This window comes from Pseudomonas sp. FDAARGOS_761 (genome assembly GCF_013343155.1).
Taxonomy (GTDB): Bacteria; Pseudomonadota; Gammaproteobacteria; order Pseudomonadales; family Pseudomonadaceae; genus Pseudomonas; species Pseudomonas aeruginosa.
In genome coordinates this window covers 5,802,501-5,857,892 of record NZ_CP054572.1, presented here as the reverse complement: position 1 = coordinate 5,857,892, position 55,392 = coordinate 5,802,501, and the positions used below count along the sequence as shown (strand labels likewise).

At 65.8% G+C, this 55,392-nt stretch carries 52 protein-coding genes, 2 tRNA genes and 3 rRNA genes (2 of these 57 running past the window's edge); 23 read left to right on the top strand and 34 right to left on the bottom strand.

The genetic code is table 11. The annotated features are described in order from the left end of the window. Positions 1–206: the end of an ABC transporter substrate-binding protein gene (locus tag FOC67_RS27305; RefSeq protein WP_003096557.1), read on the top strand. The gene continues 1,375 nt to the left of window position 1, outside the view; 206 of the gene's 1,581 nt are visible here — the last part of the coding sequence; its start codon lies beyond the left edge, outside the window; it ends in the stop codon at positions 204–206. A 262-nt stretch (positions 207–468) separates the two neighbouring features. On the opposite strand, the gene radC is transcribed toward FOC67_RS27305, so the two are convergent. After that, a complete protein-coding gene (radC, locus tag FOC67_RS27295) occupies positions 469–1,143 on the bottom strand; it encodes a DNA repair protein RadC (protein ID WP_003096559.1) in 675 nt (224 codons plus the stop codon). Between the two features lie 139 nt (positions 1,144–1,282). Here radC and coaBC point away from each other — a divergent pair, with 139 nt between their 5' ends. The 4 genes from coaBC to argB are packed head-to-tail and all read left to right on the top strand — an operon-like array spanning position 1,283 to position 6,525. Next, complete coding sequence (coaBC, locus tag FOC67_RS27290) at positions 1,283–2,491, top strand: bifunctional phosphopantothenoylcysteine decarboxylase/phosphopantothenate--cysteine ligase CoaBC (RefSeq protein WP_003098292.1); 1,209 nt, start codon at positions 1,283–1,285, stop codon at positions 2,489–2,491. Positions 2,492–2,498: 7 nt separating this feature from the next. Then, on the top strand, positions 2,499–2,954 hold the full coding sequence (gene dut, locus FOC67_RS27285; protein ID WP_003096567.1) for a dUTP diphosphatase: 456 nt from the start codon (positions 2,499–2,501) through the stop codon (positions 2,952–2,954). Between the two features lie 36 nt (positions 2,955–2,990). Continuing rightward, complete coding sequence (locus tag FOC67_RS27280; RefSeq protein ID WP_009314520.1) at positions 2,991–5,603, top strand: phosphomannomutase/phosphoglucomutase; 2,613 nt, start codon at positions 2,991–2,993, stop codon at positions 5,601–5,603. A 16-nt stretch (positions 5,604–5,619) separates the two neighbouring features. After that, positions 5,620–6,525: an acetylglutamate kinase gene (argB, locus tag FOC67_RS27275; RefSeq protein WP_003096572.1), complete on the top strand. Its 906-nt coding sequence runs from the start codon at positions 5,620–5,622 to the stop codon at positions 6,523–6,525. A 44-nt stretch (positions 6,526–6,569) separates the two neighbouring features. Here argB and sphR read toward each other — a convergent pair whose 3' ends face one another. Beyond that, entirely contained in the window at positions 6,570–7,640 is a 1,071-nt protein-coding gene (gene sphR / locus FOC67_RS27270) for an AraC family transcriptional regulator SphR (protein ID WP_003096573.1), read from the bottom strand. A 225-nt stretch (positions 7,641–7,865) separates the two neighbouring features. Between sphR and FOC67_RS27265 the strand changes: the two genes are divergently transcribed. Continuing rightward, positions 7,866–8,816: a transporter gene (locus FOC67_RS27265; RefSeq protein ID WP_009314521.1), complete on the top strand. Its 951-nt coding sequence runs from the start codon at positions 7,866–7,868 to the stop codon at positions 8,814–8,816. A 70-nt stretch (positions 8,817–8,886) separates the two neighbouring features. Here the strand turns inward: FOC67_RS27265 and FOC67_RS27260 are convergent, their stop codons facing one another. From FOC67_RS27260 to FOC67_RS27250, 3 genes are all read right to left on the bottom strand, one after another. Then, on the bottom strand, positions 8,887–10,095 hold the full coding sequence (locus FOC67_RS27260) for a DSD1 family PLP-dependent enzyme (protein WP_083842305.1): 1,209 nt from the start codon (positions 10,093–10,095) through the stop codon (positions 8,887–8,889). An 82-nt stretch (positions 10,096–10,177) separates the two neighbouring features. After that, complete coding sequence (locus FOC67_RS27255) at positions 10,178–11,506, bottom strand: D-arabinono-1,4-lactone oxidase (protein WP_003136261.1); 1,329 nt, start codon at positions 11,504–11,506, stop codon at positions 10,178–10,180. A 77-nt stretch (positions 11,507–11,583) separates the two neighbouring features. Further along, complete coding sequence (locus tag FOC67_RS27250; protein ID WP_009314524.1) at positions 11,584–11,973, bottom strand: cytochrome c5 family protein; 390 nt, start codon at positions 11,971–11,973, stop codon at positions 11,584–11,586. 173 nt (positions 11,974–12,146) lie between these two features. Between FOC67_RS27250 and FOC67_RS27245 the strand changes: the two genes are divergently transcribed. After that, positions 12,147–12,611, top strand: a complete 465-nt coding sequence (locus FOC67_RS27245; RefSeq protein WP_003096582.1) for a thioesterase family protein — start codon at positions 12,147–12,149, stop codon at positions 12,609–12,611. Here FOC67_RS27245 and FOC67_RS27240 read toward each other — a convergent pair. Next, on the bottom strand, positions 12,591–13,208 hold the full coding sequence (locus FOC67_RS27240; RefSeq protein ID WP_003136264.1) for a hypothetical protein: 618 nt from the start codon (positions 13,206–13,208) through the stop codon (positions 12,591–12,593). The two genes, FOC67_RS27245 and FOC67_RS27240, sit on opposite strands and share 21 nt — an antisense overlap. A gap of 20 nt (positions 13,209–13,228) precedes the next feature. Continuing rightward, a complete protein-coding gene (pyrE, locus tag FOC67_RS27235) occupies positions 13,229–13,870 on the bottom strand; it encodes an orotate phosphoribosyltransferase (protein WP_003096586.1) in 642 nt (213 codons plus the stop codon). A gap of 80 nt (positions 13,871–13,950) precedes the next feature. Between pyrE and FOC67_RS27230 the strand changes: the two genes are divergently transcribed. Further along, a complete protein-coding gene (locus tag FOC67_RS27230) occupies positions 13,951–14,730 on the top strand; it encodes an exodeoxyribonuclease III (RefSeq protein WP_003098313.1) in 780 nt (259 codons plus the stop codon). 58 nt (positions 14,731–14,788) lie between these two features. On the opposite strand, the gene FOC67_RS27225 is transcribed toward FOC67_RS27230, so the two are convergent. Both FOC67_RS27225 and rph read right to left on the bottom strand, forming a co-directional pair. Continuing rightward, entirely contained in the window at positions 14,789–15,160 is a 372-nt protein-coding gene (locus FOC67_RS27225) for a DUF4870 domain-containing protein (protein ID WP_003096590.1), read from the bottom strand. 46 nt (positions 15,161–15,206) lie between these two features. Then, entirely contained in the window at positions 15,207–15,926 is a 720-nt protein-coding gene (rph, locus tag FOC67_RS27220) for a ribonuclease PH (RefSeq protein WP_003096595.1), read from the bottom strand. 180 nt (positions 15,927–16,106) lie between these two features. Here rph and FOC67_RS27215 point away from each other — a divergent pair, with 180 nt between their 5' ends. The 6 genes from FOC67_RS27215 to FOC67_RS27190 all read left to right on the top strand — a co-directional run bounded on the left by FOC67_RS27215 (position 16,107) and on the right by FOC67_RS27190 (position 21,394). Further along, positions 16,107–16,970, top strand: coding sequence for a YicC/YloC family endoribonuclease (locus FOC67_RS27215; protein ID WP_003096599.1), 864 nt, complete (start codon positions 16,107–16,109; stop codon positions 16,968–16,970). Between the two features lie 58 nt (positions 16,971–17,028). Then, positions 17,029–17,640 (top strand): guanylate kinase, encoded by a 612-nt coding sequence (gmk, locus tag FOC67_RS27210; protein WP_003098317.1) that lies wholly within the window; start codon positions 17,029–17,031, stop codon positions 17,638–17,640. 88 nt (positions 17,641–17,728) lie between these two features. Continuing rightward, positions 17,729–17,995 carry a DNA-directed RNA polymerase subunit omega gene (gene rpoZ / locus FOC67_RS27205; RefSeq protein ID WP_003096602.1) on the top strand — a complete coding sequence of 89 codons (267 nt, stop codon included), beginning with the start codon at positions 17,729–17,731 and terminating at the stop codon, positions 17,993–17,995. Positions 17,996–18,060: 65 nt separating this feature from the next. Continuing rightward, positions 18,061–20,166, top strand: coding sequence for a bifunctional GTP diphosphokinase/guanosine-3',5'-bis pyrophosphate 3'-pyrophosphohydrolase (spoT, locus tag FOC67_RS27200; protein WP_003096603.1), 2,106 nt, complete (start codon positions 18,061–18,063; stop codon positions 20,164–20,166). A 61-nt stretch (positions 20,167–20,227) separates the two neighbouring features. Continuing rightward, positions 20,228–20,608, top strand: a complete 381-nt coding sequence (locus FOC67_RS27195; RefSeq protein ID WP_003096609.1) for a RidA family protein — start codon at positions 20,228–20,230, stop codon at positions 20,606–20,608. A 54-nt stretch (positions 20,609–20,662) separates the two neighbouring features. Continuing rightward, complete coding sequence (locus FOC67_RS27190; protein ID WP_003096611.1) at positions 20,663–21,394, top strand: hypothetical protein; 732 nt, start codon at positions 20,663–20,665, stop codon at positions 21,392–21,394. Positions 21,395–21,400: 6 nt separating this feature from the next. On the opposite strand, the gene FOC67_RS27185 is transcribed toward FOC67_RS27190, so the two are convergent. The 3 genes from FOC67_RS27185 to FOC67_RS27175 all read right to left on the bottom strand — a co-directional run bounded on the left by FOC67_RS27185 (position 21,401) and on the right by FOC67_RS27175 (position 23,739). Next, positions 21,401–22,021 (bottom strand): LysE family translocator, encoded by a 621-nt coding sequence (locus tag FOC67_RS27185; protein WP_003096613.1) that lies wholly within the window; start codon positions 22,019–22,021, stop codon positions 21,401–21,403. Between the two features lie 66 nt (positions 22,022–22,087). After that, positions 22,088–22,888: an AraC family transcriptional regulator gene (locus tag FOC67_RS27180; RefSeq protein WP_003096615.1), complete on the bottom strand. Its 801-nt coding sequence runs from the start codon at positions 22,886–22,888 to the stop codon at positions 22,088–22,090. Beyond that, positions 22,888–23,739, bottom strand: a complete 852-nt coding sequence (locus tag FOC67_RS27175) for an SDR family oxidoreductase (RefSeq protein WP_003096618.1) — start codon at positions 23,737–23,739, stop codon at positions 22,888–22,890. Before FOC67_RS27175 ends, FOC67_RS27180 begins: the two co-directional genes overlap by 1 nt. A 137-nt stretch (positions 23,740–23,876) precedes the next feature. Between FOC67_RS27175 and oxyR the strand changes: the two genes are divergently transcribed. From oxyR to FOC67_RS27160, 3 genes are all read left to right on the top strand, one after another. Further along, positions 23,877–24,809, top strand: coding sequence for an oxidative stress transcriptional regulator OxyR (oxyR, locus tag FOC67_RS27170; RefSeq protein ID WP_003096622.1), 933 nt, complete (start codon positions 23,877–23,879; stop codon positions 24,807–24,809). Then, positions 24,806–26,881: an ATP-dependent DNA helicase RecG gene (recG, locus tag FOC67_RS27165; protein WP_003096624.1), complete on the top strand. Its 2,076-nt coding sequence runs from the start codon at positions 24,806–24,808 to the stop codon at positions 26,879–26,881. The genes oxyR and recG overlap by 4 nt, the downstream gene beginning before the upstream one ends. An 89-nt stretch (positions 26,882–26,970) precedes the next feature. Continuing rightward, positions 26,971–28,380, top strand: a complete 1,410-nt coding sequence (locus tag FOC67_RS27160) for an aminoacyl-tRNA deacylase and HDOD domain-containing protein (protein ID WP_003136268.1) — start codon at positions 26,971–26,973, stop codon at positions 28,378–28,380. Positions 28,381–28,451: 71 nt separating this feature from the next. Here the strand turns inward: FOC67_RS27160 and FOC67_RS27155 are convergent, their stop codons facing one another. From FOC67_RS27155 to glcD, 9 genes are all read right to left on the bottom strand, one after another. Further along, the gene (locus FOC67_RS27155) at positions 28,452–28,844 is read right to left on the bottom strand and encodes a hypothetical protein (protein WP_009314527.1); all 393 of its coding nucleotides are present in this window, start codon (positions 28,842–28,844) and stop codon (positions 28,452–28,454) included. 135 nt (positions 28,845–28,979) lie between these two features. Next, positions 28,980–29,252, bottom strand: a complete 273-nt coding sequence (locus tag FOC67_RS27150) for an HU family DNA-binding protein (RefSeq protein ID WP_003096630.1) — start codon at positions 29,250–29,252, stop codon at positions 28,980–28,982. A 201-nt stretch (positions 29,253–29,453) separates the two neighbouring features. Then, entirely contained in the window at positions 29,454–30,608 is a 1,155-nt protein-coding gene (gene alkT / locus FOC67_RS27145; RefSeq protein WP_003114369.1) for a rubredoxin-NAD(+) reductase AlkT, read from the bottom strand. 51 nt (positions 30,609–30,659) lie between these two features. Continuing rightward, entirely contained in the window at positions 30,660–30,827 is a 168-nt protein-coding gene (locus tag FOC67_RS27140; RefSeq protein ID WP_003098329.1) for a rubredoxin, read from the bottom strand. A 183-nt stretch (positions 30,828–31,010) separates the two neighbouring features. Beyond that, positions 31,011–31,178, bottom strand: coding sequence for a rubredoxin (locus tag FOC67_RS27135; RefSeq protein WP_003098330.1), 168 nt, complete (start codon positions 31,176–31,178; stop codon positions 31,011–31,013). 133 nt (positions 31,179–31,311) lie between these two features. Then, positions 31,312–31,713: a heme-binding protein gene (locus FOC67_RS27130; protein WP_003096637.1), complete on the bottom strand. Its 402-nt coding sequence runs from the start codon at positions 31,711–31,713 to the stop codon at positions 31,312–31,314. A gap of 4 nt (positions 31,714–31,717) precedes the next feature. Beyond that, complete coding sequence (glcF, locus tag FOC67_RS27125; protein ID WP_174707757.1) at positions 31,718–32,944, bottom strand: glycolate oxidase subunit GlcF; 1,227 nt, start codon at positions 32,942–32,944, stop codon at positions 31,718–31,720. A gap of 9 nt (positions 32,945–32,953) precedes the next feature. Beyond that, positions 32,954–34,033: a glycolate oxidase subunit GlcE gene (gene glcE, locus FOC67_RS27120; RefSeq protein ID WP_009314537.1), complete on the bottom strand. Its 1,080-nt coding sequence runs from the start codon at positions 34,031–34,033 to the stop codon at positions 32,954–32,956. Further along, positions 34,033–35,532, bottom strand: a complete 1,500-nt coding sequence (glcD, locus tag FOC67_RS27115) for a glycolate oxidase subunit GlcD (RefSeq protein ID WP_009314538.1) — start codon at positions 35,530–35,532, stop codon at positions 34,033–34,035. The genes glcE and glcD overlap by 1 nt, the downstream gene beginning before the upstream one ends. Before the next feature lie 204 nt (positions 35,533–35,736). Here glcD and glcC point away from each other — a divergent pair, with 204 nt between their 5' ends. The 3 genes from glcC to ubiA all read left to right on the top strand — a co-directional run bounded on the left by glcC (position 35,737) and on the right by ubiA (position 38,025). Then, positions 35,737–36,492: a transcriptional regulator GlcC gene (gene glcC / locus FOC67_RS27110; RefSeq protein WP_003096643.1), complete on the top strand. Its 756-nt coding sequence runs from the start codon at positions 35,737–35,739 to the stop codon at positions 36,490–36,492. A gap of 79 nt (positions 36,493–36,571) precedes the next feature. After that, positions 36,572–37,108, top strand: coding sequence for a chorismate lyase (locus FOC67_RS27105; RefSeq protein WP_009314539.1), 537 nt, complete (start codon positions 36,572–36,574; stop codon positions 37,106–37,108). A 26-nt stretch (positions 37,109–37,134) separates the two neighbouring features. After that, on the top strand, positions 37,135–38,025 hold the full coding sequence (ubiA, locus tag FOC67_RS27100; protein WP_009314540.1) for a 4-hydroxybenzoate octaprenyltransferase: 891 nt from the start codon (positions 37,135–37,137) through the stop codon (positions 38,023–38,025). A 23-nt stretch (positions 38,026–38,048) separates the two neighbouring features. Here ubiA and FOC67_RS27095 read toward each other — a convergent pair whose 3' ends face one another. Further along, the gene (locus tag FOC67_RS27095) at positions 38,049–38,432 is read right to left on the bottom strand and encodes a hypothetical protein (RefSeq protein ID WP_003096652.1); all 384 of its coding nucleotides are present in this window, start codon (positions 38,430–38,432) and stop codon (positions 38,049–38,051) included. Between the two features lie 176 nt (positions 38,433–38,608). On the opposite strand from FOC67_RS27095, the gene phoB reads away from it, so the two are divergent. From phoB to FOC67_RS27080, 3 genes are all read left to right on the top strand, one after another. Next, positions 38,609–39,298 (top strand): phosphate regulon transcriptional regulator PhoB, encoded by a 690-nt coding sequence (gene phoB, locus FOC67_RS27090; RefSeq protein WP_009314541.1) that lies wholly within the window; start codon positions 38,609–38,611, stop codon positions 39,296–39,298. Between the two features lie 72 nt (positions 39,299–39,370). Continuing rightward, a complete protein-coding gene (gene phoR / locus FOC67_RS27085) occupies positions 39,371–40,702 on the top strand; it encodes a phosphate regulon sensor histidine kinase PhoR (RefSeq protein ID WP_009314542.1) in 1,332 nt (443 codons plus the stop codon). A 102-nt stretch (positions 40,703–40,804) separates the two neighbouring features. Next, positions 40,805–42,145: a hemolysin family protein gene (locus FOC67_RS27080; RefSeq protein ID WP_003096655.1), complete on the top strand. Its 1,341-nt coding sequence runs from the start codon at positions 40,805–40,807 to the stop codon at positions 42,143–42,145. A gap of 34 nt (positions 42,146–42,179) precedes the next feature. Here FOC67_RS27080 and FOC67_RS27075 read toward each other — a convergent pair whose 3' ends face one another. The 12 genes from FOC67_RS27075 to FOC67_RS27020 form a co-directional block, all read right to left on the bottom strand. Next, complete coding sequence (locus FOC67_RS27075) at positions 42,180–43,079, bottom strand: peptidoglycan DD-metalloendopeptidase family protein (RefSeq protein WP_003096656.1); 900 nt, start codon at positions 43,077–43,079, stop codon at positions 42,180–42,182. Between the two features lie 116 nt (positions 43,080–43,195). Continuing rightward, positions 43,196–44,098 (bottom strand): response regulator, encoded by a 903-nt coding sequence (locus tag FOC67_RS27070; protein WP_003096657.1) that lies wholly within the window; start codon positions 44,096–44,098, stop codon positions 43,196–43,198. 118 nt (positions 44,099–44,216) lie between these two features. Then, positions 44,217–44,945: a phosphate signaling complex protein PhoU gene (gene phoU / locus FOC67_RS27065; protein WP_003096661.1), complete on the bottom strand. Its 729-nt coding sequence runs from the start codon at positions 44,943–44,945 to the stop codon at positions 44,217–44,219. Positions 44,946–45,040: 95 nt separating this feature from the next. Beyond that, complete coding sequence (pstB, locus tag FOC67_RS27060) at positions 45,041–45,874, bottom strand: phosphate ABC transporter ATP-binding protein PstB (protein WP_003096663.1); 834 nt, start codon at positions 45,872–45,874, stop codon at positions 45,041–45,043. Between the two features lie 15 nt (positions 45,875–45,889). Further along, on the bottom strand, positions 45,890–47,566 hold the full coding sequence (gene pstA / locus FOC67_RS27055) for a phosphate ABC transporter permease PstA (RefSeq protein ID WP_003096667.1): 1,677 nt from the start codon (positions 47,564–47,566) through the stop codon (positions 45,890–45,892). A gap of 19 nt (positions 47,567–47,585) precedes the next feature. Then, positions 47,586–49,619, bottom strand: a complete 2,034-nt coding sequence (locus FOC67_RS27050; protein WP_003123734.1) for an ABC transporter permease subunit — start codon at positions 49,617–49,619, stop codon at positions 47,586–47,588. Between the two features lie 422 nt (positions 49,620–50,041). Beyond that, positions 50,042–51,013: a phosphate ABC transporter substrate-binding protein PstS gene (pstS, locus tag FOC67_RS27045; RefSeq protein ID WP_003096673.1), complete on the bottom strand. Its 972-nt coding sequence runs from the start codon at positions 51,011–51,013 to the stop codon at positions 50,042–50,044. A gap of 403 nt (positions 51,014–51,416) precedes the next feature. Continuing rightward, a 5S ribosomal RNA gene (gene rrf, locus FOC67_RS27040) occupies positions 51,417–51,532 on the bottom strand. 144 nt (positions 51,533–51,676) lie between these two features. Further along, a 23S ribosomal RNA gene (locus FOC67_RS27035) occupies positions 51,677–54,567 on the bottom strand. 226 nt (positions 54,568–54,793) lie between these two features. Continuing rightward, a tRNA-Ala gene (locus tag FOC67_RS27030) sits at positions 54,794–54,869 on the bottom strand. Positions 54,870–54,897: 28 nt separating this feature from the next. Next, a tRNA-Ile gene (locus tag FOC67_RS27025) sits at positions 54,898–54,974 on the bottom strand. A 64-nt stretch (positions 54,975–55,038) separates the two neighbouring features. Further along, positions 55,039–55,392: ribosomal RNA gene (locus FOC67_RS27020) — 16S ribosomal RNA — on the bottom strand (it continues 1,182 nt past the right edge of the window). Together the 16S, 23S and 5S rRNA genes with 2 tRNA genes alongside form the textbook arrangement of a ribosomal RNA operon.

Below are 55,392 nucleotides of genomic sequence, written 5' to 3'. Positions count from 1 at the left end.
AGCTGATTGCCGACGGCAAGGCCGCCAGCAGCCAGGAACAACGCACCGGCCTGTACCACCAGGCGCAGAAACTGATCCACGAACAGGCGCTCTGGCTGCCCCTGGCCCACCCGACCGCCTTCGCCCTGACCCGCCAGGAGGTGCAGGGCTACCAGGTCAATCCGTTCGGTCGCCAGGATTTCTCGCGGGTCGCCGTGAAACGCTGAAGGCCACGCCCGGGAGAACCCAGCGATGGATCTCGACCGTCTCTACCTGCCGCATTGGCAGTTCAGCGAGCGCCATCAGCGGCTGATCGACGCGCCGGCGCTACCCTGCTGCACACGGAAACCCGGGTGTTCTGCCCCGATCGCGCCAGCCGCCTGCGCTTCACCCCCTACTGGTTGGCGATCCGCCCGGTCAGCGGACTGATCCGCCCGCGCCTGCTGGCGGGCATCGAGCGGCGCCTGGGCTGAGCCCTTCGTCGAACGCTCACAGCCAACCGTATTCGGCCAGCGACAGCGGCTCGCCGTCGCCGATGATGAAGTGGTCGAGCACCCGCACGTCGATGAGCGCCAGGGCTTCCTTGAGGCGCGCAGTGAGCTGGCGGTCGGCGAGACTCGGACGGGCGTCGCCGGAAGGGTGGTTATGGGTCAGGATCAGCGCCGCCGCGTTGTGCGCCAGGGTGCGCTTGACCACCTGGCGCGGGTAGACGCTGGCGCCATCGATGCTGCCCTGGAACAGCACCTCGAACGCCAGGACCCGGTGCCTCGTGTCGAGGAACAGGCAGGCGAACACCTCGTGCTGCTCGTGGCGCAGGCGCGCCTTGAGATAGTCGCGCACCGCCTGCGGGCTCTCCAGTATCGAATCGCGACGCAGGCGCTCGGCCAGGTGGCGCCGGCCCATCTCCAGCACGGCCTGCAATTGCGCATACTTGGCCACGCCGAGCCCGAGATGGCCGCAGAACGAGGCGAGGTCCGCCTCGAGCAGGGCACGCAGCCCGCCGAACTCGCTCAACAGCCGCCGCGACAGCTCGACCGCACTGCAACCGGTCACTCCCGTGCGCAGGAAGATCGCCAACAGCTCGGCATCGGAAAGGGCCGCCGCGCCCTGCTCCAGAAGCTTCTCCCGAGGCCGTTCGGCTTCGGGCCAATCGCGGATGCTCATTCGCTTTCCCCATCGAGCCCGCCCGCTGTTCCCGTGCGGACGCTGTGCTATCTTAGCCCATCCTTTTTGCGCGGCAGACGACCTGGGGAGGCGCGTTTGCCGAAGCGCATGTCATCCATTTCCTTATTAAGGCAAGCCTATGCAGCGGCTCTATCGGAAACGCATCGTCCTCGGCGTGGGCGGCGGCATTGCCGCCTACAAGAGCGCCGAACTGGTCCGCCGCCTGCGCGACCAGGGCGCTGAAGTCCGAGTGGTGATGACCCAGGGCGGCCGCGAGTTCATCACGCCCCTGACCCTCCAGGCGTTGTCCGGCCATCCGGTGCACACCGATCTGCTGGACCCGGCGGCGGAAGCCGCGATGGGCCACATCGAACTAGCCCGCTGGGCCGATCTGGTGCTGATCGCACCGGCCACCGCCGACCTCATGGCGCGCCTGGTCCAGGGCGTGGCCAACGACCTGCTGACCACCCTGGTGCTGGCCACCGACGCGCAAATCGCCCTGGCACCGGCGATGAACCAGGCCATGTGGCGCGACACCGCGACCCAGGCCAACGCCGAGCTGCTGCGCCAGCGCGGCTTCCACCTGTTCGGTCCGGCAGCGGGCAGCCAGGCCTGCGGCGACGTCGGCCTCGGGCGCATGCTCGAAGCCGAGGAACTGGCGCAGCGCGCCGCCGACTGCTTCCAGCGCCAGGCGCTGACCGGCGTGCATGTGCTGATCACCGCCGGCCCGACCCAGGAAAACATCGATCCGGTGCGCTACATCACCAACCACAGTTCCGGAAAGATGGGTTTCGCCCTCGCCGAGGCGGCGGTGGAAGCCGGCGCACGGGTGACCCTGGTCACCGGCCCGGTGCACCTGCCGACGCCCGACCGGGTGCAGCGCGTCGACGTGGTCAGCGCCCGCGACATGCTGGCCGCCTGCGAGGCGGCAATGCCCTGCGACCTGCTGATCGCCTCCGCGGCGGTCGCCGACTACCGCCCGGAAGTGGTCGCCGCGCACAAACTGAAGAAAGACCCTACCAGCGGCGAGGGCTTGCTCTTGCAGCTGGTGCGCAATCCCGACATTCTCGCCACCCTCGCACAGCGCGAGGATCGTCCCTTCAGCGTGGGCTTCGCCGCAGAAACCGAAAACCTGCTGGACTATGCTGCACGCAAGCTGAAGGACAAGAACCTCGACCTGATCGTCGCCAACGACGTGGCCAACCCCTCGATCGGCTTCAACAGCGACGAGAACGCGATCACGGTGATCGACCGCGACCTGCATCCGAGCACCTTCGCCCAGACCAGCAAGGGCAAGATCGCTCGCCAGCTGATCGCCTTCATCGCCGACCGCCTCAACCAGCAATGAGTTACTGATGCACTCTCTCCAAGCCAAGATCCTCGACCCCCGCCTGGGCTCCGACTTCCCGCTCCCGCAGTACGCCACGCCGGGCTCGGCCGGCCTCGACCTGCGCGCCATGCTCAAGGAAGACACCGTCCTCGGCCCGGGCCAGACCCTGCTGATTCCCACCGGCCTGTCCATCTACATCGCCGATCCCGGCCTCGCCGCCCTGGTCCTGCCGCGCTCCGGTCTGGGCCACAAGCACGGCATCGTGCTGGGCAACCTGGTCGGCCTGATCGACTCGGACTACCAGGGCGAGCTGATGGTGTCCTGCTGGAACCGCGGCGAGTCGCCGTTCACCATCGCCGTCGGCGAGCGCATCGCGCAGTTGGTACTGGTGCCGGTGGTGCAGGCGCATTTCGAGCTGGTCGAGCAGTTCGACGAAAGCCAGCGCGGCGCCGGCGGCTTCGGCCATTCCGGCAGCCACTGACCCCGAACACAGGACGAGACGCCGAGGAGACGCGGCATGAAGCTTTTCCAGCGCACCGCCAAGGATGGGAACGAGTTGGGCGACCTGCTCGAACCGGAAAAGAAGCCGCGCAAGGCAGCGTCCGAACGCGCTGACGGCAAGGACCTGCTGCCCGGCATAGGCGCCAGCCTGCTGGGCGTGGCGGCCGCCGGCGCCCTGCTCTGGTTCGGCGTCTTCGGCGGCGCCGGTGAGGCGCAGCAGCGCCAGTTGGACTCGGCCTGGGCCGAAGGCCAGGCCGGCGCCTTGCGCCAGGCCTTGCAGCAACTCGCCGCCGACACCCGCGCCGCCGCGGCCAGCCCCCTCGCCCTCGAAGCCCTGCAAAGCGGCGACGCCGCCCGCATCGAGGCCGCCCAGCGCAGCCTGCTGGCCTGGGACGGCGTGGTCGATGCCCACCTGAACGCGCCCGGCCAGGCCACCCAGGACAACGACAGCCCCGGCCCGGTCAGCTTCGCCGCCCTGGATATCCTGCACCGGGTGGAAAGTGGCCAGAACGTCGCCGCCGAAGCCTACAAGGTCGGCCAGCGCTGGCTGCTGTACAGCGCCGCGCCGGTGCGCGGCGCCGACCAGAGCCTGCAAGGCACGCTGCTGCTGGCGGTCGACCTGCAACGGCTGCTGCGCGCCCTGCCGCCCTTGCCGGGCGATGCCGGCCAGGTGCAACTGGTCCAGCAGTTCTCCGGCGCACCGGCCCAGGTGCTGCTGCAACGCGGTACGCCGGCGCCGGGCAAGGGTGCGCAAGCGCTGGACAGCGGCAATCCGAACTGGAAACTGAACTACACGCCCGGCAGCGTCGCCTCGACCCAGGCCTCGCCGCTGCTGCTGGCACTCGCGGCGCTGCTGGCCCTGCTCGGCGGCATCCTCGGCGCCTACCTCACCCGTTCGTCGCTGTTGCGCCGCCTGCACCAGGATGTCCTGACCCTCGGTCAGTATCTTCAGGAACTCGGCGGGCAACGCACTGCCAAACCCCCTGTGCCTAGCCTGCCGGGCTTCGCCCCGCTGATCCAGGCATTGGCCCGCCAGCCGCGGCGCAAGCCGGAGCCGACCAGCGCGCCCAGCCCTGCCAAGGCAGCGCCGGTGGCGCCGGTGGCGGTGGCGGTGGCGAAAGCGCCTCCTCGCGAGGAGCCGGCATTGGCAGATCCGTTGTTCCAGAACACCGACATTCTGGATATCGACATTCTCGATGAAGACCAGGACCTCCTGGGATTGGAGCAAACCCCCATCATGAGCACTGCAAAAGCACCGACGCTGCCCGCCAGCATCTTCCGCGCCTACGACATCCGCGGCGTGGTAGGCGATACCCTCACCGCCGAGACCGCCTACTGGATCGGTCGCGCCATCGGCTCGGAAAGTCTCGCCCGCGGCGAACCGTGCGTCGCTGTCGGCCGCGATGGCCGCCTGTCCGGTCCCGAACTGGTCAAGCAGCTGATCCAGGGCCTGGTGGACTGCGGTTGCCAGGTCAGCGACGTGGGCATGGTGCCTACCCCGGTGCTGTACTACGCGGCCAACGTGCTCGAGGGCAAGTCCGGGGTGATGCTGACCGGCAGCCACAACCCGCCGGACTACAACGGCTTCAAGATCGTGGTCGCCGGCGAGACCCTGGCCAACGAGCAGATCCAGGCCCTGCGCGAGCGCATCGAGAAAAACGACCTGGCATCCGGCGTCGGCAGCGTAGAGCAGGTCGACATCCTGCCGCGCTACTTCAAGCAGATCCGCGACGACATCGCCATGGCCAAGCCGATGAAGGTGGTGGTCGACTGCGGCAACGGCGTGGCCGGGGTGATCGCCCCGCAGCTGATCGAGGCCCTGGGCTGCAGCGTGATCCCGCTGTACTGCGAGGTCGACGGCAACTTCCCGAACCACCATCCGGACCCGGGCAAGCCGGAGAACCTGAAGGATCTGATCGCCAAGGTCAAGGCCGAGAACGCCGACCTGGGCCTGGCCTTCGACGGCGACGGCGATCGCGTCGGCGTGGTCACCAATACCGGTACCATCATCTATCCGGACCGTCTGCTGATGCTGTTCGCCAAGGACGTGGTCTCGCGCAACCCGGGGGCCGACATCATCTTCGACGTCAAGTGCACCCGCCGCCTGATCGCCCTGATCAGCGGCTACGGCGGCCGTCCGGTGATGTGGAAGACCGGCCACTCGCTGATCAAGAGGAAGATGAAGGAAACCGGCGCCCTGCTGGCCGGCGAGATGAGCGGCCACGTGTTCTTCAAGGAGCGCTGGTTCGGCTTCGACGATGGCATCTACAGCGCCGCCCGCCTGCTGGAAATCCTCAGCCAGGACCAGCGTGACAGCGAGCACGTGTTCTCGGCCTTCCCGAGTGACATTTCCACCCCGGAAATCAACATCACCGTCACCGAGGACAGCAAGTTCGCCATCATCGAGGCGCTGCAACGCGACGCCCAATGGGGCGAAGGCAACATCACCACCCTCGACGGCGTGCGGGTCGACTACCCCAAAGGCTGGGGCCTGGTACGCGCCTCCAACACCACTCCCGTGCTGGTCCTGCGCTTCGAAGCGGACACCGAGGAAGAGCTGGAGCGCATCAAGACCGTCTTCCGTAACCAACTGAAGGCAGTGGATTCCTCGCTGCCCGTGCCCTTCTGACATGTCGGAGCTCCCCATGACCCTGAGTCGCGATGACGCCGCCCAGGTTGCCAAGGTCCTTTCCGAGGCCCTGCCCTACATCCGCCGCTTCGTCGGCAAGACGCTGGTGATCAAGTACGGCGGCAACGCCATGGAGAGCGAGGAGCTGAAGGCCGGCTTCGCCCGCGACGTGGTGCTGATGAAAGCGGTCGGCATCAACCCGGTGGTGGTGCATGGCGGCGGCCCGCAGATCGGCGACCTGCTCAAGCGCCTGTCGATCGAGAGCCACTTCATCGACGGCATGCGCGTCACCGACGCGGCGACCATGGACGTGGTGGAGATGGTCCTCGGCGGCCAGGTGAACAAGGACATCGTCAACCTGATCAACCGCCACGGCGGCAGCGCCATCGGCCTGACCGGCAAGGACGCCGAGCTGATCCGTGCGAAGAAGCTCACCGTGACCCGCCAGACCCCGGAGATGACCAAGCCGGAGATCATCGACATCGGCCATGTGGGCGAAGTCACCGGGGTCAACGTCGGGCTGCTGAACATGCTGGTCAAGGGCGACTTCATTCCGGTGATCGCGCCGATCGGCGTGGGCAGCAACGGCGAGTCCTACAACATCAACGCCGACCTGGTGGCCGGCAAGGTGGCGGAAGCGCTGAAGGCCGAGAAACTGATGCTGCTGACCAACATCGCCGGCCTGATGGACAAGCAGGGCCAGGTGCTGACCGGGCTGTCCACCGAACAGGTCAACGAGCTGATCGCCGACGGCACCATCTACGGCGGCATGCTGCCGAAGATCCGCTGCGCCCTGGAAGCGGTACAGGGCGGCGTGACCAGCGCGCACATCATCGATGGCCGGGTGCCGAATGCCGTGCTGCTGGAAATCTTCACCGACAGCGGCGTCGGCACCCTGATCAGCAACCGCAAGCGTCACTGATCGTCCGGCCATGGCGCGCTCCGGCGCGCCATGGCGGTTCTCCCTTAGCGTCGCGCGGCCAGCGCGAAGGCCTGCTCCAGCGGGCTCGCACCCTCGCTGCGGAAGGTCGCCGGGCTCACTCCCGTCCAGCGCTTGAACGCGCGCCTGAAACTGCGGATGTCACGGTATCCCACTTCCTCGGTGATGCGTTCGATGGACATCCCGGGGTTGCCCAGCAGGCTCATCGCCCGCCCTCGTCGCACCTGTTCCAGCAACGCCTCGAAGGTCAGCCCGTGTTCGGCCAGCCGGCGCCGCAGGGTGCGGCTGCTCATGTTCAGTTCGGCGGAAATCCTTTCGATCTGGCTGCCCAGGCTGAGGTCGCGGGCGATGGCCCGTTCCACCGCCTGGACCAGGTCGAGTTTCCGGTGCACCTGGGTGCTTTCCTGCTCCAGCAGGGCCAGCGCCTGGCGTAACGCCGGCAGGTTGTGGTTGGGCAGGCGCATGTCCAGCCAGTGGCTGGCGATCGCCATGCGGTTGTGCAGGCAGCCGAAGCGTACCTGGGGGCCCAGCAGGCGCAGGTACTCGCCCGCGTAGGGCGGAGCGGCATGGATGAGTTCGATGCCCAGCGGTTCGAACGCCGGGCTGACCAGGGCACGCCCATACACCAGCAGGCTGGCGAAGAACTCCTCGATGGCAAACACCTGCACCTCACTGCTGGGCAGGTGGCATTCGACCTCGACGAAGAAGGTTTCGCCCTGCTGGTAGACGCTGGAGGTGACGATCCCGCCCGAGCTGTGCTGGTAGCGCACGCCGATGTCGAACGCGTCGCGCAGGGTCCGGCACAGCGACAGCACATGGCCCAGCAGGCCAAGGGTGCCGAGCACGTTCTGGTGTCCGACCCACAGCCCCAGCCCCCGCTCCGGCAGGGCCTGGAGGGCACGCTGGATCATGCTCACGGCCTGGCGGTAGGAGATGCGCTGGGTAGGGTCCTGCAGGTCTTCGACGGTGAAGCCCAGGCCCCGGCACAGCCGCGCGGGATCGACGCCATGGCCTTCGACCACCTCGGCCAGCGTCTGCAGCAGGAAGGTGGATACCTGGGCGAGTTCGTAGCGCGCATCGGCGGCATTGTTGTGCATGGGCGAAATCCTGAGCCGGTCTCGGCTTCGTTCTTGTTCTGGCGGTGGATCGCGACATGGGATGAGCGTCCCATCATATAGCGTTCCGCACAGATGTAACAAAGCATTGCACGGTGTCCGCAAATCCCCCCCTCGCTGACCGTCAATGCCCTGCCTCGGCCTGTCGATAGGGCTTATTCCTATGCCGTACCCCGAGCCACGCCAAACAATAATAAGAGCCCGCCCATGAATCCGACCCACCCCCGCAGGCCCCTGCGCCTGGCCGCCTGCGTCACCCTCGCCTTCAGCTGCTGCACCCACGCCAGCGAAGGCGGCGTGGACAACATTGGTCCAGGAACCGACGGTTTCTTCACCCTGCCACTGGACGTCGACAACCTCCCCGACCACATGTTCGCCTTCAACGTCTACTACAACCACTACGAAGCCAGGAAGCTGAACATCAGCTCCTTCGGCGGCAAGGTGTCCGACGTGAAGATCAGCTCGGATGCGATCATCCCTCGCCTGGACTACCTGAGCCCGCTGCGGATCTTCGGCGGGCGCCTGGGCGGTTACATCGCCCAGCCCTATATCCGCCAACGGGTGGCCGCGTTCGGCCTGAGCGACGAACGGGAAAGCATGGGTGACACCACCTTCGCGCCGATCATCCTCTGGGACATGGGCAAGGACCTGACCCTGGCCGCCGCCGTGGAGGTCACCGTGCCCACCGGCAAGTACGATGCCGAGCGGCTGGCCAACACCAGCAACAACTTCTACACCTACAAGCCGCTGTTCTCCTTCACCTGGCTGCCCACCAAACGCACCGAGCTGTCGCTGAAGGCCACCTACAGCTTCAACATGGAAAACCACGACACCGACTATCGCTCGGGGCAGATCTTCCATTTCGACTATTCCGCCAGCTATCGGGTGACCGACAACCTGCGCCTCGGCCTGAACGGCTACTACCTCAAGCAGACCACCGACGACAAACAGAACGGCGAGACCGTACGGGTGTTCGGTTTCGGCGAGGAAGTCGACGACGGCGTACGCGGCCAGGTCTTCGCCATCGGCCCGGCCGTGCACCTGACCTTCCTCAAGTACGCCAGCGCGGAGATCCGCTGGGCCAAGGAATTCGACGTGGAGAACCGCCCCGAAGGCGACATGCTCTGGGCCAAGCTGACCATTCCGTTCGAACTCTGAGGCATCGGAACGAAGCGGCAGCCCGCTATCCGCGGGCTGCCGCCATCGACTAGGAAAAGCGCCAGGCGTCCTAGGCGTAAACCGGCCAGCGCTCGACGATCCGCCCGCCGCGCAGCGCCAGCAGGTCGCCGAATTGCAGCAGCACCGACTCGCTCTGGGTCGGCCGCAGGAAGACCTGGTCGTCCACCTCCAGGCCCACCGAAGGCGAGCCGTTGACCATTTCCTGGTTCGAGCTGCGCCCGTAGATGCCGTTGCTGCGCAGTCCCTCGGGCGAGGCGAAGTCGGCCATCCAGTTGCCGCCGTAGATGAAGAAGGTGCCGCGCTGGTTGGGGTCCCACCAGGAAAACAGCCGGGACTTGCCGTCCAGCGCCGGGATCTGCACCACGCCGGTGCTCTTGAGTACCGGCGTGGCGATGTAGACGGCCGGCACATGCTCGGCCAGGGACGCCAGGTCGTAGTGGCTCGGCTTGAGCATCGCGGTGCCCACCGAGACCTCGCTGCTCAGCGTTTCCTTCTCGTGCATGCGATAGCTGGGGCTGCCGGCGGTATTCAGGGTCAGCTGTGGCGTCCACAGCGCGGCGAAGCGCTGGCGGGCGAAGTCGACATGTCCCTGGTAGAGCGCCATGACCTTGGCGAACAGCTCCTCGGGCGAACCGAGGATGCCCGGCACGCCCATTCCGACGAAGGGGTCGTAGCCCATGAAGCCGGCGAACTCCAGGTGCTGCGGATGCGCCGCGATCAGCGCCAGCAATTCACCCAGCGCGGCCTGGTCGGCCACCCCGCCGCGATGCAGGCCGACGTCCAGTTCGATGTTGACGCGCATCCGGGTCCCCAGCCCCTGGGCCAGCGCCAGGTACTGACGCAAGCGCTGCGGCGTATCGATCAGCCATTGCAACTGCCGCGCCGGGTCGAACGCGCCCTTGTGCTCGCGGTAGAACAGTTCCGCCGAACGCACCGGCAACGGCTTGCCAAGGAGGATGTCGGCATCCGGAAAAGCGACCGCGTCGTGGTTGAGGAACGGTTGGTGGAAGGACATCAGCCGCCGGGTGCCGGCGCGCCTGGCGATGTACGCCAGCAGGCCGGGCGAGGGCAGCGACTTCTCCACCAGCCGCAGATGCTTGCCGCCGCGGCGGACCGAACGCATCACCACATCGATGTTGTGGTCCAGGCGATCGAGGTCGATGAGCAGCACCGGGCACATCGGGCCATTGGCCTTGAGTTCGCGGTTCAGCGCGCGGAAATAGTCGTCGTACGGCCCGCCACGGTCGGCGGGACGCATCCAGGCGGCAGTTCCCGCCAGCAGCGCGCCGGCCCCGAGGCCGGCGAACATGAACTTGCGTCGATTCACGGCGTCGCTCCTTTCAGGTCACGCCCAGGATGGAAGAGAGGTGCGCATTGAGGAACCGCCCGCGGGGATCCAGCGCCTGGCGCACCTCGGCGAACGCCTTCCAGCGCGGATAGAGCCCCTGCAACTGGTGCGCGTTGAGGCCATGCAGCTTGCCCCAGTGCGGACGCCCGGCGTATTTCCAGAAGATCGGTTCCACCGCGGCGAAGAAGTTGTGGTGGTCCATGCTGTAGTGCTGATGCACGGAAATGGAACAACTGTCGCGGCCCTCGAACATGCTCAGGGGAATGTCGTCGGCCTTCACGTAGCGGTACTCGATGGGAAACCAGGTGCGCAGGTCCTTGTCGCGGATCAGCGCAAGAATCTCCCGCAGGCAGGCGGGACCATGCTCGGCGGGGACCGAATACTCCATCTCGTTGAAGCGCACGTTGCGCACGTTGGCGTAGACCGCATAGGAATCGTCGACCCGCTCGTCGAAGCGGGCGAAATGGCGCAGGCTGTTGAGCAGGGTGCGGCGGGTCTCCGGGAAGTCGCTGAGGTACTTGTCGAGACCTTCGATCAGGCCGACGAACTCGTTGCCGCCTTCCTTCGCCGGGTCCAGGGGCGGGGTCTTCGGCTCGTCGGTCTCGTTGAGGGCGATCGACAGGGCGTAGTCGGAGTGGGTCACCACCAGCATCTCCCAGTGCTGGTTCTCGCGCGTGTTCTTCTCCACGTCCTCCAGCAATTCCTCGGTCCGGGCGATCCACTGCCGTTCACGCAGGCGGTAGGCCGCGCGGTTCTGCAGGCGCACCCGGGTCACGACGCCCAGCGCCCCCAGCGAGACCCGCGCGGCATCGAACACCTCCACGTTGCGCTTGGCGTCGCACTCGAGCACCTCGCCGCTCGCGGTGACCAGTTGCAGACCGCGAACCTGGGCGGAATAGGAACCGAAGCCGACCCCGGTGCCATGGGTGGAAGTAGCGATGGCGCCAGCCAGGGTCTGGTAATCGATGTCGGCCATGTTCACCAGCGCCTGGCCGATCTCCCTGAGCGGAGCGCCCATCTGCGACATCGGCGTACCGCCGCCGAACTCGGCCTGGAGGGTCGCGCTGTCGTGGCTGAGCAAGCCGCTGAAGTAGGCGAGTGAGAGCAGGGTGCCGTCGGTCGGGACCAACGCGCTGAACGAATGGCCGGAGCCCACCGGGCGGATCCTGCCGGACGCCTGGCGGATGACCCGGACCAGTTCGTCGAGGTCTTTCGGTGCCTCCCGCGCCAGGGGCAGGCAGCTTTGCGCGCCGGACCAGTTGCGCCAGGGAATCAGGCGCGGTGCGCGGAGCAACTCCGCCAGCGCGGGGTTTCCCACCATGGCGGCGAACGCACCGAGCGCTCCCGCCCGTTGCAGGAGCTGGCGTCGCGACAGATGACTTGGCATGCCGGTATCCCCTATCGGTCCTGCGCTGCGGACATGAAATCGATCAAAGCCCGGAACTGCTCTTCCGAGCACTGCATGCACATGCCCATGGGCGGCATGCCCTTGTAGCCGTTGATGCTGTGGTCCAGCAGGGTGTCGATGCCCTGCGCCAGGCGTGGCGCCCAGGCAGCGGCATCGCCGGTCAGCGGCGCGCCGGAGGCGGGATTGGCGTGACAGAGCTTGCAACTGGCGGAATACACCTGCGCCAACGCAGGGTCCGCAGGGACACGCTGGGAATCGGCGGCCCGCGCCGGTGGCTCCGTGGATTCTCCGCAGGCCACCAGCATCAGGCCCAGGGCAAGCAGCAACCCCGGGCGGCAAAGGCGCGAGTTGTCCGGTCCGGGGCGGAACGTGGACGACATGGTGTTCCTCTCTCGTTGCGCACGGCGTGCGTTCTCGTCGAACAACACTAAGGCCGCGACGCCCCGAGGATGAGGGCAATGCGGGCCAGCGACGGGGGGTTCTGCGGCCAGCCCTTTCGCACCGCGCGATGGCGGTCTAGAGTCGATGTCTGCAGCAGCGTCGAGGAGCCGGCATGAGCAGCGCAGCACAGCGCCAGAACTACACCTTCTTCCATTCCCTGCGGGTTCGCTGGGCGGAGGTCGATCCGCAGGGCATCGTCTTCAACGGCAACTACCTGACCTATCTAGACGTCGCCACCACCGAGTACTACCGCCAGCTCGGCATGTCCTACCCGGCCGACCTGCTGCGCGGCGGAGGCGACCTGTTCGCGGTGAAGAGCACCCTGGAATACCGCGCCCCGGCGCATTTCGACGACTGGCTGGACATCGGCACCCGCGTGGCGCGGCTGGGGCGCAGCAGCCTGGTTTTCGAGCTGGGCATCTGGCGCGACGAGCAGCTGCTCACCGTCGGCGAGCTGGTCTACGTCTATGCGGATGCGAACGAGCGACAGAGCCAGCCCGTACCGGACTGGCTGCGCGAGAAGATCAGGGCGTTCGAGCGACAGTCGCCAGTGGAGTCAGGGACTCACGCCGAGTAGCTGGGAGAGCCGCGCGCGGTCGGCGGCATAGGTTCTTTCCGCCTCTTCGCGGGCCTTCTGGAAGCGCCCGATCTCACCCTGCAGGCGCTTTTCCTCCTGCTTGAGATCGTCCAGCTGGTCCACCAGCGCCTGCGCCACCGGACGTCCGGCACGCTCCTGGTTGGCCGCCTGGCCTTGCAGGTTGGCCTGTTGCAGCTTGAGCGACTGCAGGTTGCCGCGCGCCACGCTGCTCAGCCCGTCCAGTTCCGCCAGGCGCCGTTCGCGAGCGCGGTCGACGTCCTCGAGGCTGGAATACAGGCGCAGCAACTGCGCATCGGAACTGGCCTGGGCCTGGGCCGCCTTGCGCTGCCGCAGCTCCTCGGCGGTCGGCGCCGGCGGTACGGTGCGGATCACCCGGCCCTGGTCGTTGAGGACCTGGTAGCCCTTGCCGATGTACTGCGGCGGCACACCCTGGCGGTCGAGCACCACCACGCCCTTGTCGTTGACGTAGCGGTAAAGCTCCACCGCTCCGCCCGGCGCCGCCTGGGCGCCGAAGGAAAGCCCCTGGAGCACCAGCCCCAGGGCCATCAGGCAACGCATTACATCCTGTCCGACCATGCCAGTCCCTTGTGAAAGGTTCAGATACCGTATTGGGCGCGATAGGCCTCTACCGCCGGCAGATGCTTCTTCAGTTCAGCATCTTCGGCAAGATATTCCAGCACCTGCTCCAGGGAAACGATGCTCACCACCGGCATGCCGAAGTCGCGCTCGACCTCCTGGATCGCCGACAGCTCGCCCTTGCCGCGCTCCTGGCGGTTCAGCGCGATCAGCACGCCCGCGGCCCTGGCGCCCTGGGCGTCGATGATCTGCATCACTTCGCGGATCGCGGTGCCGGCGGTGATCACGTCGTCGATGATCAGCACCCGGCCGCTCAGCGGCGCGCCGACCAGCGTGCCGCCTTCGCCGTGGTCCTTGGCTTCCTTGCGGTTGAAGCACCAGGGCAGGTCGCGCTGGTGCTGCTCGGCGAGGGCCACCGCGGTGGTGGCGGCCAGGGGAATGCCCTTGTAGGCCGGGCCGAACAGGACGTCGAAGTCGATTCCGCTGTCGATCACCGCCTCGGCGTAGAAGCGTCCCAGGCGGGCCAGCGCCAGGCCGCTGTCGAACAGGCCGGCATTGAAGAAATAGGGGCTGGTGCGCCCGGACTTGAGGGTGAACTCACCGAAGCGCAGAACCCCGCGCTCGATGGCGAAACGAATGAAATCGCGCTGATACGCCTGCATGAATGACACCAAGCCGCATGAATTTAGCTAAACCGTTTGAGCTCGGGTATCATACACGCACGTGATTTTGGGGGCCATTTATGCGGATCATCAGTGTGAACGTGAATGGTATTCAGGCTGCGGCCGAGCGCGGTTTGCTCAGTTGGCTGCAAGCACAGAATGCCGACGTGATCTGCTTGCAGGACACCCGAGCCTCCGCCTTCGATCTGGATGACCCGTCCTTCCAACTGGACGGCTACTTCCTTTATGCCTGCGATGCCGAGCTACCCGAACAGGGCGGTGTCGCACTCTACAGCCGTTTGCAGCCCAAAGCTGTGATCAGCGGCTTAGGTTTCGAAACGGCCGATCGTTACGGGCGCTACCTGCAAGCCGACTTCGACAAGGTGAGTATCGCCACCCTGCTGCTGCCTTCCGGGCAGAGCGGAGACGAGAGCTTGAACCAGAAATTCAAGTTCATGGACGACTTCACCCATTACTTGAGCAAGCAGCGTCGCAAGCGCCGCGAATACATCTATTGCGGCTCGCTATACGTCGCCCATCAGAAGATGGACGTGAAGAACTGGCGCGAATGCCAGCAGATGCCGGGCTTCCTCGCGCCCGAACGGGCCTGGCTGGACGAAGTGTTCGGCAACCTCGGCTATGCCGACGCCCTGCGCGAAGTCAGCCGCGAAGGCGACCAGTTCAGCTGGTGGCCGGACAGCGAACAGGCCGAGATGCTCAACCTCGGCTGGCGCTTCGACTACCAGGTGCTGACCCCCGGCCTGCGCCGCTTCGTGCGCAACGCCAAGCTGCCGCGCCAGCCGCGCTTCTCCCAGCATGCGCCGCTGATCGTCGACTACGACTGGCAACTGAGCATCTGAGCCCCGTCAGACACGAAAAAGCCGGCGCATGCGCCGGCTTTTCTATTCCACGTGCGGCCTACTTGATCAGCCGCAGGCAGAACGGATAGCGATAGGCCTTGCCTTCGTTGGCCTTGATGCCGGCGATGATGGTCAACACCAGCGCCGCCAGACAGACCAGGCCGAGCAGGAAGAAGCCGATCACCACCAGCATCAGCAGGAAGCTGACGAACATCGCCAGCGCCACGGTGATCTGGAAGTTCAGCGCTTCCTTGCCCTGGGCGTCGACGAACGGATCGCTCTCGCGCTTGAGTTGCCAGACGATCAGCGGCCCGAGCAGGCTGCCGAAGGGAAACACCAGGCCGATGAATGCCGCGAAATGGCAGAACATCGCCCATTGCCGGGCTTCCTGGCCGGGGGTCGCGGCGACCTCTTCGGATACATCGTTCATGTAGTGCTCCTTCTCCGGGGCCCGGCAGGCAGTGCCGGGCGTCTGCTCATTCGGCCAGCGCGGCGCGCTGAAGTTCGAACAGCTCCTGCATGCCCTGCTGGGCCAGTTCGAGCATGGCGTTCAGCTCGGCGGGACGGAACGGCGCGCCTTCGGCGGTTCCCTGCACCTCGATGAAGCCGCCGGCATCGGTCATCACTACGTTCAGGTCGGTTTCCGCGGCGGAATCCTCCAGGTAGTCCAGGTCGAGGACCGGCACGCCCTGGTAGATGCCCACGGAAACGGCGGCGACCATCTGCTTCAGCGGATTGCCCTTGAGCGCGCCACGCTTCTTCAGCACCGCCAGGGCGTCGATCAGCGCCACGGTGGCGCCGGTGATCGAGGCGGTGCGGGTGCCGCCGTCGGCCTGGATCACGTCGCAGTCGATGTACAGGGTGTTCTCGCCGAGCTTGCTGAGGTCCAGCGCCGCTCGCAGGGAACGGCCGATCAGGCGCTGGATCTCCAGGGTACGACCGCCCTGCTTGCCGCGGCTGGCCTCGCGCTGGTTACGCTCGCCGGTGGAGCGCGGCAGCATGCCGTACTCGGCGGTCAGCCAACCCTGGCCCTGGCCCTTGAGGAAGCGCGGCACCCCGGACTCGGCGCTGACGGTGCAGATCACCTTGGTATCGCCGAACTCGACCAGCACCGAACCTTCTGCGTGCTTGGTGTAATGGCGGGTGATGCGGATCGGGCGCAGCTGGTCGGCGGCACGGCCACTGGGACGATTCATCGTGGATATCCTGTACTGAGAAAGCGGAATTGGCCGCCATTATAGAGGCCAGCCCGGGCTCTCAACCACCGTCGGCGTGCGGGCCCCGCCGGACGTGGGTTACAATGCCCGGCTCGAATCACGGCAGCCGCGCGCGTCCGGCGCCGAACGCACTCCCCACACGACTATCGAGGTAGACCCATGGTGCACAGCATGACCGCCTTCGCCCGCGTCGAGCAGGCCGGTACCCACGGCACCCTGAGCTGGGAGCTGCGCTCGGTCAACCACCGTTACCTGGAGCCTCACCTGCGCCTGCCCGACGCCTTCCGCGACCTCGAAGGCGCGGTGCGCGAGGCGCTGCGCCAGGGCCTGTCGCGTGGCAAGGTGGAATGCACCCTGCGCTTCGCCGAGGAAACCGCCGGCAAGAGCCTGCAGGTCGACCAGGAGCGCGCCCGCCAACTGGTCGCCGCCGCCGAAGGCGTAGCCGCCCTGATCCGCCAGCCGGCGCCTCTCGATCCGCTCGCCGTGCTGGCCTGGCCCGGCGTACTGGTGGCCGACTCGGCCGATCCGCAGGCGCTCAACGCCGCCGCCCTGGAAGCCTTCGGCCAGGCCCTGGAGCAACTCAAGGCCGGCCGCTCGCGCGAAGGCCAGGAGCTGGCGAAGCTGCTCAACGATCGGCTCGACGCGATGCTGGTGGAAGTCGGCAACCTGCGCGAACTGGTGCCGACCATGCTGGCCAACCAGCGGCAGAAGATCCTCGACCGCTTCGCCGAACTCAAGGCCGAACTCGATCCGCAGCGCCTGGAGCAGGAACTGGTCCTGCTGGCGCAGAAGAGCGATGTCGCCGAGGAGCTGGACCGCCTCGCCACCCACGTCGGCGAGGTCCGCCGGGTCCTCAAGGCCGGCGGCGCCGCCGGTCGGCGCCTGGACTTCCTGATGCAGGAACTCAACCGGGAAGCCAACACTCTAGGCTCCAAGGCGTTCGACCCGCGCTCGACCCAGGCGGCGGTCAACCTCAAGGTCCTGATCGAGCAGATGCGCGAGCAGGTCCAGAACATCGAATGACCGGCGGGCGCCTCCGCCCGATCTCTTTCCAACCCGTACGAAGCACCAGGAACACCTCATGTCCGGCACCCTGTACATCGTTTCCGCTCCCTCCGGCGCCGGCAAGACCAGCCTGGTGAAGGCCCTGCTCGACGCCGCCCCCGAGGTCCGCGTGTCCGTCTCCCATACCACCCGCGGCATGCGTCCGGGCGAGGTGGACGGGGTCAACTACCACTTCACCAGCCGCGAGGAATTCCTCGCCATGCTCGAACGCAACGAGTTCCTCGAGCACGCCGAAGTCTTCGGCAACCTCTACGGCACCTCGCAGCGCTGGGTCGAGAAAACCCTCGCCGAAGGCCTCGACCTGATCCTCGAGATCGACTGGCAGGGCGCCCAGCAGGTGCGCCGGCTGATGCCCGAGGCCCAATCGATCTTCATCCTCCCGCCGAGCCAGGAAGCCCTGCGCCAGCGCCTGACCAACCGCGGCCAGGACAGCGACGAGGTGATCGAGCGGCGCATGCGCGAAGCCGTCAGCGAAATGAGCCACTACGTGGAGTACGATCACCTGGTGATCAACGACGATTTCGCCCACGCCCTGGACGACCTCAAGGCGATCTTCCGCGCCCGCCAGTTGCGCCAGGACGCCCAGCAGCAACGCCACGCCGAACTGCTCGGTCGTCTGCTCGCCTAAATCGGCTCTTCCATAAAGATTGGCGATTTTTTAGACTATTCAGTCCGCCCGGCAAACGTCGGGCTCACTTTTCGTTACGAGGAACACCATGGCCCGCGTCACCGTTGAAGACTGCCTGGACAACGTCGATAACCGTTTCGAGCTGGTCATGCTCGCCACCAAGCGCGCCCGTCAGCTGGCTACCGGCGGCAAGGAGCCGAAAGTGGCCTGGGAAAACGACAAGCCGACCGTCGTCGCCCTGCGCGAGATCGCTTCCGGCCTGGTCGATGAGAACGTCGTCCAGCAGGAAGACATCGTCGAGGACGAACCGCTGTTCGCAGCGTTCGACGACGAGGCCAACACCGAGGCCCTGTAAGCCATGGCCTCGGCTCGACGTCGCCTGCGAGCGCCGCAACCCGCCTACGGGCAGGGGGTGAACCCTTGCCGGGCATAGACGCCTTCGCCGACAGACTGTCGAGCTACCTCGGGCCGGACCAGGTCAACCTGGTCCGCCGCGCCTACTACTACGCCGAGCAGGCCCACGACGGGCAACGCCGCCGCAGCGGCGAGCCGTACGTGACCCACCCGCTGGCGGTCTCCAACATCCTCGCCGACATGCACATGGACCATCAGAGCCTGATGGCCGCGATGCTGCACGACGTGATCGAGGACACCGGCATCGCCAAGGAAGCGCTCACCGCGCAGTTCGGCGAGACGGTTTCGGAACTGGTCGACGGGGTCAGCAAGCTGACCCAGATGAACTTCGAGACCAAGGCCGAGGCCCAGGCCGAGAACTTCCAGAAGATGGCCATGGCCATGGCCCGCGATATCCGCGTGATCCTGGTCAAGCTGGCCGACCGCCTGCACAACATGCGCACCCTCGAGGTGCTGTCCGGCGAGAAGCGCCGGCGCATCGCCAAGGAAACCCTGGAAATCTACGCGCCCATCGCCAACCGCCTGGGCATGCACACCATGCGCGTGGAGTTCGAGGACCTCGGTTTCAAGGCCATGCACCCGATGCGCGCCGAGCGCATCCGCCAGGCGGTGAAGAAGGCCCGCGGCAACCGCCGCGAGATCGTCGGCAAGATCCAGGAGTCGCTGGTCAACTGCCTCGCCCGCGAAGGCATGGAAGGCCAGGTGATCGGCCGCGAGAAGCACCTCTACAGCATCTACCAGAAGATGCGCGGCAAGCGTAAGGCGTTCAACGAGATCATGGACGTCTACGCCTTCCGCATCATCGTCGACAAGGTCGATACCTGCTATCGCGTACTGGGCGCCGTGCACAGCCTGTACAAGCCGTTCCCCGGACGCTTCAAGGACTACATCGCGATTCCCAAGGCCAACGGCTACCAGTCGCTGCATACCACCCTGTTCGGCATGCACGGGGTGCCCATCGAGATCCAGATCCGTACCCGCGAGATGGAGGAGATGGCCAACCACGGGATCGCCGCGCACTGGCTGTACAAGTCCAACGACGAGACGCCCAAGGGCACCCATGCCCGCGCCCGCCAATGGGTGAAGGGCGTGCTGGAACTGCAGCAGCGCGCCGGCAACTCGCTGGAATTCATCGAGAACGTGAAGATCGACCTGTTCCCGGACGAGGTCTACGTGTTCACGCCCAAGGGCCGCATCATGGAACTGCCCAAGGGTTCCACCGCGGTCGACTTCGCCTACGCGGTGCACACCGACGTCGGCAACAGTTGCATCGCCTGCCGCATCAACCGCCGCCTGGCGCCGCTCTCCGAGCCGTTGCAGAGCGGCCAGACGGTGGAAATCGTCACCGCCCCAGGCGCCCGGCCGAACCCGGCCTGGCTGAGCTTCGTGGTCACCGGCAAGGCGCGCACCCATATCCGCCATGCGCTCAAGCTGCAACGCCGCTCCGAGTCGATCAACCTCGGCGAGCGCCTGCTGAACAAGACCCTCACCGGCTTCGACAGCCACCTCGAGAAGATTCCCCAGGAACGCATCCAGGCCGTGCTCGCCGAGTACCGCATGGAAGTCTTCGAGGACCTGCTGGAAGAGATCGGCCTGGGCAACCGCATGGCCTACGTGGTCGCCCGCCGCCTGCTGTCCAGCGAGGGCGAGGAAGCGCCGAGCGCCGAGGGTCCGCTGGCGATCCGCGGCACCGAAGGCCTGGTCCTGAGCTACGCCAAGTGCTGCACGCCGATTCCCGGCGACCCGATCGTCGGCCACCTGTCCGCCGGCAAGGGCATGGTGGTGCACCTGGAAAGCTGCAAGAACATCAGCGAAGTACGCCACAACCCGGAAAAATGCATCCAGCTCAGCTGGGCCAAGGATGTCACCGGCGAATTCAATGTCGAACTGCGCGTCGAGCTGGAGCACCAGCGTGGCCTGATCGCCCTGCTCGCCACCAGCGTCAACGCGGCCGACGGCAACATCGAGAAGATCAGCATGGACGAGCGCGACGGTCGCATCAGCGTGGTCCAGCTGGTCGTCAGCGTGCACGATCGCGTCCACCTGGCCCGCGTCATCAAGAAGCTGCGCGCCCTCAAGGGAGTGATCCGGATCACCCGCCTGCGCAGCTGACCCGCTTTTTCCTGTGTCATCCGGCGCCCCCGCGCCCACCCGATTTCAGCAAGGAGTTCCCATGACCAAGACCGTTATCCACACCGACAACGCCCCGGCCGCCATCGGCACCTACTCCCAGGCCATCAAGGCCGGCAATACCGTCTACGTGTCCGGGCAGATCCCGCTGGACCCGAAGACCATGGAACTGGTGGAGGGCTTCGAGGAGCAGACCGTCCAGGTGTTCGAGAACCTCAAGGCGGTGATCGAGGCTTCCGGCGGCTACCTGCACGACGTCGCCAAGCTGAACATCTTCCTCACCGACCTGTCGCACTTCGCCAAGGTCAACGAGATCATGGGCCGCTACTTCACCCAGCCCTACCCGGCGCGCGCCGCCATCGGCGTAGCCGCCCTGCCGAAGGGCGCACAGGTGGAAATGGACGCCATCGTCGTCCTCGAATAAGCCGGATGTTCGCGACGGGGCCCAAGGCCCCGTCGCTCTGCATGGAGTAGCACGATGCGCCGCGTGATTTTCCTCGCCGCAGCCGCCACCCTGCTGGCCGGCTGCGCCGGCACGGCCGATCCGTCCGGCACCTGGATCAACCAGGCCGCCATCGACGCCGCGAGCAAGGACGGCAAGCTGCGCGAGGCCCTGCTCGCCTATGGCCCGAACCTGGAGTGGAAGCTCGACAGCAAGGCAGGCGAAGCCACCTTCAGCAACGGCTTCGAACTGGGCGAAGGGACCCTGAGCAAGAGCGATGACGAGCACTGGAAGGTCGCCTTCTATGGCGACGACAACCAGGAGAGCCTCGAACTGGACGGCAAGGAGCTGATCCAGCAGGCCAGCGCCAACGGCCCGGAACAGCGTTTCCGCCGTCTCGACCCGCAACCCGCGGCCAACAGCCCTGCCGGCAGCGGTTTCGAGCGGGCCTTGTACGGCAGCTATCTGAAGGGCAGCTGGAAGATCCGCGAAGGCCAGGGCCAGGGCGGCAAGGTCGAGTTCCAGGCCAATGGCCTGGTCAGCGGTCTGCCCGGCGCCGAACGCTACGCGCTGTGCCTGGCCGGCGATTGCGCGGCGATGAGCGGCGACAACGACAGCATCTGGCTGCAACAAGGCAACCGCGGCCGCGAACTGCTGTTCAGCCTCGACGACGACGAGCTGCAACTGTTCGAAGCGGTCAATACCGCCGGCGCCAACGAGATGCCCAGCTACGTGCCCGGCAAGCGCGTCTGGCTGCTGGAGCGCTGACGCCTCTCAGAGGGCGGCCAGCACCAGCCAGCCGCCCAGCGCCAGCAGCAGGACGCCGCACAGCCGGTCCAGCGCACCTACCCGCCGTTGCAACCAGCCGCGCCAGCGCGGCCTGTCCAGCAGGCGCACCAGCGCCATGTCCCAGCACAGCACCGCCAGGCTCATCCACGCCAGGCACAGGGCCAGTGCCCAGCCCGGCAGGCTGAAGCGCGCCAGCACGCCGAACAGCCCCGCATAGAAGATCGGCAGCTTGGGATTCAGGCTGCTCGCCAGCAGGCCGTCGCGCAGCCCGCGCAGATAGCCGCCGCGGGACGGGACGTCGCGCTGCGCCGGCATTTCCAGTCGCCTCTGCGCAAGCAGCGCTTGGCCCGCCAGCCAGAGGAAGTACAGTCCGCCGAGCGCCTGCAGCCAGCGCAAGGCGCTGTGCGCCGAGTCCGGCACGCTGGCCAGCAGGCCGAGCACCAGCAGCATGCTCAGGAGGTTGGCCAGGGCGATGCCGGCGGCCACCCCGTCGGCCTGGCGCCGGCCGCGCAGCAGGGCGGCGCGTACCAACAGGAAGAAGTCCGGCCCCGGCGACAGCAGGGCGGCGAAATGGGTACTGGCGACAAGGACGAACGCGGCGAACATGAAGGCCCCTCGAAACGCGAAGGCCTCCAGTCTGTGCAGCGCGGCGGGCGCCGTATTGGAAAAAACTCAGGTCTTGGCGCTGCGCCGGAACTGCCCCGGAGTGACCCCGGTGAAACGCCGGAAGGTCGTGGAGAAGTGCGCCTGGTCGTAGAAGCCGAGGTGCTGGGCGAGTTCCGCCAGCGGCCGTTCTTCCAGCAACAGGCGCTTGGCCTGGCGCACCCGGCATTGCAGTTGGTAGGTATGCGGCGGCACGCCGTAGGCACGCCGGAAAGCCTCGATCAGGTGGCGCGGATGGCGCTGCAGCAACTGCGCCAGTTGGTCCAGACCGAGCGCCTCGGTGGCATGCGCTTCCAGGTAATCGCGCAGGCGTGCGGTGGTTCCGCCGTCGCGGGGCGCCGCGGCCGCCGGGCGCAAGCCGCCGTGGCGCACGAAGACCTGTTCGAGCAAGGCCAGCAGGCGGCTTTCCAACCCCAATGCGTCGCTGCGCTGGAAGTCCTCGGCCAGTCGCGCCAGGCCAACCGCCACGCTGCCGTCGTCGGCCGGGTTCAGTTCGCCGAAGCCGCGCGGCAACTGTTTGCGGCCGAGCAGGCCGAGCAGGCGCGTTTCCTCGACATAGAGCATCCGGTAGACCAGCCGCTCGGATTCGGCGTGCCCGGTATGCGGCTCTTCCGGGTTCATCAGCGACAGGGTGCCGGCCGGCAGCGCATGGCGCCGCCCGCGGCACTGGTAGCCGCCGACGCCGTGGAGGATCGAGCCGATGGCGAAGGCCGAATGGCTGTGGCGGCCGAACGCCTGGCCGGAGAAGTCCGCATGGAACAGCTCCACGCCAGGCAGCCAGGGACGCGCCAACAACCGGTTGGCAGCCATCAGGCGTCCCCGAGCACCGCCGCATAGCCCTCGCGGTAGCTGGGATAGCGCGGCACCCAGCCGAGCGCCCGGGCGCGGCGGTTGCTGCAACGCTTGCTGCCGGCGCGGCGTACCGAATGTTCGTCGGCCCATTGGCTGACGCCCAGGCGCTGGCGCAGGTAGTCGACCACCTCGTGCATCGCCACGGGCGCGTCGTCGACACCGATGTAGCAGTCCTCCAGCGCCTGGCCGCCGGCATCGGCGCGCAACAGGAAGGCCAGCAGCCCGGCCGCATCGTCGGCGTGGATCCGGTTGGCATACAGCGGCGGCTCGCTGACCACCCGGTAACCCTGGCGCACCTGGTTGAGCAGCCATTCCCGCCCCGGACCGTAGATGCCGGCCAGGCGCACGCGGGTAGCCGGTATCCCGCTGTCCAGCGCGACCTGCTCGGCGTCGAGCATGATCCGTCCGGAATAGGCCTGGGAAAGCGCCGGCGACTCCTCGTCGATCCAGCCGCCATCGGTCTGCGCGTAGACCCCGGTGCTGGAGACGAACAGCAGGCGCCTGGGCCGCTGGCCGTGGGCCTGCAACCAGCCCAGCACATGGCGCAGGCCGTCGACGTAGGCGGCACGGTAGCCAGCCTCGTCGTGCTGACTGGCGGCGGCGCTGTACACCAGGTAGTCGAGCGGCTCGCTCGGCCACTGCGCGGGACACTCCGGAGCCTGCAGATCGCCAGCCACCGGCAGGATCCCCTGCGGCAAGGCGTCCACCGAGCGACGCAGGCCATGGACCCGCCAGCCATCGGCCAGCAGCGCCTCGCCGAGGCGCCCGCCGACATCGCCGCAGCCGGCGATCATCACTGTTTGCGACATGAAGCCGTCTCCTTCCTACAACAAGGCGGGCAGTGTAGGCGTCGAATCGTCTGCAATGCACGCCCGATCATGCCCCCGGAGGTTGGTTCGCGGCGGTGCAGCCGCTATGCTTGGCCGATCTTAACGGATGAGCAGCCATGACCCTCACCGAACTGCGCTACATCGTCACCCTCGCCCAGGAACAACACTTCGGCCGCGCCGCCGAGCGTTGCCACGTCAGCCAACCGACCCTCTCGGTCGGCGTGAAGAAGCTCGAGGACGAGCTGGGGGTGCTGATCTTCGAGCGCAGCAAGAGCGCCGTGCGCCTGACGCCAGTGGGCGAAGGCATCGTCGCCCAGGCGCAGAAGGTCCTCGAACAGGCCCAGGGCATCCGCGAGCTGGCCCAGGCCGGCAAGAACCAGCTGGCCGCGCCGCTGAAGGTCGGCGCCATCTACACCATCGGACCGTACCTGTTCCCGCACCTGATTCCCCAGCTGCACCGGGTCGCGCCGCAGATGCCGCTGTACATCGAGGAGAACTTCACCCATATCCTCCGCGACAAGCTGCGCACCGGCGAACTCGACGCGATCATCATCGCCCTGCCGTTCCAGGAAGCCGACGTCCTGACCAAGCCGCTGTTCGACGAGCCTTTCTATGTGCTGATGCCGGCCGACCACCCCTGGACCGCCAAGGCCAGCATCGATTCCGAGCTGCTCAACGACAAGAGCCTGCTCCTGCTCGGCGAAGGCCACTGCTTCCGCGACCAGGTGCTGGAAGCCTGCCCGACCGTGCGCAAGGGCGACGAGAACAAGCACACCACGGTGGAGTCCTCGTCGCTGGAGACCATCCGCCACATGGTCGCCTCCGGACTGGGCGTCTCGGTGCTGCCGTTCTCCGCGGTGGACAGCCACCACTACGCCCCGGGCGTCATCGAAGTGCGCCCGTTCAGCGCGCCGGTGCCGTTCCGTACCGTTGCCATCGCCTGGCGCGCCAGCTTCCCGCGTCCACGCGCCATCGAAGTGCTGGCCGACTCGATCCGCCTGTGCTCGGTGGCCCGCCCGCAAACCCAGGAACAACCGCAAATCGCATGACCGAGCTGTCCAGGGTCCCGGTCACCGCGCTAAAGGGCGTAGGCGCCGCACTGGCGGAGAAGCTCGCTCGGGTAGGCCTGGAAACCCTGCAGGACATCCTGTTCCACCTGCCCCTGCGCTACCAGGACCGTACCCGCGTCACCGCCATCGGCGCCCTGCGGCCAGGGGCCGACGCGGTGGTCGAGGGCGTGGTGGCCGGCGCCGACGTGGTGATGGGGCGCCGCCGCAGCCTGCTGGTGCGCCTGCAGGACGGCAGCGGCACCCTGAGCCTGCGCTTCTACCATTTCAGCCAGGCGCAGAAGGACGGTCTCAAGCGCGGCACCCACCTGCGCTGCTACGGCGAAGTCCGGCCGGGCGCCTCGGGCCTGGAGATCTACCATCCGGAATACCGCGCGCTGAACGGCGACGAGCCGATTCCGGTGGAGCAGACCCTGACGCCGATCTACCCGACTACCGAAGGACTCACCCAGCAGCGCCTGCGCCAGTTGAGCCAACAGGCCCTGGCCATGCTCGGTCCCAGCAGCCTGCCCGACTGGCTGCCGGCGGAACTGGCCCGCGATTACCAACTTGGCCCGCTCGACCAGGCGATCCGCTACCTGCACCGGCCGCCGCCGGATGCCGACATCGAGGAACTGGCCGAAGGCCGGCACTGGGCGCAGTTGCGCCTGGCCTTCGAAGAACTGCTGACCCACCAGTTATCCCTGCAGCGCCTGCGCGAAGCCGTGCGTTCGCAGGCAGCGCCGCGCTTGCCGGCGGCCAGCCGCTTGCCGAAACGCTTCCTTGCCAACCTCGGCTTCCAGCCGACCGGCGCGCAACGCCGGGTCGGCGCGGAGATCGCCTACGACCTGGCCCAGGACGAACCGATGCTGCGCCTGGTGCAAGGCGACGTCGGCGCCGGCAAGACCGTGGTCGCCGCCCTCGCCGCCCTGCAAGCCATAGAGGCCGGCTACCAGGTGGCGCTGATGGCGCCGACCGAGATCCTCGCCGAGCAGCATTTCCTCAACTTCAGCAAGTGGCTCCAGCCGCTGGACATCGAAGTCGCCTGGCTGGCCGGCAAGCTCAAGGGCAAGGCCCGCGCGGCGGCACTGGAACGCATCGGCGACGGCGCGCCGATGGTGGTCGGCACCCACGCGCTGTTCCAGGATGAAGTGAAATTCAAGCGCCTTGCACTGGCGATCATCGACGAACAGCACCGCTTCGGCGTGCAGCAGCGCCTGGCCCTGCGCCAGAAGGGCGTGGACGGCAGGCTCTGCCCGCACCAGTTGATCATGACCGCCACGCCGATCCCGCGGACCCTGGCGATGAGCGCCTATGCCGACCTCGACACCTCGATCCTCGACGAGCTGCCGCCCGGGCGTACCCCGGTGAATACCGTGCTGGTGGCCGACAGCCGCCGTATCGAGGTGATCGAGCGAGTCCGCGCGGCTTGCCGCGAAGGGCGCCAGGCCTACTGGGTGTGCACCCTGATCGAAGAGTCCGAGGAACTTACCTGCCAGGCCGCCGAGACCACCTACGAAGAGCTTTCCTCGGCGCTGGGCGAACTGCGCGTCGGCCTGATCCACGGGCGCATGAAGCCGGCGGACAAGGCCGTGGTGATGGAGGCCTTCAAGGAAGGCATGTTGCAACTGCTGGTGGCGACCACGGTGATCGAGGTCGGCGTCGACGTGCCCAACGCCAGCCTGATGATCATCGAGAACCCTGAGCGCCTTGGCCTGGCCCAACTGCACCAGTTGCGCGGCCGGGTTGGCCGGGGCAGCGCCGCCAGCCACTGCGTGCTGCTCTACCACCCACCGCTGTCGCAGATCGGCCGCGAGCGGCTGGGCATCATGCGCGAAACCAGCGACGGCTTCGTCATCGCCGAGAAGGACCTGGAATTGCGCGGCCCCGGCGAAATGCTCGGCACCCGCCAGACCGGCCTGCTGCAATTCAAGGTCGCCGACCTGATGCGCGACGCAGACCTGCTGCCGGCGGTCCGCGATGCCGCCCAATCCCTCCTGGCGCACTGGCCGCAGCATGTCAGCCCGCTGCTCGAACGGTGGTTGCGCCACGGCCAGCAATACGGTCAAGTGTGATCTATTTCGCTCTCGCTGACCGGCGTAGGTCTCAGTCTTGAAGCAGCTCTGGTTATACTGAGGGAAAATCCAGCTCGCATGGTCTCGTCATGACAGAAGCCGCCCTGGCCTCCGCCGATGCTCCTCACGCCCCCCAGGTCATCCTCCAGCTGCTCGCCAAGCTAGGCATCGCCTGCCGCGAGGTCAGCGACAGCGCGGAGCTGCCTGCCGCCCGCCGGGTCCAGGCGGTGCTGCTGGACGACGCCGTCGGCACCCTGCTGGTGCTGTTCCCGCAGAGCCAGTTGCTGGACCTCGCCCGGCTCACCGAACTGACCGGCCGCAAGCTGCTGGCGATCGAGCCCGAGCGCCTGGAACGAATGCTCGGCAAGCACGAGTTGCACCGCCTGCCGGCGTTGCCGCCCCTGACCAGTTCGCCCTGCCTGTACGACGAGCGCCTGTTGCAGGAACCGCGCCTGCTGATCGAGTCCGGCCAGCCCGGCATCCTCCTGGAGATCGCCAGCAACGACTTCCGCGGCCTGCTGGGCAAGGCCAGCGCCGCGCGCTTCGGCGAACCGCTGGAAAACATCAACCTGAACCTTGACCGCCCGGACGACGACCGCGCGGAAATCAGCCAGGCCGTGCAGGCCTTCACCGCCCGGCGCATCCAGCAGCGCCTGGAGCAGACCATCGAGATTCCACCGCTGCCGCAGACGGCGCAGAAGATCATCAAGCTGCGGGTCGACCCCAACGCCAGCGTCGACGACATCACCGGCCTGGTGGAAACCGATCCGGCGCTCGCCGCCCAGGTGGTCAGTTGGGCGGCCTCGCCCTACTACGCCGCGCCGGGCAAGATCCGCTCGGTGGAAGACGCGATCGTCCGCGTCCTCGGTTTCGACCTGGTGATCAACCTGGCCCTCGGCCTCGCCCTGGGCAAGAGCCTGAGCCTGCCCAAGGACCAGCCGCAGCAGGCCACGCCCTACTGGCAGCAGGCGATCTACACCGCCGCGGTGATCGAGGGCCTGACCCGCGCCATGCCACGCGAACTGCGCCCGGAGTCCGGCCTGAGCTACCTGGGCGGCCTGCTGCACAATTTCGGCTACCTGGTCCTGGCGCATGTCTTCCCGCCGCATTTCTCGCTGATCTGCCGGCACCTGGAGGTCAACCCGCACCTCGGCCATGCCTACATCGAACAGCACCTGCTGGGGATCACCCGCGAGCAGATCGGCGCCTGGCTGATGCGCGTCTGGGACATGCCTGACGACCTCTATTGCGCCCTGCGCTTCCAGCAGGACCCCAGCTACACCGGGCCGAACGCGGTCTACGCCAACCTGATCTGCCTGACCAACCGGTTGCTGCGCAACAGCGGCATCGGCGATGGCCCGCAGCAAGCGATTCCGGCGGCATTGTACGAGCGCCTGGGGATCACCCCGGAGAAGGCCGGGGACGCCGTGAAAAAGGTGCTGGAAGCGGAAGCGGCCCTGCGCGAACTGGCGGCCCAGTTCAATCGCTTGCCGGGATGACCGGGTAGTCCGCCGCGAAACGCACTACCGAAAGGCTGCGGCCGCAGCCCGGATGAGATCGAAAGCCGCCCTCAGGCGGCTTTCTTCTCCGGAGCCTTCTTCTTCGGCTTGAGGTACTTCACCAGACCCTGGAACCAGATCACCAGCGCCGGATTGCCCTGTATCTGGATGTCCTTGTTCTGGATGCCCTGCATGAAGGCCAACTGCGGGTTCTTCGAAGTCATCGCGGCGAAACCGTAGGCTCCGTCCTTGAACCCCAGGGAAAATGCCGGTTGCGGATGGGTACCGCGCTTGCTGCTGACGCGCAGGTCCCTGACCAGGTAGTGGCGCGTCACCTTGCCATCGAGGGTATGCAACTGGAACACCAGGTCCTTGCCCTCGAGCTGCTTCTGGAAAGCGGGATTGTCGCGGCTGGCCTTGGCCATCAGGCGACCAAGCATCCACAGGAGAAGACGAAATTTCATGCACGCGCCTCGATATCCGGGGAGATGAGCGGCGCATTGTAGCTGTTCGCGAGGAGGACTACAGCTGTCCTTTCGATGAGCGCGGAAGCGTCTTCGACGAAGCCCGGAGCCGCTCTGACTCCGGGCTCTCGGCGGTCAGTTGACCGCGTCGCGCAGGGCCTTGCCCGGCTTGAAGGCGACGGTGTTGCTGGCCTTGATCTTCACCGGCTGGCCGGTCTGCGGGTTCTTCCCCGTGCGGGCTCCGCGATGGCGTTGCAGGAAGGTGCCGAAACCGACCAGGGTCACGCTGTCCTTGCGGTTCAGCGCGCCGGTGATTTCATCCAACAGGGCGTTGAGAACGCGATTGGCCTGTTCCTTGGTGAGATCGGCCTTTTCGGCGATAGCGGCGGCTAGTTCTGGTTTACGCATAGTTGCCTCTTTGACGGTTTGTTGTTTTTGTGTCCGTGCTGTCTTCCCAGCAGCGCTCAAAGGCACCGCAGTCCACCGGAACCATAGGCTCTAGACTGCGGTAGACGCGATGGAGGATGGCATGCTCCCGAGGACTGCGCCAGTATCGTCCGACAATTTTGCCGCAAGTCTCGACGGCATAACGGCCGGAACCAATGGCATTCAAGCCATGAGGCCGGGTAACTCTTTGTTCAGGGCCAATTTTTCGTTCACCGCCGCTCCGGTCAGGGCATAACCGATCACTCGACCAGCGGTATCCCGGCACAGGACCTTGAGGTCCGTTCCAGAGCCTTCCACTAGCCATTGGCCATCCATTCCGCGCGGCGGCGGCGACACCACCAGCGGGCAGGCCGGGGTCTTCACCGTCACCGGCATGGGACCGTAGGCCACCTGGCTGGGGTTGCCAGCGAGGGTCTGCGCCAGCGCGCGTGCGCAGGCCATCAGCGGCATCACATAGAGCAGGTTGAGGCCGTCCACTTCGGCGCAGTCACCCAGCGCGTAGATGTTGGCGTGGGAGGTGCGCAGCGAGCGATCGACGACGATCCCGCGGTTGACCGCCAGCCCGGCGGCGAAGGCCAGTTCGGTGCGCGGACGCAGGCCGACGGCGGAGACCACCAGGTCGCAGGGAATCACTTCGCCATCCGAAAGATGCGCTTCCAGCCCCTCGCCGGCCTTCTTCAGGCTGGCCAGCACCGGCCCCAGGTGGAAGCGCACGCCAAGGCCTTCCAGGCCGGCCTGCACGGCCTTTGCCGCGGCCGGGTGAAGCAGGCCCGGCATGACCTGCTCGCAAGGCGCCACCACGTCGAGCTGGTAGCCGCCGCTGGAGAGGTCGTTGGCGAATTCGCAACCGATCAGCCCCGCACCGAGCAGCAGTACCCGGCGCTTGCCGGCAGCCGCCTGGCGGAAGCGCGCGTAGTCTTCCAGGTCGTTGATCGGGTAGAGCGCGTCCTGGGCATCGCCCTCGACCGGCACCCGGATCGGCTCCGCGCCCCAGGCCAGGACCAGGTCGCGATAACGCACCTCTTCCTCGCCGATCCAGATCCGCTGATGGCCCGGATCGATACCGGTGACCCGGGTATGGGTCAGGATGCGCGCGTTCAGTTGCTCGGCCATGGCGCCCGGTTCGGCCATGGCCAGGCCGTCGGCGTCCTTGTTCTTCGAGAAGCCGGTGGAGAGCATCGGCTTGGAATAGGAACGGCCGTCGTCGGCGGTGATCATCAGCAGCGGCGTCTCGCCGTCCAGCTTGCGCCACTCGCGGGCCAGGTTGTAGCCCGCCAGGCCGGTTCCGATGATTACCAGGGGCGCACGCTCGCTCATTTCCGTTCCTCTGTGATTGCCGGCGCCGGGCGCCGCTTCTGTGGATTTCGCTCAGGCGATCTCGATCATCTCGAAATCGATCTTGCCGACACCGCAGTCCGGGCAGACCCAGTCCGCCGGGATGTCCTCCCAACGGGTTCCCGCCGGAATGCCTTCTTCGGGCAGGCCCAGGGCTTCGTCGTAGATGAAGCCGCAGACCACGCATTGCCACTTGCGCATAGCCACCCTCCTCGTTCGTCGAACCTAGCTCAGCGTCGGTGGCCGGCCAACGGCAAGGCTGCCGGGCGTTCCCGGCAGGACAGTCAATGACCGGACCCAAGCCCCAAGGATAACCCCTGGACGGCCGCTGGCCAGGCATGAAAAAAGGCGGCCAGGGCCGCCTTCTTCGCCGGCGAGCGGGGCTCAGCCGATTTCGATCATCTCGAAGTCCAGCTTGCCGACGCCGCAGTCGGGGCACAGCCAGTCTTCAGGCACGTCTTCCCAGCGCGTTCCCGCCTCGATGCCTTCTTCCGGCCAGCCTTTGGCCTCGTCATAGATCAGTCCACACACCACGCATTGCCACTTCTTCATTGTTTACCTCGGGCGGGTTACCACGGTTCAGCGCCGGCAACCTATAACAAATCCACCCTGTCCGCCAACCTGCCCGAAAGGCAAGGTGGTGCCGAACGGGCCAACCAAAGATGGGTGGTGCCCACCGGTCGCCTCACAGCCCCTCGGCTCCGATCCGCGCCACCTGGGCGTCCTCTTCGGCGCGTACGCCGGAAACCCCGACCGCGCCGACCACCTGTCCGTCCACCAGGATCGGCACGCCGCCCTCCAGGGTGGCCTGCAGCAGCGGCACCGAGAGGAAGGCACTGCGTCCGCCGTTGATCATATCCTCGTAGCGCTTCGTTTCCCGGCGTCCGAGGGCGGCGCTGCGGGCCTTTTCCGTCGCGATGTAGGCACCGATCGGCGCGCAGCCGTCGAGGCGCTCCAGCGCCAGCGGGTGGCCGCCGTCGTCGACCACCGCGATGCTCACCGCCCAGCCTTGGCGCTGTGCCTCCTCGCGGGCCGCGCCAAGGACGCGGGCGACCTCCTCGCGGCCGAGTACCGGCTTGCTGTGCATGGTTTCACTCTCCTCCGGGCAAGGCCTGGTCTAGCAGCTCGATCCAGTGGCGTACCGAGGTCCGTCCGGCCCCGTCGAGATGGGCCTGGCAACCGACGTTGGCCGTGGCGATGACATCCGGCGCGCCGCTTTCCAGGGCGTCCAGGCGGTTGTCGCGCAGACGCCGGGACAGCGCCGGCTGGGTCAGCGAGTAGGTGCCGGCGGACCCGCAGCAGAGATGACCGTCGGCCACCTCGGTGAGATGGAAGCCCAGTCGCCGCAGCACCGCCTCCACGGCCCCGCCCAGTCGTTGCGCGTGCTGCAGTGTGCATGGGCAGTGGAACGCCAGGCGCTGGTCGCAGCGCAGGCCGAGGGACTCCAGCGGCTCGTCGCGAAGCACTTCCACCAGGTCGCGGGCAGCGGCGGCGACCTCGCGCGCCTTGTCCGCGTACCGTGGGTCGTCGCGCAGCAGGTAGGCGTAGTCCTTGACGAAGGCGCCGCAGCCGCTGGCGGTCTGCACGATGGCCTCGGCACCCTCGCGCAGCAACGGCCACCAGGCGTCGATATTGCGCCGCGCGCGCTGGCGGCCGCGCTCCTGCGCATCCAAGTGGAAATCCAGCGCGCCACAGCAGCCGGCCGCGGCCGCCGGCGTCACGCTGATTCCCAGGCGGTCCAGAACCCGCGCGGCGGCGGCGTTGGTGTTCGGCGACAGCGCCGGCTGCACGCAACCTTCGAGCAGCAGCACGCGCCGCGCATGCCGGGGCTGCGGCCGCCTGCCCGGCGCCGCGACCCGACGTGGCAGCTTGCCCTGCATCGCCTCAGGCAGCAGAGGCCTCAGCCGCCCGGCAGCGCCGGCCAGCGCGCCGAACAACCCCGGGCGCGGGGCCAGCAGGCGCAGCCCGTCGCGCAGCAGGCGTTGCCGGAAGCCGCGCGGCAGGCGTTCGGCGAGGAGGTCGCGGCCGATATCCAGCAGCTTGTGGTACTCGACTCCGGACGGGCAGGTGGTTTCGCAGTTGCGGCAGCTCAGGCAGCGATCGAGGTGCAGGCGGGTGCGCTCGCTGGCCTCGTCGCGCTCGAGGAACTGCTTGATCAGGTAGATCCGTCCGCGCGGGCCGTCGAGTTCGTCGCCCAGCTCCTGGTAGGTCGGGCAGGTGGCGTTGCAGAAACCGCAGTGCACGCAGCTGCGCAGGATGCGCTCGGCTTCGGCGGCCTCGGCGCGTTGCCGGGCGGAATCGCAGAGGTTGGTTTGCATCGCGCCTCCTCAGAGTTCGGCGTACATCCGCCCGGGATTGAAGATGCCCTGCGGGTCGAGCTGGCGTTTGAGTGCCCGGTGCAGGCCGAGCAGTCCAGGCGGTAGCGGCTGGAACGGCGCATCGAGATGGCCGGCGCGGTAGCAGGTGGCGTGGCCGCCATGGGCGGCGGTCCACGCGCGGATGTCCGCGGCCGGCGCGTCGCTCTTCAGCCAGCGCAGCGCCCCGCCCCAGTCCAGCAACTGACGACCGGGCAACGGCGTCTCCGGCGCCAGCGCCGGCAGCGACAGGCGCCAGAGCGGTCGCGGGTCGTCGAAGAACGGCAGGCGCTGCTCGCGCAGGTCGGCCCAGAAGCCGTCCTCGAGCGCTTCGCCACCGAGGCGGTCGCGCGCCGAGCGTACCGAGCCCTCACCGCCCTCCAGGCGCAGGCGCAGGGCTTCGCCGTCGTGGCAGGCCGCACTGATCGGCAATGGCTGGCCTCCCCACTCGGCCAGCTTGCGCAACGCCGTCGCCACCGGCAGGTCCAGGCTCAGGCCGGCCTGGCAGCGCGGCATGGGCAGCACCTTGAAGGACACTTCGGTGACCACCCCGAGGCAACCGAAGCTGCCCGCCAGCAACCGCGACAGGTCGTAGCCGGCGACGTTCTTCATCACCTCGCCGCCGAAGCGCAGGTGGGTGCCCAGGCCACTGATCAGCCGCGTGCCGAGGACGAAATCGCGTACCGCTCCCGCCCAGGGCCGGCGCGGTCCGGACAGACCGCTGGCGAGCACCCCGCCGACCGTCGCCCGGCCGCCGAAACCCGGCGCCTCGCAGGCAAGCATCTGCCCGCCGCGCGCCAGCACGGCCTGTAGCTCGTCCAGCGGCGTACCGGCACGGGCGGTGATCACCAGTTCGCAGGGATCGTAGGCGACGATCCCGCGGTGTTCGGCGAGCGCCAGCGGTTCGCCCGCGACCGGCCTGCCGAGGAACGCCTTGCTATCGCCGCCGACGATGCGCAGCGGGACGCGCCGCGCCAGGGCGTCGCGGACCCGCTCGAGCAGCGCGCCGGCATGGTCGGCGCCAGCGTCCGGATCGAAATACGGCTGGCTCATCAGAAACGCTCCAGTTCGGGGAACGGCAGTCGACCGTGGTGGACGTGCATGGCGCCGAACTCGGCGCAGCGATGCAGGGTGGGCACGTTCTTGCCGGGATTGAGCAGCCCGGCCGGGTCGAACGCCGCCTTCACGGCGTGGAACAGGGTCAGCTCGTCGGCATTGAACTGAGCGCACATCTGGTTGATCTTCTCGCGGCCGACGCCATGTTCGCCGGTGATGCTGCCGCCTACCGCCACGCACAACTCGAGGATCCTGCCGCCCAGCGCTTCGGCGCGCTCCAGCTCGCCCGGCAGGTTGGCGTCGAAGAGGATCAGCGGGTGCATGTTGCCGTCGCCGGCGTGGAATACGTTGGCCACCCGCAGGCCATATTCGCGCGAAAGCTCGGCGATGCCATGCAGCACCCGCGGCAGCTCGCGGCGCGGGATGCTGCCGTCCATGCAGTAGTAATCGGGGGAAATCCGCCCGACCGCCGGAAACGCATTCTTGCGCCCGGCCCAGAAGCGCTGGCGCTCGGCCTCGTCTTGGGCCTGTCGCACCGAGGTGGAGCCAGCCGCCTCGAACAGCTCGCGGACCCGCTCGCAATCCTCGTGCACGTCGGCTTCCACGCCATCCAGTTCGCAGAGCAGGATCGCCGCCGCGTCGACCGGATAGCCGGCATGGATGAAGTCCTCGGCGGCGCGGATCGACAGGTTGTCCATCATTTCCAGCCCGGCCGGGACGATGCCGGCACCGATCAGGTCGGCCACCGCCCGCCCGGCGCTTTCCACATCGTCGAAGCTGGCCAGCAGGACCTTCGCCACCGGCGGGCGCGGCAACAGCCTGACGGTGACCTCCACCACCACGCCGAGCAGCCCTTCGGAGCCGGTGAACAGCGCCAGCAGGTCGAAGCCGGCGCTGTCCAGGGCGCTGGACCCCAGGCTCAGGCGCTCGCCTTCCAGGGTCACGATGTCCACCTGCAACAGGTTGTGCACGGTCAGGCCGTACTTCAGGCAATGCACGCCGCCGGCGTTCTCCGCGACGTTGCCGCCGATGGAGCAGGCGATCTGCGAGGACGGGTCCGGTGCGTAGTACAGACCATGAGGGGCAGCGGCCTGGGAGATCGCCAGGTTGCGCACGCCAGGCTGGACCCGGGCGAAACGACCCAGCGGATCGATCTCGAGGATCCGCCGGAAACGCGCCATCACCAGCAGCACGCCGTTCTCCAGCGGCAGCGCGCCGCCGGACAGGCCGGTGCCGGCACCGCGCGCCACGACCGGCACCTTCAGCCGATGGCAGAGGGCGAGCAGGCCCTGAACCTGTTCGATGCGTTCCGGCAATGCCACCAGCAACGGCGTGCAGCGATACGCCGAGAGTCCGTCGCACTCGTAGGGACGCAGGTCTTCCGCGGCGTGCAGCAGTTCGAGGTCGGGCAGGCGGAGGCGCAACTCGGCCAGCAGGCCATCCTTGTCCACCTGCGGCAGCGGACCGTCCAGACGCTCGTCGTAGAGGATGTTCATGGCGGCTGTCCTTGTTGTGGTTGTCGGCGGGATCAGCAAGCGTCCACAGCCTGTACCGCGCGGACGCCGGGGTCCAGCAGGCGTCTAACTGGTCCTACCAGTATCACCAGGAGCCATGGGCATGAGGCGCATGCTAGAAAGTCCCTGAGCTTCTATAGTGAGTAACGACAGCCAACTGGTCCTACCAGTGCAACGGGAGCTTCCATGCAGAAACAGCGGGTGGCCGACCAGGTCGCAGAGCGTATCGAGCGGCTGATCGTCGACGGCGTGCTCAAGGTCGGCCAGGCACTGCCGTCCGAGCGGCGCCTGGTGGCCAAGCTCGGCTGCTCGCGCTCGGCCCTGCGCGAGGGCCTGCGGGCGCTGCGCGGGCGCGGCATCATCGATACCGAGCATGGCCGTGGGTCGTTCGTCGCCGATCTCGACCGCAACGCCGACGCCAGCCCGCTGATGCACCTGTTCGGCTCCCAGCCGCGCACCCTCTACGACCTGCTCGAAGTCCGCGCCCTGCTGGAGGGCGAGGCGGCCCGCCTGGCAGCGCTACGCGGCACCGAGGCAGACTTCGTCCTGCTCGCCCGGCGCTACGAAGAGATGCTCGCCAGCCACGAGGAAACCCAGCCGATCGATCCCCGCGAGCACGCCCGCCGCGACCACGCGTTCCACCGGGCGATCAGCGAGGCATCGCACAATCCGGTGCTGGTGCATACCCTGCAATCGCTCAACGAACTGCTGCTGAGCACGGTATTCGCCTCGGTGAACAACCTCTATCACCGGCCGCCGCAGAAACGCCAGATCGACCGCCAGCACGCGCGCCTCTACGCGGCCCTCCGCGAGCGCCAGCCGGACCAGGCGCAACGGGCGGCGCGCGAACATATCCACAGCATCCGCGACAACCTGCGGGAGATCGAGCAGGAAGAACAGCGCCTGGTCCGCGCCACCCTGCGCCTGAACGGCTGGGGGTGACGCGCCACCGCGTCGCAGACCGGCCGCCGACCGAACGTGCTACCCTCGCCGCCTTCTGCCGCCGTCTCGTAGTCCCGTCATGCCCAGCAATGCGCTCTGGCTTCGCGCCGACCAACTGTCCAGCGTCTCCCCCGCCGTCCTCGACTGGCTGTTCGACGAAGGGTCGCTGACCCGGCGCCTGACCGCCCTGGCCGACGGCGCGTTCCGCGTCGAACCCCTGCTGGAAGGCTGGCAGACCCTGCGCGACGACGAATGCCAGGGGCTCGACGTCCCTCCCGGCAGTAGCGGCTGGGTCCGCGAGGTCTACCTGCATGGCCACGACCGTCCCTGGGTGTTCGCCCGCAGCGTGGCGGCGCGCAGCGCCCTGGAAGGCTCGGGCTTCGACCTGGCGCTGCTCGGCACCCGCTCGCTGGGCGAGTTGCTGTTCAGCGACAGCGCCTTCGAGCGCGGGCCCATCGAAGTCTGCCGCTATCCGGCGGCCGGTCTGCCCGCCGAGGTCCGCGCCGAGGGTCTCTGGGGCCGTCGCTCACGGTTTTCCCGCGGCGCGCTCGGGGTGCTGGTGGCGGAGGTATTCCTACCGAGCCTGTGGGACCAGGCGGGAATCGCCGACGTATAATCCCCCGGTCGACTCCGGAGGTCCCCATGTTCGTCACCCTGATCAAGCCGCTGGCCCGCCTGCACCCCCGCGCCTGGGACTTCGTCCAACTGGTGCGGCTGGACCGGCCGATCGGCATCTACCTGCTGCTCTGGCCGACCCTCTGGTCGCTGTGGATCGCCGCGGACGGCGTGCCGGAGCTGAAGAACCTGCTGATCTTCGTCCTCGGCGTCATCCTGATGCGCGCCGCCGGCTGCGTGATCAACGATTTCGCCGACCGCAATTTCGACGGGCACGTCGCACGCACCAAGGCGCGCCCGCTGGCCACCGGCAAGATCAGCGTGCGCGAGGCCTGGATCACCTTCGCCGTCCTGGTCGCGCTGAGCTTCGGCCTGGTCCTGCTGACCAACGCAACGACCGTCTGGCTATCGTTCGGCGCGGTAGCCGTGGCCTCGCTCTACCCCTTCATGAAGCGCTACACCTACTATCCGCAGGTGGTGCTGGGCGCCGCCTATTCCTGGGGCATCCTGATGGCCTTCACCGCCGAGCGCGGTGAACTGCCGGCCAGCGCCTGGCTGCTGTTCCTGGCCAACGTGCTGTGGACGGTCGCCTACGACTCCTACTACGCGATGACCGACCGCGAGGACGACCTGAAGATCGGTATCAAGTCCACCGCGATCCTCTTCGGCGATGCCGACCGCCTGATCATCGGCAGCCTGCAGGGCCTGACCCTGCTCCTGCTGGCGCTGGCCGGCAGCCGCTTCGAACTGGGCCTGTGCTTCTACCTCGGCCTGGCGGTGGCGGCGGCCTGCTTCGTCTGGGAAGCCTGGTCGACCCGCGACCGCGACCCGCAGGCCTGCTTCCGCGCCTTCCTGCACAACCACTGGGCTGGCCTGGCGATCTTCCTCGGCACGGTCGCCGACTACGCGCTGCGTTGAGCGGCGCGCAGGCCGGCGACCGTCTAGTCCATGTCCGGCTGGGCGACGTGCCAGGCGCCCATCTTGCCGTCACCGTTCTTGTCACCAGGCTTCTTGTCCTGGATGAAGGTATAAAGGGGCTTGCCGTAGTAGGCCCACTGCTGGGTGCCGTCCTCGCGAGCGACCAGGCTCCAGTCGCCGCTGGCCTGCGCTCCCTGGGCCGCTGCCAGCGGCGGCCAGTTCTTCGCGCACTGCCCGGAACAGGCGGATTGCCCTTCACTGTCCTTGTCGTAGGTATAGAGCGTCATGCCCTTGCCATCGACCAGCACGCCGTCCTTCTCGGTGGCCGGCGCCACCGTTTCCTGGGCCAGCGCGGCGAACGCCGGCAGGGCCAGCGCCAGACCCAGCGCCAGGTGGATTCTGTTCATCGCGTCTCTCTCCTGTGTCTTCAGGTGGAGCGTTCGCCGCCCGCAGGGACGGCACCGGAACCTGTTGAGCATAGCCCCGCCGCGGGCAGTCGGCGGAAACTACGCCGTTGTGTCACATACCTGACACAATTTCGTTATCTAATGCGGCGCAAGACAGATCGACCCGAGGCAAGACCATGGTTGGCAAGACAATCCTCATCGTTGATGACGAAGCACCGATTCGCGAGATGATCGCCGTGACCCTGGAGATGGCCGGCTACGAGTGCCTGGAGGCGGAAAATACCCAGCAGGCGCACGCGGTGATCGTCGACCGCAAGCCGGACCTGATCCTGCTCGACTGGATGCTCCCCGGCACTTCCGGCATCGAACTGGCGCGACGCCTGAAGCGTGACGAACTGACCGTCGACATCCCGATCATCATGCTCACCGCCAAGGGCGAGGAGGACAACAAGATCCAGGGCCTGGAGGTCGGCGCCGACGACTACATCACCAAGCCGTTCTCGCCCCGCGAGCTGGTCGCCCGCCTGAAGGCCGTGCTGCGCCGCACCGGGCCTGGCGACAGCGAGGCGCCGATCGAGGTTGGCGGCCTGCTGCTGGACCCGATCAGCCACCGCGTGACCATCGACGGCAAGCCGGCCGAGATGGGCCCCACCGAGTACCGCCTGCTGCAGTTCTTCATGACTCACCAGGAACGCGCCTATACCCGCGGCCAACTGCTGGACCAGGTCTGGGGCGGCAACGTCTATGTCGAGGAGCGCACCGTCGACGTGCATATCCGCCGCCTGCGCAAGGCGCTCGGCGAGGTCTACGAAAATCTGGTTCAGACTGTCCGCGGGACCGGCTATCGTTTCTCCACCAAGAGCTGACCCCGCGCCCGGCCGCCCGGCGGCCGGAGTCGTTTCCCCTGGACGGTCCGTGACGGACCGCCACTGGACAGGATGCAATCCGTCGTGAACCAAGACTGGCGTGGAGCGCTGATCCGCCACCTGCTTCTCATGCTGGCCGCCAGCCTCGTGCTCGGCGTGGTCAGCGGCCATTACGGCTGGGCCCTGGCCCTCGGCCTGGCTCTCTACCTCGGCTGGACCCTCTGGCAGCTACTGCGCCTGCACCAGTGGCTGCGCAACCACCAGCCAGACGAGCCACCGCCGGACAGCTACGGCCTCTGGGGCGAAGTCTTCGACAATATCTACCACCTGCAACGCCGCAACCAGCGCGCCCGTGGCCGCCTGCAGGCGGTGATCGACCGGATCCAGGAGTCCACCGCGGCGCTGCGTGACGCGGTGATCATGCTCGACAGCGACGGCAATCTGGAATGGTGGAACCTCGCCGCGGAAAACCTGCTCGGCCTGAAGACCCCGCAGGACGGCGGCCAGCCGGTGAGCAACCTGATCCGCCATCCGCGCTTCAAGGAATACTTCGACCAGGAGGATTACCGCGAGCCGCTGGAAATCCCCTCGCCGATCAACGAGCGCCTGCGCCTGCAATTCCACATCACCCTCTACGGCAACCGCGAGCACCTGATGCTGGTCCGCGACGTCACCCGCGTCCACCAGCTGGAGCAGATGCGCAAGGACTTCGTGGCCAACGTCTCCCACGAGCTGCGCACGCCGCTGACGGTGATCGCCGGCTACCTGGAGACCCTCCTCGACAACGTCGAGGATGTGAACCCGCGCTGGCTGCGCGCCCTGCAACAGATGCAGCAGCAGGCCGGACGCATGCAGAACCTGCTCAACGACCTGCTCCTGCTGGCCAAGCTGGAGGCCACCGAATACCCCGGCGACAACAAGCCGGTGGCGGTGGACGCTCTCCTCGCCAGCATCCGCAACGACGCCCAGGCCCTGTCCGCCGGGCGCAACCACCGCATCAGCCTGGACGCCACACCCGCGGTGCAGCTCAAGGGGAGCGAGGCGGAACTGCGCAGCGCCTTCTCCAACCTGGTATTCAACGCGGTGAAGTACACCCCCGACGAGGGCGAGATCCGCATCCGCTGGTGGGCCGACGAACAGGGCGCGCACCTGTCGGTGCAGGACACCGGTATCGGCGTCGATCCCAAGCACCTGCCGCGCCTGACCGAGCGCTTCTACCGGGTGGACTCCAGCCGCGCCTCCAACACCGGCGGCACCGGCCTCGGCCTGGCCATCGTCAAGCACGTGCTGATCCGCCACCGCGCGCGCCTGGAAATCAGCAGCGTGCCCGGCAAGGGCAGCACCTTCACCTGCCATTTCGCCCCGGCACAGGTCGCCGAGGCCGAGCGCAAGGCGTCGAAGTGAGCCTCGTCGCGGTGCCGCGCCGCCGGCGTCGGCACGGCCAAGGCTTGCAAGCGACGACACAGCCCCTCATTCTTAAGGGCCTTTTGGCTACCGCACACCCCCATGGACCCTTCTCCTAGTACCAGCATCGCCACCTATTTCGCCGATGCCGGCCTGATCCTCTTTGCGCTTTTCCTCGTCCTGCTCAACGGCTTCTTCGTCGCCGCCGAGTTCGCCATGGTCAAGCTCCGCGCCACCCGCGTGGAAACCATCGCCAAGCAGCACGGCTGGCGCGGCGCCATCCTGCGCAAGGTACACAACCAGCTGGACGCCTACCTGTCCGCCTGCCAGCTGGGCATCACCCTGGCCTCCCTGGGCCTGGGCTGGGTCGGCGAGCCGGCCTTCGCCGAACTCCTGGAACCGCTGCTGGCGATGATCGGCGTGCATTCCGACGAACTGATCCGCGGTATCTCCTTCTTCACCGCGTTCTTCATCATTTCCTACCTGCACATCGTGGTCGGCGAGCTGGCGCCCAAGTCCTGGGCGATCCGCAAGCCGGAACTGCTGTCGCTGTGGACGGCGGTGCCGCTGTACCTCTTCTACTGGCTGATGTACCCGGCGATCTGGCTGCTCAACGCCAGCGCCAACGCCATCCTCAAGATCGCCGGCCAGGGCGAGCCCGGCCCGCACCACGAGCATCACTACAGCCGCGACGAACTGAAGCTGATTCTCCACTCCAGCCGCGCCCAGGACCCCAGCGACCAGGGCATGCGCGTGCTGGCCTCGGCGGTGGAGCTGGGCGAGCTGGAGGTGGTCGACTGGGCCAACTCCCGCGAAGACCTGGTCTACCTCGAGCACGACGCGCCGCTGGCGGACATCCTCGCGGTGATCCGCCGCCACAAGTACAGCCGCTACCCGGTCTGGGACAGCCACAAGGGCGAGTTCATCGGCCTGCTGCACATCAAGGACCTGCTGCTGGCACTGTCCGCCCTGGACAGCCTGCCGGAGACCTTCGACCTCGACGAACTGGTGCGCCCGCTGGAGATCGTCACCAAGCACACCCCGCTGTCGCGCCTGCTGGAGCAGTTCCGCAAGGGCGGCGCGCACTTCGCCGTGGTGGAAGAGGCCGATCACAAGGTGGTCGGCTTCCTGACCATGGAGGACGTGCTGGAAGTGCTGGTCGGCGACATCCAGGACGAACACCGCAAGACCGAGCGCGGCATCCTCGCCTACCAGCCGGGCAAGCTGCTGGTGCGCGGCGACACACCGCTGTTCAAGCTCGAGCGCCTGCTCGGCATCGACCTCGATCATGTCGAGGCGGACACTCTCGCCGGGCTGGTCTACGACACCCTGAAGCGGGTGCCGGAGGAAGAGGAAGTCCTCGACACCGAGGGCCTGCGGATCATCGTGAAGAAGATGCGCGGTCCGAAGATCGTCCTGGCCAAGGTGGTCAAGCTCGACTGAGACGAGCCGGCGCCGCCACGGCGCCGGTGACTTTTCAAGGCTCGCGGACGATAGCGAAGTTCGGCAGGCTGTCGACCGGCTGGGCGAAGTCGTAGGGAATCGACTCCAGCGCCAGGCCGACGTTGCGCTGGATCACGAAGTGCAGGTGCGGCCCGCTGCTGTTGCCGGTGTTGCCGGAGCGCGCCAGCGGCGTGCCGACCTGGACCCGCTGGCCCTCGGCGACCAGCACCGAGTGGCGCATCAGGTGCAGGTAGACGCCCATGGTGCCGTCGTCGTGCAGGATGCGGACGAAGTTGCCCGAGGGATTGTTGCCGCGCCCGCTCTGGTTGTTCTCGATCTTCACCACGGTGCCGCCGCGGGCGGCGATGATCGGCGTGCCCTCGGGCATGGCGATGTCCATCGCGTAGCGGCCCTTGGGGGTGAAGTGGCTGTACTTGCCATTGGCGCCCTGGGACAGGCGGAACGGCCCGCCGCGCCAGGGCAGCGGATAGCGATAGAGCAGCGGCTGCTGGCGCGGGTCGCCGAGCGCGTAGCGCAGCTTCGGCGTGTAGCTCATCGGCTTGCCGGCCTTGCGCGGCGCCAGGGTCGCCAGGCGCACCTGGCTGCGCGCCGGGACCACCCAGCGAATCGGCCCGTCGGGCACCCCAACGGCATTGCGCGGGTTGCGGATCCGCAACTCGACCTCGACCGGCGCGTAGAGGTCGTTGCGCACCTGCAGGGTCTCGCCACCCGCGTGCTTCTTCGTCTCCAGCTTCACTTCCCGTTCCAGGTGCTCGACCATCCGGTCGCGGAAGACGAACACCTGCGCCCCGGCCACGGCGCGGTCGGAGTAGGTCACCACGCCATTGGCGTCGGTGTACTTGTAGATGGTCAGGGCCGCAGCCGGAGCTGCCGCGGCGAACAGGCCACAGAGAAGGAGGAGGCGCCCTAGCATGACTGCACGGATCGTGTCGTTCTGGTTATCCCGAATCGGCAAGACTAGCAGCGCTTTATTGCCAGGGCGAGACGACAGCGAGCGGGCTGTGAACGGATCGTCGGGAAAAAAACCGCTCAGGCGCCGGGAACGTAGTGCTTCTGGGTACTTCCGCGGGCGATCAGGCGCGACAGGTAGTCGAGCTTCTGCGGGTCGCGGTCGACGAAACGCAGGGTCAACAGCAGCCAATCGCTATCCGGCTTCGGCTCCAGCGCGGCGATGGCGTGCAGGTAGCCGTTCAGGCGCGCCACGTCGCTGTTTTCCTCGAGGTCCAGCACCGCGCTTTCCAGCACCTGCGGCAGCGGGTCGGCGCGCTTCACCACCAGTTGCGCTTCCTTCAGGCTGACCGCCTTGATCACGCAGGGCATGCTGCTCTGCGGCAGGCGCAATTGCGCCTGGCCCAGCGGGTTGCCGCTGCCGGCGGGACGCGCGCTGGCCTGGGGAGCCGAAGCCGGCTTCGGCGCGGGGGCCGGTTTTGCCGGACTGGCGGCGGGCTTGATCACCTCGGCGCGACCGCCGGTCAGAGCGGCCAGCGAATCGTTGGCCATGCCGCTGGCGATCTCCCGGCGCGGCGCGTGGGCCGCCAGGGCTTCCAGCTTGCCGCTGCGGCTCAGGGCCTTCTTGATCTTGGCCACCAGTTGGTCATTGGAGAATGGCTTGCCGATGTAGTCCGACACCCCGGCCTGGATCGCCTGGACCACGTTCTCCTTGTCGCCGCGACTGGTGACCATGATGAACGGGGTAGTCTTGAGGTTTTCCTGGGCACGGCACCAGGTCAGCAGTTCGAGGCCGGACATCTCCGGCATCTCCCAGTCGCAGAGGATCAGGTCGACGTTCTGCCGACTGAGCAGTTGCTGGGCCTTGCGGCCGTTCACGGCCTCCTCGATATGAAGGCCGGGGAAGTTGTCGCGCAACCCTTTCTTCATCAGATCTCGGATGAAGGGGGCGTCATCCACCACTAGCGCGCTGACTTTGCTCATCGACTTCTCCTGGACAGGTTCGCCTAGGATAGCCTCCCCTGCTGGCAGGATGCCAAGCCTTGCTGCAGTCGCGCGAAGAAACAAGGCTCCAGGTCAAGGGAGCCTTGCCTGCGGAAGATCACTCGCCGCGGTTGTTCTCGACCTCTTCCTTCATGCGGGTCAGGCCGATGTGACGAACGTCGGTGCCGCGAACCAGGTAGATCACCAGCTCGGCGATGTTGCGCGCATGGTCGCCGATGCGCTCCAGCGAGCGCAGGGCCCAGATGATGTTGAGCACGCGGGATATCGCCCGCGGGTCTTCCATCATGTAGGTGACCAGCTCGCGCAGGGCGGTCTTGTATTCGCGATCGACGGTCTTGTCGTACTGCGCCACGGACAGCGCCAGGTCGGCATCGAAGCGGGCGAAGGCGTCCAGTGCCTCCTGCACCATCTTCTGTACCTGGCTGCCGATGTGCCGAACCTCGACGTAGCCGCGCGGCGACTCGCCTTCCTCGCACAGCTGGATGGCGCGGCGGGCGACCTTGGAGGCCTCGTCGCCGATCCGCTCGAGGTCGATCACCGACTTCGAGATGCTGATGATCAGGCGCAGGTCGGAGGCCGCCGGCTGACGCCGGGCGAGGATACGCACGCACTCCTCGTCGATGTTGCGCTCCATCTGGTTGATCTGGTCGTCGATCTCGCGGACCTGCTGGGCGAGGCCGGAGTCGGCATCGATCAGCGCGTTGACCGCGTCGTTGACCTGCTTTTCCACCAGCCCGCCCATGGCCAGGAGGTGGCTGCGCACATCCTCCAGCTCGGCGTTGAACTGCTGGGAGATGTGATGGGTGAGACTGTCTTTGTTGATCATGTGGGGAATCCTTCTGGAGCCGCTGCGACCGGTGACATCAACGAGCTACGGAGAGCGCCGGAGGCAGCGGTATCGCCGCGCCTCCGGACGCGCCGCTAGCCGTAGCGGCCGGTGATGTAGTCTTCGGTCTGCTTCTTCGCCGGGTTGGTAAACAGCGTATCGGTGTCGCCGAACTCGATCAGCTTGCCCATGTACATGAACGCCGTATAGTCGGAAACCCGCGCGGCCTGCTGCATGTTGTGGGTAACGATGACGATGGTGAACTTCGACTTCAACTCGTAGATCAGCTCTTCGATCTTCAGCGTGGAGATCGGGTCCAGCGCCGAGCACGGCTCGTCGAGCAGCAGCACTTCCGGTTCCACCGCGATGGTCCGGGCGATCACCAGGCGCTGCTGCTGGCCACCGGACAGGCCGAGGGCGGACTCGTGCAGGCGATCCTTCACCTCCTCCCACAGCGCAGCCCCCTTCAGCGCCCACTCGACGGCCTCGTCAAGTACGCGCTTCTTGTTGATGCCCTGGATACGCAGGCCGTAGACCACGTTCTCGTAGATGCTCTTGGGGAACGGGTTGGGCTTCTGGAACACCATGCCGACGCGACGGCGCAGCTCGGCGACGTCGACGCCCTTGGCGAAGATGTTGTGGCCATCGAGGCGGATCTCGCCTTCGACGCGGCAGCCGTCCACCAGGTCGTTCATCCGGTTGAAGCAGCGCAGCAGGGTCGACTTGCCGCAGCCGGACGGGCCGATGAAGGCGGTCACGCGCTGCTTCGGAATGTTCATCCGGACGTCGAACAGGGCCTGCTTGGCGCCGTAGAACAGGTTCAGCCCGGGCACTTCCAGTTCGACACTTTCGGAAGCCAGGTCGAGGCTCTGGCGGTCGCGGCCGAGCGCATCGAAGTTGATGCCGTGGCTGGCGGTCTCGTTTTGCATGGGAAGCTCCCTCAATCAGTTTTCCAGGGCCTTGTACTTCTCGCGCAGGCGATTGCGGATCGCGATGGCGGAGAAGTTCAGCAGGGCGATCACCACGACCAGCAGCAACGCCGTAGCGTATACCAGCGGCCGTGCGGCCTCGACGTTGGGGCTCTGGAAACCGACGTCGTAGATATGGAAACCGAGGTGCATGATCTTCTGGTCGAGATGCACGTACGGATAGTTACCGTCGACCGGCAGCGACGGTGCCAGTTTCACCACGCCGACCAGCATCAGCGGCGCCACTTCGCCGGCGGCACGAGCCACGGCGAGGATCAGGCCGGTCATCATCGCCGGGCTGGCCATCGGCAGGACGATCTTCCACAGCGTTTCCGCCTTGGTCGCGCCGAGCGCCAGGGAGCCTTCGCGGACCGCGCGCGGAATCCGCGCCAGGCCTTCCTCGGTGGCGACGATCACCACCGGCACGGCGAGGATCGCCAGGGTCAGCGAGGCCCAGAACAGTCCGGGGGTACCGAAGGTCGGCGCCGGAAGGGCCTCGGGGAAGAACAGCCGGTCGATGGAACCGCCCAGCACGTAGACGAAGAAGCCCAGGCCGAACACGCCGTAGACGATCGCCGGTACGCCGGCGAGGTTGTTCACGGCGATGCGGATCACCCGGGTCAGCGGCCCCTGCTTGGCGTACTCGCGCAGGTAGACCGCAGCGATCACGCCGAACGGGGTGACGATCAGCGCCATCACCAGGGTCATCATCACGGTGCCGAAGATCGCCGGGAAGATACCGCCCTCGGTATTGGCCTCGCGCGGATCGTCGCTGAGGAACTCCCAGAGCTTCTTGAAGTACACCGTCATCTTGGTGCCCAGGCCCATGGCGTTGGGCTGGTAGGCATGCACCAGCTTGCCAAGGGTGATTTCGCTCTCGCGGCCGCTGGCGTCGCGCATTACCACGCTGTCGCGGTTGAACTCCTGGTGCAGGCCGTTGAGCTGCTCTTCCAGGACCTTGTAGCGCGCCTGCAACTCGCTGCGCTCGGCGGCCAGGTCGGCCTGGGCGGCGGCGTCCAGCTTGCCGTCCAACTGCAACTTGCGCTCTTTCAGGCGCAGGCGCTCGAGACCGTGGTTGATCCCGCCGATGTCGCCCTTCTCCAGCTTGTAGAGCTTGGCGTAGAGGTCATCCACCCGCTGCATGCGCTTCTGCAGTTCGCCTACCGCGGCGTCGCCTTCGGCGACCACCTGGCCGTTCTCCTTGACGCTCAGCAGGTAGCCGTAGAAGTTGCCCCACTCGCGGCGTTCGAGAACCATCAGCGCTTCGGGACGCTTGATGTCCTGCAGCCACTCGCCGACGACCCAGGAGAAATCGCTGCCGTAAAGCTCGCGGTTGCCCAGCTTGAGCAGCTCGCGGGTCATGAATTCGGGGCCGGCCTCCGGGACCGGCATGCCGGCGCTGCGCAGGCGCGCGCGCGGCACTTCCTCGGCCTGGACCACCTCGCCGATCACGGTCTTGGCGGCTTCGCCAGGGATCTGGTAAGTCGCCTCGATGACGTTCGCCGGCCAGAAGTGGCCGAGGCCGCGTACCGCGATCACCGCCAGCAGGCCGATGGTCATGATCACCGCGATCGACACCGCGCCGGCGTTCATCCACACCCAGGGCGAGCCGCTGCCGAACCAGGCTTTGACGGTTTCCTGTTTCTGTTTCACAGAGCTATACCTCCGCCGCTTACAACGACGCGTATTTCTTGCGCAGACGCTGACGGATCAGCTCTGCCAGGGTGTTCATCACGAAGGTGAACGTCAGCAGTACCAGCGCCGAGAGGAACAGCACGCGGTAGTGGCTGCCGCCGACCTCCGACTCGGGCATCTCCACCGCGACGTTGGCCGCCAGGGTGCGCATGCCTTCGAAGATGTTCAGTTCCATCACCGGGGTATTGCCGGTCGCCATCAGCACGATCATGGTCTCGCCGACGGCGCGGCCCATGCCGATCATCAGCGCCGAGAAGATGCCTGGGCTGGCGGTCAGGATCACCACGCGGGTCAGCGTCTGCCAGGGCGTGGCGCCCAGGGCCAGGGAGCCGTAGGTAAGGCTGCGCGGCACGCTGAAGATGGCGTCCTCGGCGATCGAGAAGATATTCGGGATCACCGCGAAGCCCATTGCCAGCCCGACGATCAGGGCATTGCGCTGGTCGTAGGTGATGCCCAGGTCGTGGCTCAGCCAGAGGCGCATGTCGCCGCCGAAGAAGGTGGTCTCCAGGTGCGGGCTCAGCCACAGGGCGAAGGCGCCGACGGCGAGCACCACCGGGATCAGCAGCGCGGCTTCCCAGCCGGCCGGCAGGCTCAGGCGGATACGCTCGGGCAGGCGGCTCCAGAGCAGGCCGGCGAGAAGGATGCCCAGCGGCGTCAGCAACAGCAGGCTGAACACCCCTGGCAGGTGGCCTTCGACGTAGGGCGCCAGGAACAGGCCGGCGAAGAAGCCGAGGATCACCGTCGGCAGCGCCTCCATCAGCTCGATCACCGGCTTGACCTTGCGGCGCATCGCCGGAGCCATGAAATAGGCGGTGTAGACGGCGGCCGCGATGGCCAGCGGAGCTGCCAGGATCATCGCGTAGAAGGCGGCCTTGAGCGTGCCGAAGGTCAGCGGCGAGAGGCTCAGCTTCGGTTCGAAGTCGGTGGTCGCGGCGGTGGACTGCCAGACGTAGGCCGGCTTGTCGTAGCTCTCGTACCAGACCTTGCCCCAGAGCGCGCTCCAGGAGATTTCCGGGTGCGGGTTGCTCAGGGCGAAGCGGTGGATCTTGCCACCCTGCTCCAGCAGCAGGCGGTTGGCCCGCGGCGACAGGGTGATGACCCCGGAAGAGTCGGCGACCGGCTGGACCAGCAGGGTACGGTGCGCCGTGCTGTGGAAGACGCCGAGGTTGCCCTTCTCGTCCAGGGCGATGAAGCCCTTGCGCCGTTGTTCCGGAGCGATGGCGCTGATCGGCGCGCCATCCAGGTTGAAGTCGCGAACGTGCGACAGGCGCGGTTCGCCGTCGGTATCGCGAGCCATGAACCACTGGGCGATGCCACCCTTGGAATCGCCCACCAGCAGCGAGATGCCGCCCAACAGCTGGGTGCTCGCGGTGACCTCGGCGTTGGGGTCTTCCAGCAGCTTGTAGCGACCGTTCAACTGGCGGCTGTGCAGGTCGAACACATCGGCGGTGGCACGTCCGTTGATCACGTACAGCCACTGCTTGCGCGGGTCGAGGTAGATGGCTTTCACCGGTTCGGCGATCTGCGGGAGTTCGATGCGCTCCTCGTCCAGCGTGCTTTCGCCGGTCAGCATGTTCTCTTCGCGAGTCATGCTCAACAGCAGCAGTTGCTTGTCGACGGAGCCAGCCAGCAGCAGGCTGTCGTCGCCGGCATTGATGCTCACATGCTCCAGCGGGCGGCCCTGCGGATCGAGACCGATCGGGGTCTCGCCGTAGGGGAAGGCGATCTCCGGGGTGATGGTCTTCTTGTTGTCCGGGTAGGTGACCTTGTAGGTGTGCTGGAACACCAGCACCTGTCCGTTGGACAAGCCCAGGGCGACCGTCGGGCTGCCCGGCTGGTCCTGGGCGATCGAGCGGATCTCGCTGCCCGCCGGAAGCGGCAGAGCGACACGCTTCAGTTCGACACCGGTCTTGGCGTTGAAGAAGAGGATCTCGCCCTGGCCGCCAACGCGCATGGCCACCTGGTTCTGCTCCTCGATGCTGAGCAGCAGGGGCACCTGCGCCTGCTGCATCCAGGCCGGAGTCAGCGCTTCGCGGGTCTCCAGGTCGGCGCCGCGGAACAGCGGGAGCACGACGTAGGCCAGGTAGAAGAAGATCAGGGTGATCGCCGCCAGCACGGCCAGGCCGCCGACCAGCACGTACCAGCGGGTCAGGCGGTCCTTGAGGGCACGGATGCGGCGCTTGCGTTGCAGGGCTGGCGTATTGAAGTCAATCCGCTCGGGAGCAAGGGAGGAGTTCATCGGGGAGTTGGCCATGTCGTTCATGGGGTGACACCCTAAAGGCTCTGTATGACAGACAGATGACAGCAACATGACGCAACAAAGCCCGCCAGCAGAGCCTCGCTGGCGGGAAAGGCCGGCGGGTCCTAGCGCCCGCCGGCAGAGCCTTCATGCCTGGACGGCCCATCGCTGGGCCATCCGCTCAAGTCACTGGATTACAGGCCCAGTTCCTTGATCGCCTTCTCGGCCACCTTGGCCGGCAGCGGGATGTAGCCGTCCTTGACCACGACCTGCTGGCCGGTCTTGGACAGAACCAGCTTGAGGAACTGAGCCTCCAGCGGATCCAGCGGCTTGTTCGGCGCCTTGTTCACGTAGACGTAGAGGAAGCGCGACAGCGGGTAGGTGCCGTTCAGGGCGTTCTGCTCGTTGTCCTCGACGAAGGCAGCGCCTTCCTTCTTGGCCAGGGCCACGGTCTTCACGCTGGCGGTCTTGTAGCCGATACCGGAGTAGCCGATGCCGTTCAGCGACTGGCTGACCGACTGCACCACGGAAGCCGAACCCGGCTGCTCGTTGACGTTCGGACGGAAGTCGCCTTTGCACAGGGCTTCTTCCTTGAAGTAGCCGTAGGTGCCGGAAACCGAGTTGCGGCCGAACAGTTGCACCGGCTTCTTCGCCCAGTCACCGGTCAGGCCCAGGTCGCCCCAGGTCTTCACGTCCTGCTTGCTGCCGCACAGGCGGGTAGCGGAGAAGATCGCATCGACCTGCTGCATGGTCAGGCCTTTGATCGGGTTGTCCTTGTGCACGAAGATCGCCAGGGCGTCGACAGCGACCGGGACGGCGGTCGGCTTATAGCCGTACTTCTGCTCGAAAGCCTGCAGCTCGACGTCCTTCATCTTGCGGCTCATCGGGCCCAGGTTGGCGGTGCCTTCGGTCAGGGCCGGCGGCGCGGTAGAAGAGCCGGCAGCCTGGATCTGGATGTTCACGTTCGGATAGAGGCGCTTGTACTCCTCGGCCCACATGGTCATCAGGTTGGCCAGAGTGTCGGAGCCGACGCTCGACAGGTTGCCCGACACACCGCTGGCTTTCTGATATTCCGGCAGCGCCGGGTCGATCGCGGCTACCGCGGAAGCGGCGCCTACGCCTGCGGCGACGAACGTCAGGGCCGCCATCAAACGCTTGAGTTTCATGCCTTGCTCCTTGGACAGGATGGGGTTGGATGGAACGGGGGCCAGTATCGTCAGGCCGCATGAAGACTCTATGAAAGGAATGTGACAGTTGGATGAAATGCCATCAGCCTTCCGACATTTTTCCGCAAGCCTTGGGAGAAGCCCTGCCACACCCCTAAAAGCCTGGAAACACAAGGGCTCCAGCCTTTCACGGAGGGGCCCGGGAGGCCCTCTGGAGCGCGTTTTCGATCCGCCTGGGGGAGGTAGCCGTCCATCCGTTTCATGCAGGATGGGTAGTTTCCAGGGCAATTGTGACAGTCGCCGCCGGCATTCGCAGTCGAGAAAAGAAGCGAGGAAGCACGCCTTTTTCCGCGCGCAAAAGCAAAACCCCCGGTCATCGCTGACCAGGGGTTTTGGGATAGGAGCTTGACGATGACCTACTCTCACATGGGGAGACCCCACACTACCATCGGCGATGCGTCGTTTCACTTCTGAGTTCGGGAAGGGATCAGGTGGTTCCAACGCTCTATGATCGTCAAGCAATTCGGTTGGATATCCGTTCGCTTGGGCTTACGTCTATCCGGATTCAGGTATGTGATTTCAAGGTGTTTTGCGGTTCATGCGAACTTTCGGTTCGTCGACTTCACCTTACAACACACAATCGTCAGATTGTTTGGGTGTTATATGGTCAAGCCTCACGGGCAATTAGTACTGGTTAGCTCAACGCCTCACAACGCTTACACACCCAGCCTATCAACGTCGTAGTCTTCGACGGCCCTTCAGGGGAATCAAGTTCCCAGTGAGATCTCATCTTGAGGCAAGTTTCCCGCTTAGATGCTTTCAGCGGTTATCTTTTCCGAACATAGCTACCCGGCAATGCCACTGGCGTGACAACCGGAACACCAGAGGTTCGTCCACTCCGGTCCTCTCGTACTAGGAGCAGCCCCTCTCAAATCTCAAACGTCCACGGCAGATAGGGACCGAACTGTCTCACGACGTTCTAAACCCAGCTCGCGTACCACTTTAAATGGCGAACAGCCATACCCTTGGGACCGGCTTCAGCCCCAGGATGTGATGAGCCGACATCGAGGTGCCAAACACCGCCGTCGATATGAACTCTTGGGCGGTATCAGCCTGTTATCCCCGGAGTACCTTTTATCCGTTGAGCGATGGCCCTTCCATACAGAACCACCGGATCACTAAGACCTACTTTCGTACCTGCTCGACGTGTCTGTCTCGCAGTCAAGCGCGCTTTTGCCTTTATACTCTACGACCGATTTCCGACCGGTCTGAGCGCACCTTCGTACTCCTCCGTTACTCTTTAGGAGGAGACCGCCCCAGTCAAACTGCCCACCATACACTGTCCTCGATCCGGATCACGGACCAGAGTTAGAACCTCAAGCATGCCAGGGTGGTATTTCAAGGATGGCTCCACGCGAACTGGCGTCCACGCTTCAAAGCCTCCCACCTATCCTACACAAGCAGGCTCAAAGTCCAGTGCAAAGCTACAGTAAAGGTTCACGGGGTCTTTCCGTCTAGCCGCGGATACACTGCATCTTCACAGCGATTTCAATTTCACTGAGTCTCGGGTGGAGACAGCGCCGCCATCGTTACGCCATTCGTGCAGGTCGGAACTTACCCGACAAGGAATTTCGCTACCTTAGGACCGTTATAGTTACGGCCGCCGTTTACCGGGGCTTCGATCAAGAGCTTCGCTTGCGCTAACCCCATCAATTAACCTTCCGGCACCGGGCAGGCGTCACACCCTATACGTCCACTTTCGTGTTTGCAGAGTGCTGTGTTTTTAATAAACAGTCGCAGCGGCCTGGTATCTTCGACCAGCCAGAGCTTACGGAGTAAATCCTTCACCCTAGCCGGCGCACCTTCTCCCGAAGTTACGGTGCCATTTTGCCTAGTTCCTTCACCCGAGTTCTCTCAAGCGCCTTGGTATTCTCTACCCGACCACCTGTGTCGGTTTGGGGTACGGTTCCTGGTTACCTGAAGCTTAGAAGCTTTTCTTGGAAGCATGGCATCAACCACTTCGTCATCTAAAAGACGACTCGTCATCAGCTCTCGGCCTTGAAACCCCGGATTTACCTAAGATTTCAGCCTACCACCTTAAACTTGGACAACCAACGCCAAGCTGGCCTAGCCTTCTCCGTCCCTCCATCGCAGTAACCAGAAGTACAGGAATATTAACCTGTTTCCCATCGACTACGCTTTTCAGCCTCGCCTTAGGAACCGACTAACCCTGCGTCGATTAACGTTGCGCAGGAACCCTTGGTCTTTCGGCGTGGGTGTTTTTCACACCCATTGTCGTTACTCATGTCAGCATTCGCACTTCTGATACCTCCAGCAAGCTTCTCAACTCACCTTCACAGGCTTACAGAACGCTCCTCTACCGCGTCACTTACGTGACACCCGCAGCTTCGGTGTGTGGTTTGAGCCCCGTTACATCTTCCGCGCAGGCCGACTCGACTAGTGAGCTATTACGCTTTCTTTAAAGGGTGGCTGCTTCTAAGCCAACCTCCTAGCTGTCTAAGCCTTCCCACATCGTTTACCACTTAACCACAACTTTGGGACCTTAGCTGGCGGTCTGGGTTGTTTCCCTTTTCACGACGGACGTTAGCACCCGCCGTGTGTCTCCCATGCTCGGCACTTCTGGGTATTCGGAGTTTGCATCGGTTTGGTAAGTCGGGATGACCCCCTAGCCGAAACAGTGCTCTACCCCCCAGAGTGATACATGAGGCGCTACCTAAATAGCTTTCGAGGAGAACCAGCTATCTCCGAGCTTGATTAGCCTTTCACTCCGATCCACAAGTCATCCCCTACCTTTTCAACGGGAGTGGGTTCGGTCCTCCAGTCAGTGTTACCTAACCTTCAACCTGCTCATGGATAGATCGCCCGGTTTCGGGTCTATACCCAGCGACTAAACGCCCTATTAAGACTCGCTTTCGCTACGCCTACCCTATACGGTTAAGCTTGCCACTGAATATAAGTCGCTGACCCATTATACAAAAGGTACGCAGTCACCTAACAAGTAGGCTCCCACTGCTTGTACGCATACGGTTTCAGGTTCTATTTCACTCCCCTCTCCGGGGTTCTTTTCGCCTTTCCCTCACGGTACTGGTTCACTATCGGTCAGTCAGTAGTATTTAGCCTTGGAGGATGGTCCCCCCATGTTCAGACAAAGTTTCTCGTGCTCCGTCCTACTCGATTTCACTTCAAAGATCCTTTCGCGTACGGGGCTATCACCCACTATGGCCGCACTTTCCAGAGCGTTCCGCTAAAATCAATGAAGCTTAAGGGCTAATCCCCGTTCGCTCGCCACTACTAAGGGAATCTCGGTTGATTTCTTTTCCTCAGGGTACTTAGATGTTTCAGTTCCCCTGGTTCGCCTCTTGCACCTATGGATTCAGTACAAGATACCTAGGTTATCCTAGGTGGGTTCCCCCATTCAGAGATCTCCGGATCAAAGTCTGTTTGCCGACTCCCCGAAGCTTTTCGCAGGCTACCACGTCTTTCATCGCCTCTGACTGCCAAGGCATCCACCGTATGCGCTTCTTCACTTGACCATATAACCCCAAGCAATCTGGTTATACTGTGAAGACGACATTCGCCGAAAATTCGCGCTTGAACTCGCAAATTTTACCTTGACTTGAATGATCACCAGTGAAAGAGATCATTCAGTCTTACTTCTATCACATACCCGAATTTTTAAAGAACAGTTCTGGTGCAAAGACCAGAAATCAATGTTCATTCACGAACATTCATTTCTGAGCTTTCGACGATTGTTTTAGATGGTGGAGCCAAGGAGGATCGAACTCCTGACCTCCTGCGTGCAAAGCAGGCGCTCTCCCAGCTGAGCTATGGCCCCGTATCGGATCACGCAGCACACCAACAATTGGTGGGTCTGGGCAGATTCGAACTGCCGACCTCACCCTTATCAGGGGTGCGCTCTAACCAACTGAGCTACAGACCCAATCGTCTAACCAGTGAATCAAGCAATTCGTGTGGGAGCTTATGAAGAAGCTGAGATCTTCGATTAAGGAGGTGATCCAGCCGCAGGTTCCCCTACGGCTACCTTGTTACGACTTCACCCCAGTCATGAATCACTCCGTGGTAACCGTCCCCCTTGCGGTTAGACTAGCTACTTCTGGAGCAACCCACTCCCATGGTGTGACGGGCGGTGTGTACAAGGCCCGGGAACGTATTCACCGTGACATTCTGATTCACGATTACTAGCGATTCCGACTTCACGCAGTCGAGTTGCAGACTGCGATCCGGACTACGATCGGTTTTATGGGATTAGCTCCACCTCGCGGCTTGGCAACCCTTTGTACCGACCATTGTAGCACGTGTGTAGCCCTGGCCGTAAGGGCCATGATGACTTGACGTCA

Bases quoted from the DNA above. Each gene is read 5' to 3' on its own strand.
- FOC67_RS27250 (WP_009314524.1), bottom strand. From the start codon at position 11,973: ATGTCGTCCACGTTCCGCCCCGGACCGGACAACTCGCGCCTTTGCCGC.
- FOC67_RS27260 (WP_083842305.1), bottom strand. From the start codon at position 10,095: ATGCGTCCCGCCGACCGTGGCGGGCCGTACGACGACTATTTCCGCGCG.
- FOC67_RS27075 (WP_003096656.1), bottom strand. From the start codon at position 43,079: ATGCTAGGGCGCCTCCTCCTTCTCTGTGGCCTGTTCGCCGCGGCAGCT.
- radC (WP_003096559.1), bottom strand. From the start codon at position 1,143: ATGAGCATCCGCGATTGGCCCGAAGCCGAACGGCCTCGGGAGAAGCTT.
- phoR (WP_009314542.1), top strand. From the start codon at position 39,371: ATGCAATCCGTCGTGAACCAAGACTGGCGTGGAGCGCTGATCCGCCAC.
- glcD (WP_009314538.1), bottom strand. From the start codon at position 35,532: ATGAACATCCTCTACGACGAGCGTCTGGACGGTCCGCTGCCGCAGGTG.
- FOC67_RS27080 (WP_003096655.1), top strand. From the start codon at position 40,805: ATGGACCCTTCTCCTAGTACCAGCATCGCCACCTATTTCGCCGATGCC.
- phoU (WP_003096661.1), bottom strand. From the start codon at position 44,945: ATGATCAACAAAGACAGTCTCACCCATCACATCTCCCAGCAGTTCAAC.
- FOC67_RS27095 (WP_003096652.1), bottom strand. From the start codon at position 38,432: ATGAACAGAATCCACCTGGCGCTGGGTCTGGCGCTGGCCCTGCCGGCG.
- argB (WP_003096572.1), top strand. From the start codon at position 5,620: ATGACCCTGAGTCGCGATGACGCCGCCCAGGTTGCCAAGGTCCTTTCC.
- FOC67_RS27215 (WP_003096599.1), top strand. From the start codon at position 16,107: ATGGTGCACAGCATGACCGCCTTCGCCCGCGTCGAGCAGGCCGGTACC.
- FOC67_RS27255 (WP_003136261.1), bottom strand. From the start codon at position 11,506: ATGGTGGGAAACCCCGCGCTGGCGGAGTTGCTCCGCGCACCGCGCCTG.
- pstS (WP_003096673.1), bottom strand. From the start codon at position 51,013: ATGAAACTCAAGCGTTTGATGGCGGCCCTGACGTTCGTCGCCGCAGGC.
- coaBC (WP_003098292.1), top strand. From the start codon at position 1,283: ATGCAGCGGCTCTATCGGAAACGCATCGTCCTCGGCGTGGGCGGCGGC.
- FOC67_RS27195 (WP_003096609.1), top strand. From the start codon at position 20,228: ATGACCAAGACCGTTATCCACACCGACAACGCCCCGGCCGCCATCGGC.
- alkT (WP_003114369.1), bottom strand. From the start codon at position 30,608: ATGAGCGAGCGTGCGCCCCTGGTAATCATCGGAACCGGCCTGGCGGGC.
- FOC67_RS27265 (WP_009314521.1), top strand. From the start codon at position 7,866: ATGAATCCGACCCACCCCCGCAGGCCCCTGCGCCTGGCCGCCTGCGTC.
- glcC (WP_003096643.1), top strand. From the start codon at position 35,737: ATGCAGAAACAGCGGGTGGCCGACCAGGTCGCAGAGCGTATCGAGCGG.
- FOC67_RS27245 (WP_003096582.1), top strand. From the start codon at position 12,147: ATGAGCAGCGCAGCACAGCGCCAGAACTACACCTTCTTCCATTCCCTG.
- FOC67_RS27280 (WP_009314520.1), top strand. From the start codon at position 2,991: ATGAAGCTTTTCCAGCGCACCGCCAAGGATGGGAACGAGTTGGGCGAC.
- FOC67_RS27150 (WP_003096630.1), bottom strand. From the start codon at position 29,252: ATGCGTAAACCAGAACTAGCCGCCGCTATCGCCGAAAAGGCCGATCTC.
- pstB (WP_003096663.1), bottom strand. From the start codon at position 45,874: ATGCAAAACGAGACCGCCAGCCACGGCATCAACTTCGATGCGCTCGGC.
- FOC67_RS27190 (WP_003096611.1), top strand. From the start codon at position 20,663: ATGCGCCGCGTGATTTTCCTCGCCGCAGCCGCCACCCTGCTGGCCGGC.
- FOC67_RS27140 (WP_003098329.1), bottom strand. From the start codon at position 30,827: ATGCGCAAGTGGCAATGCGTGGTCTGCGGCTTCATCTACGACGAAGCC.
- FOC67_RS27240 (WP_003136264.1), bottom strand. From the start codon at position 13,208: ATGGTCGGACAGGATGTAATGCGTTGCCTGATGGCCCTGGGGCTGGTG.
- FOC67_RS27160 (WP_003136268.1), top strand. From the start codon at position 26,971: ATGACAGAAGCCGCCCTGGCCTCCGCCGATGCTCCTCACGCCCCCCAG.
- phoB (WP_009314541.1), top strand. From the start codon at position 38,609: ATGGTTGGCAAGACAATCCTCATCGTTGATGACGAAGCACCGATTCGC.
- oxyR (WP_003096622.1), top strand. From the start codon at position 23,877: ATGACCCTCACCGAACTGCGCTACATCGTCACCCTCGCCCAGGAACAA.
- FOC67_RS27180 (WP_003096615.1), bottom strand. From the start codon at position 22,888: ATGGCTGCCAACCGGTTGTTGGCGCGTCCCTGGCTGCCTGGCGTGGAG.
- gmk (WP_003098317.1), top strand. From the start codon at position 17,029: ATGTCCGGCACCCTGTACATCGTTTCCGCTCCCTCCGGCGCCGGCAAG.
- FOC67_RS27070 (WP_003096657.1), bottom strand. From the start codon at position 44,098: ATGAGCAAAGTCAGCGCGCTAGTGGTGGATGACGCCCCCTTCATCCGA.
- recG (WP_003096624.1), top strand. From the start codon at position 24,806: ATGACCGAGCTGTCCAGGGTCCCGGTCACCGCGCTAAAGGGCGTAGGC.
- FOC67_RS27050 (WP_003123734.1), bottom strand. From the start codon at position 49,619: ATGCAGCAGGCGCAGGTGCCCCTGCTGCTCAGCATCGAGGAGCAGAAC.
- glcF (WP_174707757.1), bottom strand. From the start codon at position 32,944: ATGCAAACCAACCTCTGCGATTCCGCCCGGCAACGCGCCGAGGCCGCC.
- FOC67_RS27155 (WP_009314527.1), bottom strand. From the start codon at position 28,844: ATGAAATTTCGTCTTCTCCTGTGGATGCTTGGTCGCCTGATGGCCAAG.
- rph (WP_003096595.1), bottom strand. From the start codon at position 15,926: ATGAATCGTCCCAGTGGCCGTGCCGCCGACCAGCTGCGCCCGATCCGC.
- FOC67_RS27135 (WP_003098330.1), bottom strand. From the start codon at position 31,178: ATGAAGAAGTGGCAATGCGTGGTGTGTGGACTGATCTATGACGAGGCC.
- FOC67_RS27225 (WP_003096590.1), bottom strand. From the start codon at position 15,160: ATGAACGATGTATCCGAAGAGGTCGCCGCGACCCCCGGCCAGGAAGCC.
- pyrE (WP_003096586.1), bottom strand. From the start codon at position 13,870: ATGCAGGCGTATCAGCGCGATTTCATTCGTTTCGCCATCGAGCGCGGG.
- FOC67_RS27175 (WP_003096618.1), bottom strand. From the start codon at position 23,739: ATGTCGCAAACAGTGATGATCGCCGGCTGCGGCGATGTCGGCGGGCGC.
- dut (WP_003096567.1), top strand. From the start codon at position 2,499: ATGCACTCTCTCCAAGCCAAGATCCTCGACCCCCGCCTGGGCTCCGAC.
- rpoZ (WP_003096602.1), top strand. From the start codon at position 17,729: ATGGCCCGCGTCACCGTTGAAGACTGCCTGGACAACGTCGATAACCGT.
- glcE (WP_009314537.1), bottom strand. From the start codon at position 34,033: ATGAGCCAGCCGTATTTCGATCCGGACGCTGGCGCCGACCATGCCGGC.
- FOC67_RS27230 (WP_003098313.1), top strand. From the start codon at position 13,951: ATGCGGATCATCAGTGTGAACGTGAATGGTATTCAGGCTGCGGCCGAG.
- ubiA (WP_009314540.1), top strand. From the start codon at position 37,135: ATGTTCGTCACCCTGATCAAGCCGCTGGCCCGCCTGCACCCCCGCGCC.
- FOC67_RS27185 (WP_003096613.1), bottom strand. From the start codon at position 22,021: ATGTTCGCCGCGTTCGTCCTTGTCGCCAGTACCCATTTCGCCGCCCTG.
- FOC67_RS27130 (WP_003096637.1), bottom strand. From the start codon at position 31,713: ATGCACAGCAAGCCGGTACTCGGCCGCGAGGAGGTCGCCCGCGTCCTT.
- FOC67_RS27105 (WP_009314539.1), top strand. From the start codon at position 36,572: ATGCCCAGCAATGCGCTCTGGCTTCGCGCCGACCAACTGTCCAGCGTC.
- sphR (WP_003096573.1), bottom strand. From the start codon at position 7,640: ATGCACAACAATGCCGCCGATGCGCGCTACGAACTCGCCCAGGTATCC.